Here is a 54,404-nt window from a genome sequence, read left to right on the forward strand (position 1 = left end):
CTTGCCCGTCGTGTCGAGAATGGCAAAGGGCAGCATGCTGCCCTGGGCATGCAGTGCGAGTCGTCGATCGATCTCAGCGGCCATGTCCTCAGGAGACGGGACACTCGTGTACCAGAGGCGCCAAAGCTCACCATCGCGCGTTGCTTCGCACAGATCGTCATGGTGGGCATGTGCCAGTGGTACGAGCGCGCCTTGCTCCCCTGTCAAGGTGACCCAGGGCAAGGGGGATGGCAATGGGTCCGTCGAGACCGCAGCGGTCATCTCAGCGGTTCCTTTGGTTCATGAACACCAGGCGCTCGAACAGGCTGGTGTCTTGCTCGTTCTTGAGCAAAGCACCCACCAGCGGCGGAATCGCCACCTTGTTGTCTGCCGTCTGCAAGGCTTCGAGCGGAATGTCCTCGGCCATCAACAGCTTGAGCCAGTCGATCAGCTCGCTGGTGGAAGGCTTCTTCTTCAGACCCGGCAAGTTGCGGATGTCGTAGAAGGTCTTCATGGCCACCTTCAGCAGATCCTGCTTCAGGTTGGGGTAGTGAACGTCCACGATCTGCTTCATCGTTTCCGCTTCAGGGAACTTGATGTAGTGGAAGAAGCAGCGGCGCAAGAAAGCGTCGGGCAATTCCTTTTCGTTGTTGGACGTGATGAACACCAAAGGCCGGTGTTTGGCCTTGATCATCTCGCGCGTCTCGTAGCAGTAGAACTCCATGCGGTCGAGTTCGCGCAGCAAGTCGTTCGGGAACTCGATGTCGGCCTTGTCGATCTCGTCGATCAGCAGGGCCACCGGCTCGTCAGCTGTGAAGGCCTGCCACAGCACGCCTTTGACGATGTAGTTGTTGATGTCCTTGACCTTCTCGTCGCCCAGTTGCGAGTCGCGCAAGCGGCTCACCGCGTCGTACTCATACAGGCCTTGCTGGGCTTTCGTGGTGGACTTGATGTGCCACTGCAAAAGCGGCATATTCAGCGCCTGTGCCACTTCCTCTGCCAGCATGGTTTTGCCCGTGCCAGGCTCGCCCTTGACCAGCAAAGGGCGCTTGAGCGTGATGGCAGCATTGACCGCCAGCATCAGATCCTGGGTCGCGACGTAGTTTTCAGAGCCTTGGAATTTCATGGGTTTGGAAGGTACTAGAAGCCTGGGGAATGGCACAAAAACGCAGATTGATGCAGAACATCCGACCGCTCAGGGTTATCAATAAGCGGGTGCGGATGGTCCAGTCTATATAATCGCCGATTGATTTTTATCAATCACTCACTTCATTGTGCTTGCAAAATGAACCAACTGTTGTCCAAGATCGCCCGTACCCTTGTCACCGCTGTGACCTTTTCCGCCGTGGCTGTGGCCGCACACGCAGAGGGCGTGAACGGCAATGTTGAAGCCGGCAAAGGCAAGGCTGAGATGTGCATTGGCTGCCACGGTATCGTCGGCTACCAGAACAGCTTTCCCGAAATCCACAAGGTGCCCAAGATCGGCGGACAGTCTGCGGCCTACATCGTTTCAGCTCTCACCGCTTACAAGTCGGGCGAGCGCAAGCACCCGTCGATGCGCGGTATTGCCGGCTCGCTGACTGAGCAGGACATGGCTGATCTGGCAGCGTTCTACGAGTCGCAAGCTGAAGGTCAGGCGCCAGAGACACAGCCTGCGGCCAGCGCTGCCGTTGCTCAATTGCTGGAGAAGGGCAACTGCGCTTCCTGTCACGGTGCCAACTTCAACAAGCCCCTGGACCCTAGCTATCCAAAAATTGCGGGCCAGTACCCAGATTACCTGTACTTTGCACTCAAGGCGTACACCGTCGAGGGCAACAATGTCGTTGGGCGAGCCAACCCCATCATGGCCGGTATGGCCAAGCAGTTCAAGAACGCCGAGCTCAAGGAGCTGGCCAACTACCTGGGCTCTCTCCAGGGCAACATGAAGACGGTTCCGCAGTCCAAGTTCCGTTGATCTGAGCGAAAGCCATCGTAAAAAAACCGCCCAACGGGGCGGTTTTTTTTGCGCGTTTTCTGCACCATTGCATCGGTGTCGGGCGCCTTGGCTCAGTCTTTGGTTGCACGTTGTCGCACGGCCTGGATGTACGCCTGCCCGTCAGGAGGGCGGCCGGCGCGCTGGCTCTCCATGATCATCTGGCCCAGGCACTCCATCACCTCGTGGTGAGCCTTGTGCAAATCGCCGCGCCTCGCGGTCAGCAACTCTACAGCCTGACGGATGCCAGGTGGCTGGTCGATGCTGCACTGTTCGCTGATGGACAAGTGCATGGACAAGTGCAGAAAAGGGTTCTCCCGGCTGCCGTCCCCGGGTTGCCCGACATCGGCCACGGCCTTGTCCACATCGCCAAGTGCCGGGTGATATTCCGGATGTTCGGCGATCCACTGGGCGGCGAGTGTCTCAATGGCCTCCATGGGCTGGCCAGTCTGCTGTTTGGCGAAGGCACCGCAGAAAAAGCGGCGAACGTCGGCTTGTGAGGGATTGAACATCCGGGAATTGTCCCCCAGGCGCTCATGCAGGGGCGCAATTACCGGTAAAGTGTCCGGTTTTGCGAATATCTCGACGTCGAGTGAAGGCAGGGCATCGCGAGAACCGGAGCCTGAACTCGAACCAGAATCCGGGCGATGGGCTTGCCTCAACGGTGCTTCATTCATCCCACCATCCGACAAATTGGAAGAGAGACATGAACCAAGCTTTCATCTGTGATGCGATCCGAACTCCTTTTGGCCGTTATGGCGGCGCGCTGTCGTCTGTCAGAACGGATGACCTGGGGGCCGTGCCACTCAAGGCCTTGATGGCTCGCAACCCACAGGTGGACTGGGAAGCGGTCACTGACGTGATCTATGGATGCGCCAATCAGGCTGGCGAAGACAACCGCAATGTGGCCCACATGAGCAGCTTGCTCGCGGGCTTGCCGGTTGGCGTCCCAGGCGCCACGGTCAACCGCCTTTGTGGCTCTGGCCTGGATGCGCTGGGCACCTCCGCGAGAGCCATCAAGGCGGGCGAAGCTCGTCTCATGATCGCCGGTGGCGTTGAAAGCATGAGTCGTGCGCCGTTTGTCATGCCAAAGGCTGAAAGCGCTTTCAGTCGCGCCAATGCCGTGTATGACACCACCATTGGCTGGCGTTTCGTCAACAAGCTCATGAAGGCCCAGTACGGTGTGGATTCCATGCCTGAAACAGCTGAAAACGTTGCCACGGATTACAAGATTGAGCGCGAGGCGCAAGACCGCATGGCCATGGCTAGCCAGCTCAAGGCTGTGGCTGCCCAGAAGGCCGGGCATCTGGCGCGCGAGATCACACCAGTGGCGGTGCCGCAGCGCAAGGGCGACCCGGTCATGTTTGACACCGACGAGCACCCTCGCGAGACCAGTCTGGAAAAGCTGGCCAAACTCAAGGGAGTCGTGAGGCCTGATGGCACCGTGACGGCTGGCAATGCCAGTGGCGTCAACGACGGCGCTTGTGCGCTGCTGCTGGCCGACGAAGCGACGGCAGGGCAATACGGTCTCACCCCCAAGGCCCGGGTGGTCGGCATGGCGACGGCCGGCGTGCCTCCGCGCGTGATGGGCATTGGCCCGGCGCCGGCCACCGAGAAAGTGCTGGCGTTGACAGGCTTGAGCCTGGACCAGATGGATGTCATCGAGCTCAACGAAGCCTTTGCCGCCCAAGGCCTGGCGGTTCTTCGCATGCTGGGCCTCAAGGACGATGACGAACGCGTCAATGCCTGGGGCGGCGCCATTGCGCTCGGCCACCCTCTGGGCGCCAGTGGTGCTCGCCTGGCCACGACTGCCGTCAATCGGCTGCACGCCACCGGCGGCCGCTACGCGCTGTGCACCATGTGCATTGGTGTCGGTCAGGGCATCGCCGTGGTGCTGGAAAAGGTCTGATCGGCCTCGGCAGGTTCGAACCAACGCCCGGCCTGGACCGGGCGTTTTCGTGCTGGCGTTGAGGACTTACCTGTGCAAAACCTGATCACCGACCCCTGGTTCTATGCTGTGGCCGTTCCGGCGGTGCTGTTGCTGGGCATCAGCAAGAGCGGCTTTGGCGCCGGCTTTGGTTCGTTGGCCGTTCCCATGATGGCGCTGGCCATCACCGTGCCTCAGGCGGCGGCGATCCTCATGCCGGTGTTGCTGGTGATGGACCTGCTCGGCATCACGGCCTATCGACAACATGTCAACTGGGCATTGCTGCGCTTCGCCTTGCCGTTTGGCCTGGTGGGCACCGTGGTGGGCACAGCTCTTTTTTCGGTCATGCCAGCCCCCATCGTGGCCGGCGTGGTGGGCGCAGTGACCTTGCTCTTTCTCGCGCAACGGCTGCTGTTTCCTCCCAAGGCAGATGCACAGCCCGCACCACGCTGGGTGGGCGCCCTGTTGAGTGCCACTGCGGGCTTCACCAGCTTTATCTCCCACGCCGGCGGACCGCCCATCAATGTTTACGTCATCCCGATGAAGATGACACCGATGGTCTTCAACGGCACCATGGCCTACTTCTTTTTCGTGATCAACCTGTCCAAGTGGGTGCCCTATGCATGGCTGGGTCTGCTCGACATGCGCAACCTGTTCACGTCACTGGTGTTGCTGCCTCTGGCGCCGATGGGCGTCTGGGTGGGCGTGAGGGTCGCCAAACGCATTCAGCCGACGCTGTTCTATCGCCTGATCTACCTGGGCATGTTTCTCACCGGCATCAAGCTTCTCTGGGACGCGTTTCGTTGATCATGGGGGGTGTTGCGCTGGCCCATCCGGGCAAGGGGCGATAACATAGGTCGAATTCATGACAACAGAGGTCAGGAGAACACTATGCCGGTCGTCGTTGTGGCCAACCCGAAAGGGGGAGTAGGGAAATCGACGCTGTCGACAAACGTAGCGGGCTACTACGCCAGCCGCGGGCACAAGGTCATGCTCGGGGACGCCGACAGGCAGCAGTCCTCACACCTTTGGCTGAACCTCCGTCCGCCGCAGGCACGGGAAATCCAGCATTGGGCACTGGACGACGACAAAATTGCCCGCCCTCCCAAGGGCGTCAGCCATGTGGTGCTCGATACCCCGGCAGGGCTGCACGGATCGCAGTTCAAGGGCGTTCTCAAGGCGGCCAGCAAGGTGTTGGTGCCCCTGCAGCCCAGTATTTTTGACATTTACGCGACGCGTGCGTTTCTTGACGAGCTGGCTGAGTCCAAACGGGCAGGCAAGCTCGACGTCGGTCTGGTCGGCATGCGTGTCGATGGCCGCACGATTTCCGCCGACAAACTCAAGGAGTTCGTCGAAGGTCTCGACCTTCCGGTGCTGGGCTATCTGCGCAACACGCAGAACTACATTCATCTGGCGGCCAGAGGCTTGACCCTGTTTGACGTGGCGCCTGGGCGTGTCGCCACGGACCTTGAGCAGTGGCAGGGCATTTGCCAATGGCTGGACAGCTAGCCAGCCCCTGCGCCGACTTGGCCACCAGCGCGTGAGTGTCTTTCCGGCAGGGCCATGTCCCCGGCTCGACAAGTCCTCTGGCGGCCAGCCGATAGAGTGACATCCCATGAAAACCTTCCAGACATTCTCAGAACTCGCCGCTTGCGTGGGTCAGGACGTCGCTGTCAGCGACTGGATTTCCATCACGCAAGAGCAAGTCAACCAGTTTGCCGAAGCCACTGGTGACCACCAGTGGATCCATGTGGATGTGGAGCGGGCCAGGAAGGGGCCATTCGGGGCGCCAATTGCGCATGGCTTTCTCACCCTGTCACTGATCCCACGCTTTTTTGACAACGCCATCAAAGTGGAAGAGTCAGGCATGGGCGTGAACTACGGCCTGAACAAGGTGCGCTTCACCTCACCCGTGCCGGTGGGCAGCCGTGTCAGGGCGCACCTGAAACTGCAAGCGGCAGAGCCGATCGCCAATGACGGCGTGCAAATGACCTGGCTGGTCACGGTAGAACGCGAGGGCAGTGACAAGCCAGCCTGCGTGGCGGAGTCCATCTCTCGTCGTTACCCCTGACGTTGGCTCCTGACGCAGCCACTGCGGCTGATTTCGGAGTGACGGCCGGGAGCCGTCCGGGAGGCGGGTTCAGGCGGTACCTTTGAGGCAGCCTACCCGATGCGGGTCAACTGGCGGGGGTCCACCCAGCCCTTGAATATCTCGATCAGGCCATTGATTCTCGTGGCGGCTTCTGCCTGGCTGTGCAGGTGCGAAACCAGCTGGAATGCGTCATTGCGAAGCATCCAGAGCTCTTTGGCTGTGCGTGATTTCTCGATGCGATGGCGCAGCTTCAACGCCTGCATGCCTTCACAGTCTTCGATGCACGACTTCATGGCTTCCTGCATGACGATCAGATCGCGCGGGCGCGGCTTCCTGAAGTGCCTCGTGCCGGGCAGCAATCCAGTTTGAAGAACGCGTGAGATACCTTGAATCATGGCAATTGGTCGCGAGTGTACGCTTTTTGTCCACTGCCTCCCCGCAAGCATTTCCTGATGGGTTTTTTTTCTGCAACTGAATACTATCTCTTTAAAATAGTACCGGTTGGTACCAGCCCATTGATTTCTTGGTTTTGGTGCTGAGTTTCACGACTTTGTCTGCTCGAAGCCGTTCTGACGCCAGGCCTCGTAGGTCACCACCGCCACCGCGTTGGACAGATTGAGGCTGCGTTGTCCCGCACGCATAGGCAAACGCAGCCATTGCGATGCGGGGAACCAAGCGCGAAGTTCTGGCGAGAGACCGCTGGTTTCAGCGCCGAACACCAGCCAGTCGCCGGGCAGGAAGCTCGTTTCATGTACAGCCTGCTGGCCTTTGGTCGTCATGGCGAACATGCGATCACGCTCTGGTTTCTCGTCTGTCAGGAACTGTTCCCAGTTTTTGTGCCGCCGCACGGGGGCGAACTCGTGATAGTCCAGCCCGGCACGGCGCAACTGTTTGTCATCCATTGAAAACCCCAGCGGTTCGATCAGGTGTAGCTGGCTACCCGTGTTCGCGCTCAGGCGAATGATGTTGCCGGTGTTGGGTGGAATCTCGGGGGAGACGAGAACGATGTTGAACATGACGAGGAACGTTGAGCGATCGGCAAGGTTGCCAACTGTACAGCGTCATCGCCTCCGCACCGTGCTCACGCCCGACAAACCACCAGTGCACTGACGCTTGTCGCGCCTGCCTGTCTGAGCGCCTGGGCGGCGGCTTCCAGCGTGGTGCCAGTGGTGCTGACATCGTCGATCAGGACCAGGCGAGCCTGCGGATTGGTCACCAACTGGGCTTTCATCGCCTGAGTCAGGGCGAAAGCGTTCTTGAGGTTACCAAGGCGCTGCTTGCGTCCCAGCTGATGCTGGGCCGGGGTGTCACGTTTGCTTTCAAGCCCCGCGACCAGGACCGGGCCGTCAATCCGTCGCGGACCAGACCTGGCGTACCGGCTGGCCAGCGCTTTGGCGATCAGCCAGGATTGGTTGTAGCCTCGTTGGGCCAAACGTTGCCGTGAGGTGGGAACCGGGACGATGCAAGAGGCGCGATGCAGCAGGTCTGCGGCGCCTGGTGCATGCCAGATCATGTGAGCGAAGGTCTCTGCCCAGCCCGGTTCCGACTGGAACTTGAACCGTGCCATGAGTTGTTGCCATGGGTAGGCGTAGTCGACGGCAGCGATGCAGCAGTCAATGGAAGACGTTCTCGACGCATTGGCCGACAGGCATTCGCCGCATATTTCCGCCGACCCCTTGGCGGGGCGAGCACATTGGCGGCAGCGGTCGATCGGTTGGCTCCATCGAGTCATGCAGGCCGGACAAACCGGTGCAGACGGCCAGGTGCCGCAAACCTCGCACACCACCGGAAGATGCATTAGCCATTGGCGCCACCTCGAGAGCATCGGGCCAATATACTGAGCATCCAGCCGCCTTGGGCTTGCCTTCCCTTCATTTGTGTCAACCCTTTGGGTTACCTCTACACCGTGCCGAAACCCTCAGGTCAAGAATCTCCTCCTTCTCTCGATGCTCTGGCTGCCCGCAGGTGGCTGAGCATGAATCGCGCACAAAGTCCTTGGCTGCATGAAGAGGTGGGGCGGCGCATGTCCGGGCGCTTGCAGTGGTTCAAGACACTGCCCCAGAGCTGGCTGCACTGGGAGCCGCGGCTGGGCGGGCTGGAAAGTCATGCGGATGTGCAAAAAGCGCTTGGTGCGGCTCAATGCCTGATCGAAGACGCCGGCGACCCGCGTGCGGCGCAACGCCACCTTTCGCCACAAGAAGGTGTGTGGCGAAGACTGCTGGGACCCAGGGGGCCCAAAGTGGCGGAACCCGGGCAGACAGTGGACATGGTCTGGGCCAACATGGCTTTGCATGCGTGGCCCGATCCCCGGGAGCTCATGTCCCGGTGGTACCAGTACCTCCATGACGGTGGTTTTGTCATGTTCTCGTGCTTTGGACCCGACACGCTCGGTGAATTGCGGAGCATCTACGCCAAGGCGGGCTGGGGGCAGCCAGCGCACATGTTTACCGACATGCACGACTGGGGCGACATGCTGGTTCATGAGGGATTTGCGGAACCTGTGATGGACATGGAGCACATTGAGCTGTCCTGGTCGTCGCCACAGGCCATGCTGGCCGAGCTGCGAGAACTGGGGCGAAATCTGTCGAATGCGCGTTTCCGCGGGCTGCGAGGCCGGCAATGGCGGGCCAGCCTAGAGAGTTCACTGGCCCAGAATCTGTCGAGCGGCGAGGATCATCGCCTGAAGTTGCGCTTCGAAGTCGTGTATGGGCATGCCTACCGGACCAGCAAGCCGGTGCGGGGAGACGCGTCGATCAGTTTGGCCGACATGCGTCGGATGCTGGGCCAAAAAAGTGCCTGAGGCCTGATTCCATGCGGGTTGCCACGGTGCTGTGGGCCATGGAAGCGGCCCGTATACCCCAGTCTGTCTGTTCCGCAATGCGATTTCGTCGGGTTTTCCTGTAGCAATGCGGGTTTCCGCCGCTACAATTGACATTGATCAAACTCTTCGGGGGTCGTGCCTGCAGGTAACGCCCCTGTAACGCCGGGCCTATGGTCCGGCGTTTCCTTGAGCGGTGGTTCAGGATGGGTCTCGACACGAAACGACGCAGTCTCGCGCAGGAAACTGATGGCGGTCTGCAATGGACATTGCGCCGCAATTGCTCGGTAACACCGTCCCAGCTGGGGTGGACGTTTGCCATGCTTTGCACGGTGTCTGTCTCGGTCTCAGGCTTTTTCTGGTTCTTTGGCGCGCCTCTGGTGGCGCCATTTGCCGCTCTGGAACTGACGGCGCTGGGCATCGCCTTTCTGGTGTATGCCCGACACGCGGCTGACGGAGAGCGCATCCATCTGGCCAATGGCCGCCTCCTGGTGGAGCAGGAGGTAGCGGGGCAGGTGCATCGCTCGGAATTCGACAGCTGCTGGGTGCAGGTGGTTCCGCTGGAAGGGCGGCATCCGTTGATCGAGGTGCGTTCCGGCGCGCGCTCGGTCCAGGTGGGTCGTCACCTGCATGCGGAATTGCGGCCGGCGCTGGCTTCCGAGCTGCGCCAGGCGCTTCAGCGTGCATGAGGCCTCTTGTGGGTTATCCCTGACGGTTGCTCTGATGAAAGTTTGTTGTAATCGGCATTGATATAAATCAATGCTTATATTTGAGGCGTAAAACGTGACTACGATGAAGAAAACGGGACAACCTTTGCGCGCCCGCTGGATGGCTGCACGCAACAGTGCTGCCGCCCTTGGCCTGAGCGTCGGAGCAGTGATGGGCGCCGCCGCTCAGCAAGTCAATGACTTGCCCGGTGGCCCTGCCGTCAATGGCCTGAACTTCCAGCCAGCTGCGAGCAACGTGGCTGAAGGCCTTCATGGCCTGCACTGGATCATGCTGGCGCTTTGCGCCGTGATCTTCGTGCTGGTTTTCGGCGTCATGTTCTATTCCATCATCAAGCACCGCAAGTCGGTTGGCCATCAGGCGCAAGAGTTGCCTGAGCCGCTTTGGGTGGAGCTGGGCTGGACCATTGTTCCGTTCATCATCGTCGTGATCATGGGCATGATGGCCACCAAGTACGTCGTCGCCCAGAAAGACACCACGGGCAGCGACCTGACCATCAAAGTTGTCGGCATGCAGTGGAAGTGGGGTTACGAGTACCTCAAGGGCGAAGGTGAGGGCATCAACTTCCTCTCCACCCTGGACGTGTCCCACCGTCAGTTGTCCAACAGCGGCAACCTGCCTCCAACCGATGACTACCTTCTGAAGGTCGACAACCCACTGGTGGTGCCTGTCAACAAGAAGGTCCGCATCATCACCACTGCCAACGACGTGATCCACGCCTGGATGGTTCCAGCACTGGGCGTCAAGCAGGACGCGGTGCCCGGTTTCGTGCGCGACAACTGGTTCATGGCCAATCGCACCGGCGACTTCTACGGTCAGTGTGCCGAGCTGTGCGGCAAGGAACATGCCTACATGCCTATTCATGTGCGCGTGCTTTCTGCCGAAGACTACAGTGCCTGGGTGGCCGAGCAGCAGCCAGAAGCCGCTCAGGTGGCTGAGGCCACGCCTGCCGCTGCTGCTCCTGCAGAGGACACCAGCAAAGAGTGGACTCAGGACGAGCTGATGGCGCAGGGCGAGAAGGTCTATGCCAACAACTGTGCTGCGTGCCATCAGGCCAATGGTCAGGGCGCTGGCGCCATCAAGCCGCTGGACGGCTCTGCCATCGTGACAGATGCAGATGCTGCCAAGATGCTGCAGGTCGTGCTCAATGGGGCAGGCAATGGCGGCATGCCGCCGTGGACACACCTGTCGAATGCAGACATTGCCGCTGTCGCGACATATGCGAAGAACAACTGGTCCAACAAGACCGGTCAGGTGGTTCAACCCGCCGAGGTGGTTGCCGCTCGTTAATGAGCGCTTGCCAGCAACAGGATTAGAGCTTCAAAGGAAAAACCATGAGTGCAGTTCTTGATCATCACGACGCACACGACCACCACCATGCGCCAGCCGGCTGGCGCCGCTGGGTGTATGCCACCAACCACAAGGACATCGGTACCCTGTACCTGCTGTTCTCTTTTGCCATGCTGATGTTTGGCGGCGTGCTGGCGCTGGGCATTCGTGCCGAGCTGTTCCAGCCAGGCCTGCAACTGGTCAACCCTGAGCTGTTCAACCAGTTCACGACCATGCACGGCATCATCATGGTGTTCGGCGCGATCATGCCGGCCTTCGTCGGCTACGCCAACTGGATGCTGCCGCTGCAGATCGGTGCGTCCGACATGGCTTTTGCCCGCATGAACAACTTCAGCTTCTGGCTGATGATCCCGGCGGCCATCATCATCGCCCTGGCATTCTTCATGCCCGGCGGTGCGCCTGCTGCTGGCTGGACGCTGTATGCGCCGCTGACCCTGCAGATGGGCCCTTCCATGGACGCTGCCATCTTCGCGATGCACATCCTGGGTGCTTCGTCCATCATGGGATCGATCAACATCATCGTGACCATCCTCAACATGCGCGCCCCTGGCATGACGCTGATGAAGATGCCGATGTTTGCCTGGACCTGGCTGATCACTGCCTACCTGCTGATCGCCGTCATTCCAGTGCTGGCAGGCGCCATCACCATGACCCTGACCGATCGTCACTTCGGTACCGCGTTCTTCAACCCGGCTGGCGGTGGTGACCCGGTGATGTACCAGCACATCTTCTGGTTCTTCGGTCACCCCGAGGTGTACATCCTGATTCTTCCGGCTTTCGGTATCGTCAGCCAGATCATCCCGGCTTTCTCACGCAAGAAACTGTTCGGCTATGCCTCCATGGTGTATGCCACCGGCTCCATTGCCATCCTGAGCTTCGTCGTGTGGGCGCACCACATGTACACCACCGGCATGCCTGTGACCGGTCAGCTCTTCTTCATGTACGCCACCATGTTGATCGCCGTGCCCACGGGCGTGAAGATCTTCAACTGGATTGCGACCATGTGGAAAGGCTCGATGACCTTCGAGACCCCGATGCTGTGGGCCGTGGGCTTCATTTTCGTGTTCACGATGGGCGGCTTCACCGGTCTGATCCTGTCGATGGCGCCGCTGGACCAGCAGTTGCACGACACCTACTACGTGGTGGCGCACTTCCACTACACCATGGTGGCTGGCTCCCTGTTTGCACTGTTCGGTGGTTTCTACTACTGGGCTCCCAAGTGGACCGGCGTGATGTACAACGAGACGCTGGGCAAGCTGCACTTCTGGCTGTCGCTGGTCTTCTTCAACGTCACTTTCTTCCCTCAGCACTTCCTGGGTCTGGCCGGCATGCCACGTCGCTACGCCGACTACCCCATGCAGTTCGCCGACTTCAACATGCTGTCTTCCATCGGTGCCTTCGGCTTCGGCACGATGCAGCTGCTGTTCTTCCTGTTCATCGTCATTCCCGTGATGCGTGGCAAAGGTCAGCCTGCTTCCCAGAAGCCTTGGGATGGTGCTGAAGGTCTGGAGTGGGAAGTTCCTTCCCCAGCACCTCACCACACCTACGAAACGCCACCGAAGCTGGACGAAACCGCTACCCGTGTGGTCGGCTGATCTGGCCCATTTGACTGAGTTGAAATGATGCAGGACCGCGATCGCGAACTCCGACGGAAAAACGTGAAGCTGGCGCTGACGCTGGCCTCTGTTGCACTGATCTTTGCGCTGGGCTTTGTGCTCAAACGCGCACTGATCGGCGTTTGATGTTTCGTCGGTCCTTCTGACGTCTGAAAGAGCAGTTCCGGAACATGGTCAAGCGCGATAACCTGAAGATGGTCGGCAAGCTCGGTGTGATCACGCTGGGCATGTTTGGCTTCGCCTTCGCGCTGGTCCCCATGTACAAGGCCATCTGCGAGGTCACCGGTGTCAACGTTCTGGCCTTGATCGAACTCGAAGGACCGGGCGGCGTTCGTGCCAGCGGTGTTGAAAACACCCAGGTCGACACCAGCCGCACCATCACGGTCGAGTTTGATGCCAATGCCCGCGGGCCCTGGCATTTCAAACCTGCCGTGCGGACACTGGAAGTGCATCCCGGCGAACTCAACACCGTCATGTACGAGTTCCAGAATGTGCAGGACCGGACCATGGCCGCCCAGGCGATTCCGAGCTACGCGCCGAAAGTCTCAGCCTCTCATTTCAACAAGATCGAGTGCTTCTGTTTCAATCAATACACTCTTGCGCCCGGTGAGAAGAAGCAATGGCCCGTCGCCTTTGTGATCGACTCCAAGCTGCCCAAGGATGTCAAGACCATCACCCTGTCCTACACCTTCTTTGAAGTGGGCGGCGCCGCGGTGCCACCGGCACCTCAGAGCAGTGCCGATGCGGGACAGGTCGTGCGGTCTCTGCCAGCGAGTCGCTCATGACCGAGAACACGCCAATCCATCGGCGCAAGGGCTCGTTCGTCGGCACGCTCAAGGCGGTTTTGTGGGGGTTTCTGGGGGTGCGCAAGGGTGCTGACTATCAGCGCGATATTGCCGAACTCAATCCCCTCCACCTGATCGCCATGGGTATTGTCATGGCATTTGTATTTGTGGTCGGACTGATTGTCCTGGTCAACTGGATAGCCGGTTGACAGGGTGGCAGCAGTCCGGACGGTTCATATTTTTCGCATAACAATCATCTAGCGTACTTCTGGAGATCCCATGTCAGCAGCAAGTCACGGCACGACGCCTTACTACTTTGTCCCAGGGCTGTCGAGCTACCCTGTGTTGTCGGCCACCGGCCTTTTCTTTGTGATCCTCGGCGCTGGTCAGTGGATCAACGGTGCTTCCTGGGGCATGTACTCCGTGCTCTGCGGGCTGGTGTTCTGGCTTGCCGTCCTTTTTGCCTGGTTCCGTGAAGCAGTGGGCGAGAGCGAGAGCGGTCAGTACAGCCGAAAGATCGACATTTCCTTCCGCTGGAGCATGAGCTGGTTCATCTTCTCCGAGGTGATGTTCTTTGGCGCTTTCTTCTCGGCCCTTTGGTGGGCGCGTGCCCACTCGGTGCCACAGCTGGGCAATATCGAAAATGCACTGCTCTGGCCTGACTTCTCTGCCGTGTGGCCCAGCAATCAAGTCGGTGCGACCGCTTCTCCGGCAGGGATTGTGGAGCCGTTCCAGACTGTTGGCGCTCTGTGGTTGCCCACCATCAACACCGCACTGCTGCTGACCTCCGGTGTCACGCTCACCATTGCTCACCATGCACTGCAAGCTGGCAACCGTGGCAAGACCATCATGTTCATGTGGATGACGGTTCTGCTGGGTATCGTGTTCCTGTTCGTGCAGGGCTTCGAGTATGCACACGCCTACGCTGACCTGAACCTCAAGCTCTCGTCCGGTGTCTACGGGTCGACCTTCTACATGCTCACCGGCTTCCACGGCTTCCACGTGTTTGTCGGCATGCTGATGCTGTTGTTCATCACATTCCGTCTGCATGCAGGCCACTTCACCACCGAGCGTCACTTCGGATTCGAAGGCGCTGCCTGGTACTGGCACTTTGTGGACGTGGTCTGGCTGGGCCTGTACATCCTGGTTTACTGGATGTAATGCCATCGGGTTCGGGGAGTGCCGTCAGGCACTCCCCCAAAAGAAAAGGCGCCCTTGGGCGCTTTTTCTTTTGGAGGTTGGTGGCGAGATTTATTGTCCCGGCTTGATTCCTGTGGGTTCTATCCAGCCCATCCAGTAGCTCAACAGCACGATCAGGAACAGCAGGATGGAGAAGCCGACGCGAAAGGCAAGCGCAGTCGCCATGTTGCCCTTCCTGCGAGGCGGAGCGCTGCTCTCGGTGCTGTCTTCGGCCGTTTGACCGCCGCGCATCATGAGTACCAGCGCGGTGACCAGACTGCCAATGATTGCAATGAACGCCAGAATCACGAGGTATTTCATGGGTTCCATTATCCCGGCTTTTGGGCGTGTTCAGCCCAGATCAACCCACGTTGAGTCAGACTGACATGATGGAATCCGCATCGCCAAAACGCTCGCTCCGCTTCTGGCTGGTGACACTCGCCGCCCTGGTTGCGGTCAGCGTGACCGCCAGTCTTGGTGTTTGGCAATTGGGTCGTGCCCAACAGAAAACGGATCTCCAGGCACGCATCGACGCGCAATGGAATGCTGCACCGATAGCGAATGCTGCCCTGTTCCAGTCTGCAGATATGCAAGGCTTGCATTACACCCCGGCGTCCGTCACAGGCCAATGGGTGCCAGAGCATACGATCTACCTGGACAACCGGACCATGAATGGGCGCCCAGGGTATCTGGTGGTAACGCCGCTGACCTTGGCCGGCAAGGACGCTACCCTGATGGTGCAGCGAGGCTGGATCCCGCGCGACTTTCAGGATAGGAAGCGCCTCCCGGATCTGCCCTTGCCGGAAGGAGACGTGACGGTGTCAGGCAGATTGTCTCCTCCGCCGTCGCACTATTTCGAGCTGGGCGAGTCTGAAGAAGGACCAATCCGGCAAAATATCGATCTGGGCGCTTTTTCCCGCGAAACCGGGTTGGCGCTGTTCACCCAACTGTCCCTCCAGCAAACCGGGGACGAAGCCAGTGCGCTCAAGCGCGACTGGCCGCGCTTTGAGGCCGATGTGCACAAGCACTACGGATACGCGGCGCAGTGGTTTGGCTTGTGTGCCCTGGTGGCATTTCTCTATGTCTGGTTCCAATTCATCCAACCCCGACGCCAACGTCGCCCGCACGGGCACGACTGACTCTCCACTGACCATGACGGTCCACACTCTGCCCAGACCCGGGGCCGAGATGGCAGACGACATTGCGCGTACCCGCAGTGGCCGATGGAAGATGATTGTTCTCTTCCTGATCTGCGCCGCGCCCGTCATCGCGTCGTATTTCACGTACTACGTGGTGCGTCCGGGAGCGACCAGCAGCTATGGCCAGTTGATTGACCCTCAGCGCCCGCTGCCCGCCTGGGCAGGGGCAGACCTGGAAGGTCGCACTGTGCCGCTGGCAAGCCTGAAGGACCAATGGTTGCTGATCAGTGTGGCTGACCGCGAGTGCGGCCAGCCATGTGAGCAGCACCTGTATCTGCAGCGGCAATTGCGGGAGATGCTGGGCAAGAACAAGGATCGCCTTGACTGGGTGTTGCTCTACTCGGGCGATGAGGCTATCCGGGACGAATTGCGACCCGCTCTGGAGCAAGGCGTGGCACTGAAAGTTGACTCGCAGGCGCTGGCCCAGTGGCTGGCACCTGCACCTGGTCAGCAGCTGTCCGATCACCTCTATCTGGTCGACCCCATGGGCAACTGGATGCTGCGTTTCCCCGCCGACATGGATCACAAGCAGGTGCGCAAGGACCTGGAGCGATTGATGCGCGCTTCGGCTTTCTGGGACCAGGCAGGGCGTCCCTCGGACAGCGAGTAACGCAGGCAGTTCAACCGGTATGGAAAGCCAGTCGCTCTACGACCTTTCACCCATCCTCTGGATGATGGGGTTTGGCCTCCTGCTCGCAGCGGCGCCGTTGTCCTGGCTGTGGCTGCGCCACCGAAACGCCTCAGGCGACCAGCGCTACCAGCGCCTGGCTGTGCTCACCTTGTTTCTGACCTTTGATCTGGTGCTGTTTGGTGCGTTCACCCGCCTGACCGATTCCGGTCTGGGATGCCCCGATTGGCCTGGTTGTTACGGAAGCGCGAGCCCGGTGGGGGCACATGCAGAAATTTCCCAGGCGCAGGAAGCCATGCCGACAGGTCCTGTGACCCATTCCAAGGCCTGGGTGGAAATGATCCATCGTTACCTGGCCACAGGTGTGGGTGTTCTGATCATCGCGTTGACGGTGATGGCATGGCGGCAAAGGCGCCAACTCCCTCTCTCACCTTGGTGGGCAACCTTTACCCTGGTGTGGGTCTGCCTGCAGGGTGCTTTTGGTGCGCTGACGGTGACCATGAAGCTGTTTCCAGCTATCGTGACCCTGCATTTGCTGGGCGGTCTGATATTGATTGCCTTGCTCAGGGTGCAGACCGTTCAGCCGTTGCCGGCGCCGCAGCTGATGGGTGCAGGGCGTTGGTGGTGGGCGCTGGCGGTGGTGACCGGCATGGTTTGGCTGCAAATTGCCTTGGGCGGTTGGGTCAGCACCAACTATGCCGTTCTGGCCTGCAACGAATTTCCCGCCTGCCAGGGCAGTTTTTGGCCCGCCATGAATTTTGACGACGGCTTTACCCTGTGGCGTCCATTGGGCATGGATGGCAGCGGACAACCGATCACCTTTGCTGCTCTCACAGCCATCCACTATGTGCACCGCCTGATGGCGTATGCCGTGCTGGTGGCGCTGGTCTGGCTGGGGTGGCGTCTTCGCCGTGAGCCAATCGCACGCGGGCTTTCCAACGCGCTGCTGGCTTTGGCGGCCTGGCAGTTGCTCACAGGCCTGTCCAATGTGATTCTTGACTGGCCCCTGCTGGCAGCCGTGGCTCACACAGGGGGTGCTGCCGCTCTGGTCATGGTGTTGACCGGATCGCTTGTCCGCTATCGCGGTGCAATGGGTTCGCCCAGCGTGACGCCTGTGCAGCGAGCCACCGGGGCCCTGACCTGAATCCGAACTCGCACTCGAACCCGAACTCGAATACGTATAGTTTTCCCTGACCGATGTCTTCCGCTTCTTCCGCTCCTGCTGCAGTCATGCCTTCCACGTGGCGGCAGTTCTATGCACTGACCAAACCGCGCGTGGTCCAGCTGATCGTCTTCTGCGCCCTGATTGGCATGGTGCTCGCCGTGCCGGGTGTGCCCAGTTGGCAGCAAGTCTGGGTAGGCGCATTGGCCTGTCTGGGCATCTGGCTGGTGGCTGGGGCCGCTGCCGCATTCAACTGCGTCGTCGAGCAACAGATCGATGCCAAGATGAAGCGCACCGCCTGGCGCCCGACGGCAAAGGGTGAACTCACCAACCCGCAGACGCTGACTTTCTCTGCGGTGCTGTGTGCGCTGGGTTCTGCGATCCTCTATGTGTGGGTGAACCCCCTGACCATGTGGCTGACGTTCGCGACTTTTGTGGGCTATGCGGTGATCTACACCGTGGTGCTCAAGCCGCTCACGCCGCAGAACATCGTCATCGGTGGGGCATCCGGCGCCATGCCACCCGTGCTGGGCTGGGCTGCCATGGCCGGAGAGGTCACGCCGCAGGCGTTGATGCTCTTCCTCATCATCTTCCTGTGGACGCCGCCGCATTTCTGGGCGCTGGCGCTCTACCGGGTGGAAGACTATCGAAAGTCCGGCCTGCCCATGTTGCCGGTGACCCATGGCTCTGCCTTCACGCGGCTGCAGATTCTTCTCTATACCTTGATTCTGTTTGCAGCCTGCCTCATGCCTTTTGTGATGCGCATGAGCGGCTGGCTGTACCTCGTGGTGGCAGTGGCTCTGAGCATCGGGTTCACCGGGTACGCGTTTGCACTGTGGCGCAATTATTCGGATGCGCTGGCGCGCAAGACCTTCCGCTTCTCATTGATCCATCTGTCGTTGCTGTTCGCCGCGCTGCTGCTGGATCACTACCTGATCGCCTGACACCGGAAAGCTGGAGACCCGTATGACACGATCGACTCTCGACCATTTGCTCTCTGTGCGCCTGATGCGCCGGATGGCCCTGACCATTGGGCTGTCTTTGGGAGCAGCCATGCTCACTGCGTGTGACGGCAAGGAAGGCGGCACCGGATCGGGTGCGAGTTTCAACGGTGTGGACATCACCGGTGCAGACTATGCACTGGACTTCAAACTGCCTGACCACAATGGACAGGTGCGTACCCTCGCGGATTTTCGGGGCAAGGTGGTGGTGGTGTTCTTTGGCTACACGCAATGCCCTGACGTGTGCCCCACCTCACTGAGTGAACTGGCGGCTGCCAAGGAGCTGCTGGGGCCGGACGGCGAGAACATGCAGGGCCTGTTCGTCAGCGTTGACCCTGCGCGCGACACCCCGGAAATCATGAAGGCCTACATGGGCAATTTCGATCCTGCTTTTCTGGCACTCCATGCCACTGCGGAAGAACTGCCCGAGCTGACCAAACAGTTCCGGATCTACTACAAGAAGGTGGCGGGTCCTACGCCGACCAGCTACACGATGGACCACTCGGCTGGTAGCTATGTCTACGACACCGAAGGCCGTATTCGTCTCTACCACCGCTATGCGAGTGGCCCCGACAAGCTGGCAGCAGATGTCAAGGCACTGCTGGCTGAAGCAAGCCAGTAGCGCCTGGTCCTCATTCGCCAGCCTTGTCGGCGGCGCTGGTGAATGCATCAGCGAAGAAGGCCTCGGCCGGCAGGCCAGCCTTTGCGGTGAAGTCATTCTGGGCCGACTCGACCACGATCGGAGCGCCGCAAGCATACACCTCATGACCCGAGAGGTCCGGGTGGTCTTCCAGCACAGCCAGATGGACAAACCCGGTGCGACCCGTCCACTGGTCTTCAGGCAAGGCGTCTGAGATCACTGGCACATAGCTCAGCTTGGGCATGGCTGCCAGTTTCTCATCGATCCATGCAGCCTGATACAGGTCGGCAGGCCGTCGGCCTCCCCAGTAGATGGTGGCGGGACGGTCGATGCCTTCGTGCTGCATGTGATCGATGATGGCCTTGATGGGCGCAAAACCAGTGCCTGAGGCCAGGAAAATGATCGGCTTTTCGTTGTCCTTGCGCAGGAAAAAGCCGCCGTAAGGTCCTTCGACGCGAAGAATGTCCTTTTCCTTCATCGCGCCAAAGACGTGGTCGGTGAATTTTCCGCCGGGCATGTGACGAATATGGAGCTCCAGTGATGGTTTCTGCGCTTGCGTGTGCGGCGCATTCGCCATCGAGTAGCTGCGGCGGTCACCATCGCGCAGCAGGAACTCGACATATTGGCCGGCATGGTACTGGAACGTGTCGGCGGCCGGCAGCTGCAACTGCACCAGCATGACATCGCTTGATGCCTTCTCCATGCCGCTGACTCGCACGGGCATTTTCTTGATGGGGAATGCGCCTTCCTCGGCCACCTGGCGCGACTCCAGCGTCACGTCTGATTGGGCGACGCCGCAGCAGGTGAGAACGAACCCGTTGGTCTCTTCCTGGGCGCTCAGCGCCTTCTCCTGGTGGGGACCATGCTTGACCACACCCGAGACCAGTTTGCATTTGCAAGAGCCGCATGCTCCGTCCTTGCAACCGTACGGCAAACCGATACCTTGACGAATGCCGGCGGCCAGAATGGTTTCGCCATCCTCGGTGTTGAATTGACGGCCGCTCGGGGTCACGGTGATGCTGAATGTCATACTCGGGCTTCTCTTCCTGGGTTGTCGAGGGCGGGCGACAGCGCCGGCCCGTCATGCAAACCTGTCTATTGTCGCAAATTGTCCTGAAACCATGGCTGTCACGACCCACATGCCCCTCGGTGCCTTGCCCTCGCGCTTTCGTCGGCAGCGTCTGCTGATCGTGGGTTGCGGCGACGTCGGGCTACGGGTGGCGGCCATCGCTTCACGTTTTGGCGGGCGGCGCGTGCTGACGCTGACTTCCAGCCCCGAGCGCGTCGACAGCTTGAGGGCAGCCGGGCTCGAGCCATTGCTTGGCAACCTGGATGTGCCGGCAAGCCTCAGGCGCCTGGCAGGACTGGGCACGCGGATCCTGCATCTGGCGCCACCGCCTGCTGACGACCGGTCGGCCATTCACGATCCCCGGACCCGTGCGCTCACCAGGGCGCTGGTTCGCCGCAGCCGCCCGGCTTCAGCCGTATACGGGTCGACCAGCGGGGTCTATGGGGACAGGCAAGGCCAATGGCTGGCCGAAACGGCGTCATGCCAGCCCCAGACCCCCCGCGGCCACCGTCGCGTCGATGCCGAGAACCACTGGCATGGGTTTGGCCTGCGCGCAGGCGTCTCCACGCGGGTTTTGCGCATACCCGGCATTTATGCAAACGATCGTGCAGGTGGTACGCCGCGCGAGAGGCTGCTCAAGGGGACGCCAGTGCTGGCCCAGGCGGATGATGTTTACACCAACCACATCCATGCCGATGATCTGGCCAGAGCCTGCTGGCTGGCGCTCTGGCGGGGAGGGGCTCAGCGCAACTTCCACGTCACGGACGATACCGAGATGAAGATGGGTGACTACTTTGACGCCGCTGCTGACCTGTATGGCCTGCAACGCCCGCCCAGGGTGTCACGAAAGGAAGCGGTCAACGCTGTCTCGCCCATGCAACTGAGCTTCATGAGCGAATCGCGACGGCTGCGAAACCAGCGCATGAAGAATGAGCTGGGGTTGAGGCTTGTCTATCCCACTGTCATCGACGGACTGAAGCAAGGCTGAGCCGAGCAGGGGCCGATAACATGCGTTGCTCAGGTGGGCAGAGTGTGGCCCCGCAAGCTGGAGAGCACCCAGCCTGTGTAGGCCAGGTAGGCAAGCAGCAGCGCAGCAGCTTCGTATCGGTTGATGCGGCCCTGCCGCCCTCGCCAGCCAAGGCTCATGATGAACAATGTGACGGTCAGCACAACCATCACAGGCAGGTCCCGCTCGATGGCCTCTGCCTCCAGGGAGAAGGGCGAAATCGCGCCGGCCAGGCCGACAGCGGCGAGCGTGTTCAGCATGTTGGAGCCCAGCACGTTGCCCAGCGCAATGTCATCCTGGCCTTTCTTTGCGGCAGCAATGCATGAGGCCAGCTCCGGCAATGAGGTGCCCAGTGCCAGAATCGTCAGACCGATGATCAGCTCGCTGATGCCCAATGCTCGTGCGCCTTCAACTGCGCCCCAGACCAGCATGCGTGAACTGCCAATGAGGACAAGAAGCCCCATGGCGAGCTTGTTGAGCGCCTGACCTTTGGTCAGTTTGATGTCCTGGATCCCCGCGGCAGTTTCCTTGCCCCAGGTGTCTCCGCGATTGCGCCGGCCTTCGACGATGGACCAGCCGAACATGGTGAGGAACACCAGCAGCAGAATACTGCTGTCCCAGCGGGTGAGCTGGCCGTCGATGGCCAGACCGGCGGCGAGTGCCGTCATCACGATGAGCAGGGGCATTTCCTTGCGCAATACCTTGGAATCGACCTTCATGGGCACGATCCAGGCTGTGACGCCCACGATCAAGGTGATGTTGACGATGTTGGACCCCCAGGCGTTGCCCAGCGCCAGATAAGGTGTCCCGTCCAGGGCAGCGAGTGTGGAGACGACCAGCTCGGGTGCCGATGTGCCAAACCCGACGATGACCATGCCCACCAGCAGGGGCGGGACCTTGTGATGATGCGCAGTCGCTGCAGCGCCATCCACGAATGCGTCTGCACTCCAGACCAGCAGGGCGAGGCCGGTGATGACGGCGAGAGCGGGAAGTAGCACGATCGGGTTTCTGAGATGATGATGGTGTTTGCATCCATTGTGTCAGCATCGGAAGGACCGGTCCGTCATGGGCTCCTCTCTCCAGTGCGCCATCTTCACGGAAGCCTGATCAGCTTGCGCACCACATTCAACCGTATTCTGCTGTGGAGTCTGTCCCTGACCGTGGTGGCGGCCGGCGTGCTGGCCGCTGCATGGTGGTACTGGCCGGCTGCCTTTCTGCCTGGTACGAGGGGCTTGAGCATCTCTGGAGGCGACCCTCATTTGCGCGCCCTGATGCGGACCATCTCTGCCAGTGAGGCCAATGTGCCCAATCCTTACCACGTGCTGCATGGCGGCGAGACGGTGGGTTCACTGGATCAGCACCCCAACCAGTGCATGGCCATCCATGCCGGTCCGAACAGGGGGAAATGCTCCACGGCGGCAGGCCGCTATCAGCTGCTGCACGCGACCTGGATGGAGCTGGCACAGCGGTATCACCCTGCCGCAGGGACCGCAAACGCAGGTGACGATCCCCGTGTGCTGCCGTTCGGCCCGGTCGATCAGGATACGGTGGTCATGCAGTGGCTGGCAGACGAAAAGGCCTGGGGCATGGACATTGCCGGGCGCCTGCAAAATGGCGAGGTGGAGGTGGTGTTCAAGCGGCTTTCGGGCACATGGACCAGTCTGGGCTATGGGTCCGAGTCCAACCAGATGAGCTCAGTGCTGCCGCGAATCTACGGACAGATGCTTCAGGAAGAGCTTGACCGGCAGTAAAACTGCTCTCATGAACCCTCTCGTGGGGCAAAAAAAAGCTCCTCTGCATGGCAGAAGAGCTCTTGTCGTGGTGCCGGAGGCCGGACTCGAACCGGCACACCATCTCTGGCGGGGGATTTTGAATCCCCTGCGTCTACCAATTTCGCCACTCCGGCGGCATCTCAGACAGACCGAAATTATGGCACAGTGCAAGGATGATGTATTCGACCATTGAAGACGCCATCGGCAAAACACCTTTGGTGCGCCTGCAGCGCATAGGCGCGCAGGAGAACGAGTCACGTGGAAACGTGGTACTGGGCAAGCTGGAAGGCAACAATCCTGCGGGGTCGGTCAAGGATCGGCCAGCCGTATCCATGATTCGTCGCGCGGAAGAGCGTGGTGACATTCGGGCCGGTGACACCCTGATCGAGGCGACATCCGGCAATACTGGCATTGCGCTGGCGATGGCCGCAGCCATCAAGGGCTACCGGATGGTGCTCATCATGCCGGAAGACCTTTCCATCGAGCGGGCACAGACCATGAAGGCTTTTGGCGCGGAGCTGGTGCTCACGCCCAAGAGTGGGGGCATGGAGTACGCGCGTGACCTGGCAGAGAAGATGGCCAGTGAAGGCAAGGGGCGCGTGCTTGATCAGTTTGCCAACGGTGACAACCCGCGAATCCACTATGAGACGACCGGCCCGGAGTTGTGGGAGCAGACCGGCGGCAAGATCACGCATTTTGTCAGTGCCATGGGCACAACAGGAACCATCACGGGCGTCTCCCGGTACCTGAAGGAGAAAAACCCTGCCATCCGGATTGTCGGTGCCCAGCCGGCGGAAGGCTCGCGCATTCCCGGTATTCGCAAATGGCCGCAGGAATACCTGCCCAAGATCTACGATCCCACCCATGTTGACGAACTTGTCTATGTGAGCCAGTCGGACGCAGAAGAGATGTGTCGGCGGCTGGCCAGGGAAGAAGGCATATTTGCCGGCATTTCCGCCGCCGGGGCTTGCTGGGTGGCGCAGCAGGTGGCCGCTCAATGCCAGGATGCGACGATTGCCTTTGTCGTGTGCGACAGGGGTGATCGCTATCTGTCCACCGGCGTGTTTCCTGCCTGACGCATCAGAAGGAGCCTGTGCCCGATGTCGGATGAATTTCGTTTTTGCCCCCAATGCGCAGCTGCACTGACCTGGCTTGAAGAGCAGGAAGACGGCGGCGCCAAGACGCGCTTGAGGTGTGCTGCCTGTGGCTATACGCACTGGAACAACCCCACCCCTGTGCTGGCGGCCATTGTGGAGCTCGATGGCAAGGTGCTGCTGGCACGCAACGCCAATTGGGAGCAGCGCATGTTCGGGCTGATCACCGGCTTCATGGAGGCTGGCGAGTCCCCCGAGGAAGGCATCCGGCGGGAAATCGCGGAGGAAACGGCACTGGAAGTGGACGCACTGCAGCTGGTCGGTGTCAACGAGTTTCTCCGGATGAACCAGGTCTTGATCACCTATCACGCCAAGGCTCACGGCGAAGTTCGGCTTTCACCGGAGCTCTCCGAGTACAAGCTTTTTGCATTGGAGGATGTGCGCTGTTGGCCCATGGGGACAGGCCTGGCGCTGGCCTCATGGCTTCGTTCCAGAGGCGTCGAGCCGCAATTCATGGCGCCGCCAGAGCCCCCAAAGGGTGTCGGCAATCAGTGAAATTACCCGTTGGCAAAATGGGTAGCTGATTAAAATACGCTCAGTAACAGGAAATTCTCACATGGAAGCACATCGCGAACTCGACGCTCGGGGCCTGAACTGCCCCCTGCCCATTCTCAAGGCCAAGAAGGCGCTCGCAGAAATGCAGTCGGGTCAGTTGCTGCGCGTGGTCGCGACCGACGCAGGCTCGGTGCGTGACTTCCAGGCGTTTGCCAAACAGACGGGAAACGAGCTGGTGGACCAGGAAACCGTGGGCGGTGATTTCATTTCGGTGATCAAGCGCCGCTGACACGAATCAAGCCGGCCTGTGCCGGCATGGGTGAGAGGCTCGGGCAGTGGACTGTCCCGACACTTCGGCCCCCTGGCAACTGATGGATATTTTGCTGATCGATCCCATTGTTCCTGAGGCCTTGAAGTGGCTTCAGGCGCAGTATGACGTCAGTTACCTGCCGGAGCTGGCAGACGATCCGGGCGAATTCAAACGGCAGCTCTACAAAACGCGAGCGGTCGTGCTGCCTCCCCAAGTCATCGTGAGCGAAGCGGTTCTGGATTTTGCGCCGAAGCTGAAGCTGATTGCTCGCATGCAGGTCTCCAGCGACAACACCGATATGGCCGCTTGCAGGAAGCGCGGCGTTCGCGTGGTACAGGCCAGAAGCGCTACCGTGCGCTCCAATGCCGAGTATTTGCTCTATGGCTTGCTGATGTTGTACCGACGCGGCATGGTCAGTGCGCTGCTGGGACGCAGGCTGGCCGAAGTGCGGATGGGGCGTGAGCTGGCCGGCAGTACCGTCGGCTTGCTGGGGCTGGCACCGGTGGCACACACACTCGCTCCAATGCTCAAGTCGCTGGGCGTGCGCCTGATCGGTTATGACCCGGCGGTGCATCACGCGGCACCGATCTGGCGACGTCTCGGCGTGGAGGCAGTCTCGGTCAACGAGCTTCTCGAGCGCTCTGACGCCGTCTCATTGCAAGTGGTCTATGCCCAGCGTTTCCGGGGCTGGATCAACGAGCGCATGCTCAACCATTGCAAGCCGGGGCAGCTGTGGGTGGGGGTCTCCCGCAGTTCGTTGTTTGACTCGGAGGCATTGGCTCTGGCGCTGACGGATGGACGCATCGATGCCTGCCTGCTCGATGGTGCCAACCCGGCGTTTGCTGCGGAGGGAACGCCCTTGTTCGGTATTCCCAACCTTCACCTGACGCCACGCCTGGGCTCCCACACGCGCGAGGCAAAACTCAGGGCCAGCTGGTATGTGGCGTATCGCATTCATGAGACCCTGAATCCGGAGGCGGGCAGGATGGATGGGCCGACCAGTGATTTCTCACATTCGGATCATGGCGAGTACACAGATCCGCAGGCGGCGACGCCCTCGCAGTGGGCGTCGCTTGAGGTGATCAAGAAACTCGGCCGGGATCGCGGCTGACCCCACTTCACTGCACTGGCGGTGCCGCATGCCGCCGTGCAGGGGGCCGAGCCTGCGCACGGTCCGGCCCTCGGGGCGTCAGCCCAGCCGCTTGAGTTGCTCTCGCACTTTTTCCAGCAAGGCCGAGAAGTCGGCCAGACGCGTTCGTTCCTGCTCGATCACGGCAGGCGGCGCCTTGCTGACGAAAGACTCATTGGACAGCTTGCCATTGGCCTTGGCGATTTCGCCTTCCAGGCGCTTGGCTTCTTTGCCCAGCCGGGCCTTCTCAGCTTCGACGTCGATTTCCATGAACAGGCAAAAGCGTGCCATGGCGTCGCCAGCACCCACCACGGCCACGGGAGCTGCCTGCGCTTCGGCGGCCCAGGTGGCCTCATCGGCAAACACCTTGACCTCGCTGAGCTTGGCCAGGCCCTGGATCACCGGCGCCATCTTTTCCATGAACGCGTTGTCGCCCACCACGTACATGGGCAAGCGCTGGGCCGGTGACACGCCCATCTCGCCACGCAGGCCGCGGCAGGCGTCGATGATGCTCTTGAGCTTGGCCACATGGGCTTCGGCCTGTTCATCAATGCGCTCTGGCTGGCTGATCGGGTAGGCGGCCACACTGACCGATTCTCCAGCGCGGCCTGCCACCGGCGCGACCTTTTGCCACAACTCTTCCGTGATGAATGGAATGATGGGGTGGGCCAGGCGCAGAATGGTTTCCAGCGTGCGGATGAGGGTGCGGCGCGTGGCGCGCTGCTGGGCTTCGTCGCCGGTCTGGATCTGGACCTTGGCGATCTCCAGGTACCAGTCGCAGAACTCGTCCCAGATGAACTGGTAGATGGCGTTGGCGACGTTGTCCAGGCGGTACTCGGCGAAGCCTTTGGCCACCTCGGCTTCCACGCGCTGGATGGTGGAGGTGATCCAGCGGTCCGCCTGCGAGAAGTCCATGTAACCACCCGGCGCGCAGGCCGCGGCTTCGTGGTTGTTCAGGCCGCAATCCTGGCCTTCGCAGTTCATCAGCACGAAACGGGTGGCGTTCCAGAGCTTGTTGCAGAAGTTGCGATAGCCTTCGCAGCGCTTGGAGTCGAAGTTGATGCTGCGACCGAGCGACGCGAGTGCGGCGAAAGTGAAGCGCAGCGCGTCGGCACCGTAGGCCGGAATGCCTTCAGGGAATTCTTTCTCGGTTGCCTTGCGGACCTTGGGTGCCGTCTCGGGCTTGCGCAGACCGGTGGTGCGTTTCTCCAGCAGTGGGGCGAGGTCGATGCCGTCGATCAGGTCGACCGGGTCCAGCACGTTGCCTTCGGATTTCGACATCTTCTTGCCCTGCGCGTCGCGCACCAGGCCGTGGATGTAGACGTGCTTGAACGGCACGCGACCGGTGAAGTGGGTTGTCATCATGATCATCCGGGCCACCCAGAAGAAGATGATGTCGTAGCCCGTCACCAGCACGCTGCTGGGCAGGTAGAGGTTGTAGTCACTCTCTGCGTCGAGTTCTTCGCGCACCATGGCCTGTGGCCAACCGGTTGTGGAGAACGGCACGAGGGCCGACGAATACCAGGTATCGAGCACGTCCGGATCGCGGGTCAGGGTCTTGCCAGCGCCAGCCTTGGCTTGTGCCTCGGCTTCGTCGCGTGCGACATAGACTTCACCTTGCTCGTCATACCAGGCCGGGATCTGGTGGCCCCACCACAGCTGGCGGGAGATGCACCAGTCCTGGATGTTGTTCATCCACTGGTTGTAGGTGTTGACCCAGTTCTCGGGCACGAACTTCACTTCGCCGCTTTCGACGGCGTCTATGGCTTTTTGAGCGATCGAACGGGTGTCGTTGCCGAAGTCGGCTTCAGCGCCGGGCCGCCCCAAGCTGGAGCCAGCCCCCTCGGGGGGCAGCGAACCACGCGCAGCGGGGAGCGTGGGGGCTTTATTCATCGCCACGAACCACTGGTCGGTCAGCATGGGCTCCACCACCTGGCCGGTTCGGGCGCAGCGCGGCACCATCAGCTTGTGCTTCTTCACCTCGACTAGCAGGCCTGCTGCTTCGAGGTCGGCCACGACCTGTTTGCGGGCCACGAAGCGGTCCATGCCGCGGTATTTCTCGGGCGCGTTGTCGTTGATGGTGGCGTCCAGGTGCAGCACGCCGATGATGGGCAACTGGTGGCGCTGGCCCACGGCATAGTCGTTTGCGTCGTGTGCGGGGGTGACCTTGACGACACCGGTGCCGAATTCACGGTCGACGTACTCATCGGCAATCACCGGGATTTCGCGGTCGCACAGCGGCAGGCGCACATATTGGCCAATCAGGCCGCTGTAGCGCTCGTCTTCAGGGTGCACCATCACGGCCACGTCACCCAGCAGGGTTTCGGGGCGGGTGGTGGCCACGGTCAGGTGGCCGCTGCCGTCAACCAGCGGGTAGGCGATATGCCAGAGGCTGCCGTCTTCTTCTTCGCTCTCCACTTCCAGGTCCGAGACGGCCGACATCAGCACAGGGTCCCAGTTCACCAGGCGCTTGCCACGGTAAATGAGGCCTTGCTCGTACAGCTTGACGAAGGTGTCTGTTACCACCGTGGACAGCTTGTCGTCCATGGTGAAGTATTCGCGCGTCCAGTCCACCGAATCGCCCATGCGGCGCATCTGGGTGGTGATGGTGTTGCCCGACTGCTCCTTCCACTCCCAGACCTTGGCGACAAAGTTCTTGCGCGCCTCTTCAGGCGTAGGGCCCATGTCGTGGCGGCTGATGCCCTGGCCTTGCAGTTGGCGCTCCACCACGATTTGCGTGGCAATGCCGGCGTGATCAGTGCCGGGAATCCAGGCGGTGTTGAAGCCCATCATGCGGTGGTAGCGGGTGAGGCTGTCCATGATGGTCTGGTTGAAGGCGTGGCCCATGTGCAGCGTGCCGGTCACGTTCGGCGGCGGCAGCTGGATGGCAAAGCCGGGCTCGCCGGCCTTTGGCTCGCCGGTTCCGCGGAAGCCCGCGACGCCGTAACCACGCTTCTCCCACTCAGGGCCCCACTGCGCCTCGATGGCGGCGGGCTCGAAGGATTTGGACAAGGATTCCAGGGCGGGTTGTTGCAGTGCGTCGGTCATGGGGCTGGCGCCAGAAAAAGGAGGCGGCATCGCTCGGGATGCCGCTGGGAATGCTGGGGAAAGTCCTTGATTTTATTCGACCTTTTGAGTCAAAGGCAGGGGCCTGGAGCCAGGTATGAGCGGTGTGGGGCCAAAACGTGGTCCAATTTGTCCCAGAGAACAAGACATGGGCCGCATGACGGCCCACCCACGATTGAAGAGACCCGATATGCCCGAACTCAAGGGATCCCGGACCGAGCAATGCCTCAAGGATGCGTTTGCAGTGGAGTCCGAAGCCAACCGCCGTTACCTGTATTTCGCGAACAAGGCCGATATCGAAGGTCAGGCAGACATTGCCTCGCTGTTCCGGTCGACGGCGGAAGGTGAAACCGGTCATGCCCATGGCCACATGGAGTTTCTGGAGGGGTCGGGCGACCCGACCACTGGCCTGCCGATTGGCAACACGCGTCAGGTGCTCGAAGCTGCCATTGCTGGCGAGACGCATGAATACGCCGATATGTACCCCAGCATGGCGAAGATCGCCCGGGAAGAAGGCTTTGCGGACGTGGCCGACTGGTTTGAGACCTTGGCCAAGGCCGAGCGCTCCCACGCCAACCGTTATCAGCGCGCACTGGACGCATTCGAAGAATGACCGACCGCGACGGCTTGGCCGCGCAGGCGGCCGCCATGGGCATGGAATTGCACGGCGGCATTGCGCCAGACAACCTCATGACACTGGAGGCTTACGACCGTTGGCGCCGCGAGCACAAGCCGGCCATGATGGCGCACCGCCGTTTGCGAAGCCTCGACCTTGGCGATCACCTGACGCTGCAGTTCGAGAGCGAGTTGACCATGCGTTATCAGGTGCAGGAGATGCTGCGGGTCGAGCGGATTTTCACGGCCGAAGGCATCGCTGATGAAGTGGCGGCTTATGCGCCACTGGTTCCAACCGGCACCAACTGGAAAGCCACTTTGCTGTTGGGCTTCTCCAGCCCAGAAGAGCGCCGTGCTGCGCTCTCGCGCCTGGTGGGCGTGGAGCACCGCCTCTTTGTTGAGGTGGCAGGTCAGGACAAAGTGTTCGCCGTGGCCGACGAAGACCTGGACCGCAGCACCGCCAGCAAAACGAGCGCGGTGCACTACTTGCGTTTCGAATTGCCGCAAGGTTTCAGAGACGCGGTGCTGGGCGGCGCCAGTGTGACGCTGGGGTGTGACCTCGAGGCGTGTGCCGAGACCCTGAACGTGCCCGCTGCAACGCTCGAAAGCCTGCGGCTGGATCTCGTCAGCTGATTTTTCGCACGCCGCTACGGAGCCGGCTCAGGCATCCGGTTGGAGTGCGAAAGGCATCCACAACCCCCATTCCGCGCCCGGTTCCGCTTCGAAGTTCAAGGCTTGTTGGGTGACCGGATGAGGCAGCGACAAAGTCCGGGCATGCAGCCACAGGCGGGCCTGGCCCAGAAAACCCGCCACGTCGCGGTTGAGCGGGCCTTTGCCGTGGGTGCTGTCGCCGATGATGGGGTGGGCGATGTGCTTCATGTGGCGGCGCAACTGGTGCCGCCTGCCCGTTTCCGGCCACAGTGACACGAGGGCACACCGCGTTTGCTCGAACGTTCCGTAGGGCAGAGGCAGGTTCAGTCGCTGCTCAACGCGAAATCGGCTGCTGGCTTCCTGCACCTCTTCCCGGCCCGCCCGTGCGTCATCGGGCATGCGGCTCAAGGGGTGGTTGATTTCTCCTTCCGCCGGCTGTGGCCAGCCGCGAACAATGGCCTGGTAGCGCTTTTGCATTTGGCCGCCGGCCTCGAACCATTGGCCCATGGTTCGCGCCACATCGGCGTTCAGCGCAAACACCAGCACCCCGCTGGTGCCTTTGTCGAGACGGTGCACCGGCCACACCTGACGAGCGATCTGATCGCGCAGCATCTGCAGTGCAAATCGGGTCTCGCCAGCGTCCAGGCCGGTGCGATGAACCAGCAAGCCGAAGGGCTTGTTCACGACTGCAAGATAATCGTCCTGATAAAGGATTTCGAGCATGTTGTTTCTATTGTCTCCTGCCAAGGCGCTCGATTACGAGACGCCGGCCCCGATCGATACCCACTCCCAGCCACTTTTTGTGCCCCAGGCCAAGGAACTGATTGGCGTTCTGCGCGAGAAATCACCTCAGCAAATCGCCGAGCTGATGAGCCTGTCGGACAAACTGGCGGGCCTCAACGCAGCGCGATACGAAGCCTGGAGTCCCCGCTTTACCGGGCGCAATTCCAAGCAGGCCGTGCTGGCGTTTGACGGCGATGTGTACGGAGGACTGGATGCACCGCACATGACGGCAAAACAGCTCGAATGGTTGCAGGCGCATCTTTGCATTCTCAGTGGCCTGTATGGTGTCCTGCGACCACTGGACAGGATGCAGCCGTACCGGCTGGAGATGGGGACTCGCCTGGCCACGAAGAAAGGCAAGAACCTGTACCAGTTCTGGGGCACCCGGATCGCCGACTACCTCAACGAACGTGCCAAAGAGCAGGGCACCGATGTGGTGGTCAACCTCGCCAGTGAGGAGTACTTCAAGTCCGTCGACAAGAAGGCGCTCAATCCACGGGTGGTGACCTGCGTCTTTGAAGAGCGCAAAGGCGATGGCTACCGCATTGTGAGCATCATGGCCAAACGCGCCCGCGGCCTGATGATGCGCTACGCCACGCAGAAGAGAGTGACCCGGGTGGATCAGCTCAAGAAGTTTGATCTGGAGGGCTATGTGTTCTCGCCCGCAGCGTCCGAAGGCGACCGTCTGGTCTTCCGGCGCGACCGGACGGGTTGACCCCGATCAAACGATTCGCACGATCCGCTACAGTTAAGCCCATGACTGCCTCGAACAACTCCTCCCAATCCGCGCAGCAGGCGATCACGCCCGAGCTTCGTGACTGGATCGTTGACCAGGCAGCGGCCGGCTTCCCTCCGGAGAAGATCATCGAGGCCATGATCAAGGCGGGCTGGCAGGAGTCCGTGGCCGAGCAGGCCCTGGAGGTCACGCTCAGCGACTATCTGCGCACCCTCAGCGAGGGGCGCGAAGCGGCCCCCGCCCCCAAGGTGGGCGGCAGGCGCATGTCCGGTGTTTCCGTGACCACCAAGGCCATGCCAGACGTCGACCTCGAGACCTCCCCTCGCATACTGGATCTGGGCGACAGGCAGGTTGAAGTTTTGCTGGCCATGCGGGTGCCGCGCATTGTGGTTCTGGGTGGTTTTTTGAGCGACCAGGAGTGTGATGCCCTGGTCGAAGCGGCCGTTCCCCGCATGAAACGTTCATTGACAGTGGCGACCCAAACCGGAGGAGAGGAGCTCAACCCCGACCGCACCAGCGACGGCATGTTTTTCTCTCGCGGAGAGAGCGAACTCATCTCCGCCGTGGAGTCGCGCATTGCACGCCTGTTGAACTGGCCGGAGGTCAACGGCGAGGGTCTGCAGGTGCTCAATTATCAGGAAGGCGCCGAGTACAAGGCGCATTACGACTACTTCGACCCCAATGAGCCCGGTACACCGGCGATCACCAAGCGCGGAGGGCAGCGCGTGGGCACGATGGTGATGTACCTCAACAACCCGGCGCTGGGCGGGGGCACCATATTTCCCGACGTTTCGCTTGAAGTGGCGCCGCAAAAAGGCAATGCGGTGTTCTTCAATTACAGCAAGCCTCACCCGTCGACACGCACGCTTCACGGCGGCTCGCCCGTGACGCAGGGAGAGAAGTGGGTGGCGACCAAATGGTTGCGTGAGCGGCAGTTTTCATGAAGCTGCCGTCCAACGGGCTGGAGTTCGAGGTCGAGGTGCAGGGGCGTGACTCTGCGCCAGCCGTCGTGCTGATCATGGGCTTGGGGATGCAACTGACGGCGTGGCCGCCGTTGCTGGTTCAGGGCCTCATCAACAGCGGATACCGAGTCCTGAGGTTTGACAATCGCGATATCGGCTTGTCATCTCATCTGGATCATTTGCGTTTGCCAAACCTGACATGGCAAGTGGTGCGCAAGCGCCTCGGCATGCAGGTCCACGCACCGTACAAGCTCTCGGACATGGCGCGCGACGTCAAGGGACTGATGGATGCGCTCGATATTGAGCGCGCGCACCTGCTGGGCGTCTCCATGGGGGGCATGGTGGCCCAGCATCTGGCGGCCAACTGTCCGGATCGGGTGCACAGCCTGACCAGCATCATGAGCTCCAGTGGCGCGCCCGATCTCCCCGGGCCGGACCCGCAGATCCTGCAGGCCATGCTTCGACCTCCACGCAGTCGCGACCCGGAAGATCTGGTCGATCAGCTGATGGATACGATGCGTCTGCTGGCCAGCCCGGGATACCCGCAGGACGAAGCAGAGTTGCGCGCCCGGATGCTGGCCTCGATTCGGCGCAGCTATCACCCCAAGGGTGTGCTCCGGCAGCTGTTGGCCGTCATGGGTGATACTGGAAGACACCGGTTGCTCCGGCAGGTGCAATGTCCGACGCTGGTGATACACGGCAATGCAGACAGAATGGTGCCTCTGGCCTGTGGTCAGGATACAGCGGCACGCATTTCGGGCTCCCAGCTGGAGATCATTGAAGGCATGGGGCATGACTGGCCACCTGCGCTCGCTCAGCGGATGGCCGAGCTGGTGGTGCCCCACATGCGAAAGGCCGGAGCTGCTGCATGACGGGAGGCCAACGCAAGGTGGTGGGAAAGGTGGATCTGACGCGCCATGGCAGCAAGGGCGCAGGCAAGCCTCGGGCTTTCTCCGTGCGGATGCAGTCCACAGGCGGCGTCAACTACCTGGTGCACAACGGTCCCGACCTGATCAACCAGCACCTGGGTGCCGGGCGGGTGTGGGAGCCGGCAACCCTTCAACTGGCCTCCATGCTGTTACAGCGCGTACGCATGCCCGTGGTGCTGGATATCGGCGCCAACATGGGCGCTTTTGCCGTACCTGTCGGGAAGTGGCTGGGTGCCAGAGGCGGACGCCTGCTGGCATTCGAGCCCCAGAAGATGGTTTTCTTCCAGCTGTGTGCCAACCTGTTCGCCAACGGGCTCACGCATTGCGATGCGCGGCGCCTGGCAGTGGGCGAGGCGGTCGGGCAGATCGAATTGCCCGTGCTGGACGTAGGCTCGCATGCCAACCTCGGCAGTTTGTCGCTTGACCGGGAGATTCAGGGCTTCAAAGGGCGGCTGCCATTGCAGTCAAGCCAGGTTGAAACCGTGCAGATGACATCCATCGATGCCCTTGACCTGCCCCGTGTCGACCTGATCAAGATCGATGTCGAAGGGCTGGAATTCGAGGTGCTCAAGGGAGCGCGTCAGACCATCGAGCGCAGCGATTTCCCACACCTGGTGTTTGAGGTGTGGGGCGACAGCGTTCCTCAGTACCGACCGAAGCGGGAAGCGTTGCTGGAGTTCGTCGAGAACGGTCTGGGGTATGAGGTGACTCGACTGGGTGAGTTGTGCGTGGCTCAGCACCCACGGCGCCGGGAGTTTGATGTGGTTCGCAATGCGGACAAGACGATCACCTTCAAGCCCGTGCAGCGGCCGGTCGCCGAAGACTGACACACGGGCTGCTGCTCACTGATGTACAGTCTCTGGCTCATTTGTGCGGCGTCGTGAGCGCGACGCAACATTTGCTGCGGCCAATGCAGGGCCGTTTGAACACGCGCTTGAGCGTTCCTTGACCCTGAAAGACAGACAAGCAGGCAGAGCCATGACACCAGACCAGTCTCCGCTGGGAAAAGCCAGCGCGTATGCAGACCACTACGACGCAGGCCTGCTGTATCCATTGCCCCGCTCCACCAAGCGGGAGGAAGTGGGGATCACTGGGCGTCTGCCTTTCATGGGGGCGGACCTCTGGACAGCGTACGAACTGTCCTGGCTGAATCCGCGCGGCAAACCACAGGTCGCCATTGCGCAATTCATCGTGCCTTGCGAGAGCACGCACATTGTCGAGAGCAAGTCGTTCAAGCTGTACCTCAACAGCTTCAACAACACGGTGGTGGCCTCGGCCGAAGAGGTGCAGACGCGCTTGCGTGATGACCTCAGCGAAGCGATCTGGCGAGGAGGCCCGGTTCAGGCGCGTGTAGGCGTTCATCTGGTGATGCCCGATGCGTTCGATGCACAGCCCATCCACGAACTCGATGGCTTGCTGCTCGACCGGCTCGACGCAGAGTGCAGCCAGTACGAACCCGACCCAAGCTTGCTGACATCGGCGACAGACGAGCAACCCGTGACTGAGACGCTGGTCAGCCATTTGCTCAAGAGCAACTGTCTGGTCACAGGTCAGCCCGATTGGGGGAGTGTGCAGATCAGCTACACCGGCCCCCAGATTGACCAGGAGGGCCTGCTCCAGTACATCGTGAGTTTCAGGAACCACAACGAGTTTCACGAGCAGTGCGTTGAGCGCATCTACATGGATGTGCTCAGACAGTGCCAGCCGACCAAGCTGTCCGTGTACGCGCGCTACACACGTCGAGGGGGACTGGACATCAACCCCTGGCGCAGCAGCCATCCCCGGCAACCTCCGCCAAACGTGCGGGGCGCCCGCCAGTGAACGCATCGGGCGAATCAGCCGTGCTTCGTGATGTCTGGCATGGACGGTTAGCGGTTGTTTTGCGGGTAAATTTCCCTCGCAAGCTTTGAGCCACGGTGTTCGTGACATATTGGGTAATAGCGCCTTGATGTGTTGGGCGCAAGCCACCAGGCTTTCCTAGAATTTCCGGGATCTGCCCAACGAAGGGCCGAAGGCATGGCTTCGGCGGGGGCAGGCCAGCAAGGAATATTCAATTGGATTCGACGGCACTTTGGGAGCTCGTGATTTGGGCCGGGATGGCAGGCGTTCTGCTGATCCTCGCTCTCATTGCGTCCGCTGATCTGGCCGTCCAGCGCAACAAGGCATCGCTTAGGGGACTGGCCTTCATCGTTCTGACTGGCGGAGCGGCGGTGATCATGTCCGGCCTGCCATCGATGCTGTGGCCGGGCGTGTCTGACAAGGCCTGGCTGTTGCTCAAGGTCAGCATGGGGCCGCTCAGCGGCGCTTTGGCGCTCTCCTATCTCGGTATCTGGCTCGATGAAGCGCATGAAGATGCGAACATGCGTCGAATGGTGACATCAGGCAGCATGGGCCTCGTGATGGCGGCCATTGCTCTGGCGCTGATGACCGTGTCGACCGACGCCATCACCGGCGCAGGACTGATCGCTCTGGCTGCGGTGGTGAACCTGCTCTCAGCTGCACTCGCTTTCGCAGTGGCGTTACGAGGTGCCCGACTGGGTGACCGGCTGGCGCGCTGGATGGTGTATGCATGTGTCAGCCTTGCCGTGATGGTGGCAGGCCTGTACAGCCAGGGCCTCGGTCTGGCGCCGCTGGGTCTGGCGGGCAAGGCCATAACTGCGCTCACCACCGTCGGCTACTTTCTTGTGGTGATCGTGCTGACGATCCTGCGTACCCGGGAACAACGTCGCCTGCGCCGCATGGCAAGAGGCATTGTTGGCCGTGAAGTGGATATTCCGATGGCACAAGGGGCTGCACTGATCCCTCGCGTCGAGGATGCCATCTGGCGCAGCCAGCGCATGCAGCAGCGTTGTGTGGTGGCGGCTGTCAGTGTCAGAAACCTCTACGAACATGGCGAACTGGTTCCCAATGGATCGGAGACCAAGATCCTCTCTGTTCTGGCCGCGCGCATCCGCCGCCTGGTAGGCTTCCGAAACGTGGTCGGTCTATACCATCCGCGTTGTTTTGTACTGGCCGTCTCATCGGGGCAAGATCCCAAGCGCGGCGAGCTCAAGATGAATGAGCTGCTGAGCAGCCTGCGCGAGCCGGTGCCGTTGACCATTCACGGCGAGCCCGTGCGATTCATGCCATGCGTGGGGATGGGAGTGGTGCCGGTCGATGCCCCCTCGCTGTCTGCGCTGGACGCGATCAATCAGGCTGAGAAGCAGTCGTTCAATGCACCGGGTATGGTCCTGTCGGCTGTGCCGTCCAACGATGAGCCGCAGGACGCGCAAGACACCATGCCGCCGTCCATGGCGTACTACTGATGTCTGGTGCGCGGCCTGACGGACTGAAGGACTTGTTGGTCAGGCGTCTTTGAACGACTGGAGCCTGGCCAGCGGTGCAAACTCGCCGCTGCGCTTTTGCTGCATGGCGGTGATGGATTCCTTGACGTTCTGGTTGCTCCAGATGGCGCCTTGCAGCCAGCCCATTTGCCGCAAGCTCTCGTCGACCGAGTGGTCGCGGGCGTAGTGAATGGCCTGCTTCGTTCCCCAGATGGCGACCGGTGGCTTGCTGGCGATCTCTTTCGCACAGGCCAAAGCTGCAGCGATGGTTGCCTCGGCGCTGTCAAACACCTCATTGACCAGGCCGTATGCCATGGCCTTGGCCGCAGGCAGTCGCTTGCCGGTGTAGGCCAGTTCCTTGACCACCGCCAGTGGGATGAGCTTGGGCAGGCGCTGAAGGGTGCCGACGTCGGCGACCATGCCGATGTTGATTTCCTGGATGCAGAAGAACGCGTCTGCACTGGCATAGCGGATACAGGCAGCGCTGACCATGTCCACCGCGCCGCCGATGCAGCCGCCCTGAATCGCGCAGATCACGGGCATGCGCAGGGTCTCGATCTTGGTGAAGGTGTGTTGCATGTCCGTGAGCAGATCGAACACGGCAGCGCGGCCCTCGGGCGACTGGTCATCAAGGGTAATGGCGCCAGAGAACGTCTCAAGCGCCATGCCGGCGGAAAAGTGCTTTCCAGTGCTGCTGATCACCACGGCGCGCGCGCGGCCTTCGTGATTCAGTGCAGTGAGGTGCTCGTCGAGCTCTCGCCAGAACTGGGGGTGCATGGTGTTGAACGCATCGGGGCGATTCATCACCAGATGGGCGACGTTTTCTTCAGTCCAGGTCAGGGAAAAGCAGTTCGGTGTACTCATCGGCAGGTCCTTCTTTGACAGTGCGGTTGGGCGCAGAGCCCTTGGTCTGCCCTGTACTGTAGACCGGCTGGCCGCTACCCGCTGCCTCGGACTTGACAAGCTTGCCCACCCGCACGCCCAGCAAGCGAATGCGGCGGACGAGATCTACCCGCTTGAGGCATTGGCCGGCGTGTGCGCGGATGTCTCCCGCGTCGTCGGTGAACTGGTCGATGGTGAGGTCCCGCGTAACGGACTTGAAGTTGTCGTAGCGCAGCTTGATGCCGATGGTTCGTCCTTTGTAGCCCTTGCGCTGCAGGTCTGCCGAGACTTGTTCGCACAGCCGGGTAAAGACCTGGCCGAGCTCTTCGCGGTCTGCCTTGGCGTGCAGGTCCCGCTCAAACGTGGTCTCCCGGCTCATGCTCACCGGCTCGCTTTCGGTGACCACCGGGCGGGAATCGCGCCCCCAGGCCACGTCGTGCAGCCAGGCGCCGTAGCTCTTGCCGAAGGTTTCGATGAGCCAGGGCTTCTCCCGCGCGGCGAGTTCGCCGATGGTGGTGATGTCGTAGCGCCGGAGCTTTTCGTCTGCCTTGGGGCCGATGCCATTGACCTTGCGACAGGGCAGGGGCCAGATCTGTGCCTGAAGGTCTTCCGGCATGACGATACTGATGCCGTTGGGCTTCTTGAACTCGCTGGCCATTTTCGCCAACAGCTTGTTGGGAGCGACGCCGATGGAGCAAGTCAGGCCCAGTGCTTCATGGATCTGCTTCTGGATCAGGCGCGCCAGCACGCGGCCATTCTCGCGTTGCCCGCCAGGCACGTCTGTGAAGTCAACATACACCTCGTCGATGCCACGATCCTCCATGACGGGTGCAATGTCGGTGATGGTCTGTTTGAACGTGCGCGAGCAGCGCTTGACTTCGTCCCAGTCCACCGGCAGCAGGATGGCCTGCGGGCACAGCTTCGCGGCCTTCATCAGGCCCATGGCAGAGCCGACACCGAACTTTCTGGCGGCATAGGTGGCCGTGGTGGCCACGCCGCGACCTACGTAGTCGACCAGGCGCGGAAACCACTCCAGAGGCACACGTCCCAGGGCATCAGCCGCCTCCCAGTCATGTTCCGGGTGGGCGCTCATCAGCTCGGCCCTGAAGCCGTCCAGGTGGCGACGGCCACCTCCGATGACGACGGGCTGCTCACGCAACTGGGGGAAATGCAGCAGCTGCACGGACGCGAAGAATGCGTCCATGTCCAGGTGGGCGATGCGTCTGATGGAGGGTGCTGGGTCCTTCATGGGGTGTACACGAGCGCTGGTGCGACGGTTTCGTTAGCATATCCTTGTCTGCAACCCGGCGTCTGCCGACGTCCGCCAAGGAGAATCCACGTGTACACCTTCATCGCGCGCATCGTGACCGCCGCACTCGTTGCAGCTGGCATTGTGATTGCCGGCATGGCCATTGGCCAGGGCTTCGAACGTTTCAGGATGTCGGATCGGAGCATCCAGGTCAAAGGTCTGGCCGAGAAGGAAGTCGATTCGGATTTTGCAATCTGGGCGGTAGGGTTCCGGCGCGCGGGCAAGACGTTTTCTGAAGTGCAGGAGGCGTTGGCCGCCGACCGCCAGCGTGTGGTGGCTTTCCTCAAGAGCAAGGGCTTTGCTGATGCGGAAATTGAGCCCAGGCCACTCATTGTCGAAGACTTGCTCAGTCGCGACTATGCGCAGACCAACGTTCCCTTCCGCTTCAACGGAAAAGGCAAGGTTCTGGTGAAGACCTCGCGCGTATCGGCAGCAGAAGCGTCGGCGCTGGCGCTGGATCCGCTCATTCAGGCAGGGGTCGAACTCGCTGGAGACAACAACATGCCGCTGTCAGGGCCGACATTTCAGTTGAGAAACCTCAACGCCCACAAGGCAGCGCTGCTGGCGGAGGCGACTCGAAATGCCCGAGAGCAGGCGACCAGCTTTGCCGCCGAAGCCGGTGCACGCCTGGGCCCGCTCAAACGGGCCAACCAGGGCGTGATCAGTATCTCTGGCGACGATGGACGGGGATACGACGATGGAAGCACGCGCATGAAGCGCCTGCGCGTGGTGAGCAGCTTCGAGTACGAACTGCGCTGAGCCGGACCGGGCCGCTGGAGCCTTAGATCGACTTCTGAACCAGCCAGCCTTTGAACAGCCAGGGAAGGCTTGGACCGTTCTCTGCGGCCACGCCCCCTTTGTTCTCGACGCTGATGGCCAGTGCCGCAGCGCCATCCAGGTCGTTCGCATTGACGGGCATCTGCAGGGTCTTGTATTTGCTTTCAATCACACCGAGAGAACGCGTTGACTGGCCGTCGGTAGCGACGGCCCAAACCTGCATGCTGTCCTCGCGGCCTTCTTTCACGCTATTGAGGCGCTGAATCTGCAGCATGCCTTCATTGGGGTCGAAGGTGGCCAGAATGGCCGGTAGTCCCTCATCGTCAAGAAGCACCGAAACCTTTCGCACTTGTGGCACGGTATCCAGGCGCTTCTCCAGGCTGTCAATCTGGGCCTGAAGCTGAGTGATCATGCTGGTGCTCGCGGCCCAGCCAAGCAAGCCGGCGAGCAGCAGAAAAATGGTGCCGGCACGCCACCACGCACTGACCCCGGAGCGGGCGGGGGCGGGGGATGGCGAGTCGCCGGACGAAGAGGTGTTGGGGTTATTGCTCATGGAAACTGGTGAACGGAGTGCACTGGCGACAGCACTCTGCGCGTACCCTATGACTTGCGTGTCGAGAGAGGTGTGCCGTGGCTGTCAGGTCAAACAGCCAATGGTAGCGGCTTGGCATGTCAAGACAGTTATACTTTAGTACTCCATTACTACCGCAAGAACCCCATCCAAGCCGATGCCCCCGGACGCCCAGCCTCTTCAACATGCGAACGCCTGACTATCCAGCCTTGATGCTCTCGGATGCAGAGTTGGCGACCTGGGCAGCCATGGCAGGTGTGTTGTTGACCCTCACGGTCGTGGCTGCCGTGGATGCCATCAACCAGCGATCCAGAGGGGCCATCCGCGCCCTGGTGTTCATGCTGGTACTGGGGTCGGCCACCGTGCTCATGACGGGCTTGCCTGAGCACCTGTGGCCCCACTGGCCGATCTTGCGCGACGAAGTGCTCAAGATCGGGCTTGCGCCACTGGGCTGCGGCATCGCCCTGTTTTACCTGGGCTTGTGGACGGGCTCGGCCAAAGACGATCAGATGAGCCGCTATGCGGTGCCGACTTACTCCATGGTGCTCATTGGTGCTGCACCTGCCCTGGCCTGGCTGGCCGCCACGGGGCACCCGGCTGACGAGCTGCTTCTGTTCAATGCGGCACTGGCCTTCCTGGCGGTGATCTTTGCCGCCCTGGTGGCGGTGCGCAGCGTCACCCTGGGCGATGAGCTGGCGCGCGGCATGGTGGTCGCTTGCCTTTTTCTGGCGGTTTCCGTCTCGGGCCTGTACGCCACTGGCCTCGGGGTGGTGCATGACAGCTGGCAGCAAGGCATGACAGCCGCAGCGACGGTGGGCTATTTTCTGACGGTGGTGACACTGAGCATTCAGCGCACCCGGGCTGCCCGGCGCCTCAAGCGTGAGGCCATGGGTTCCACTGCTTCGGAGGAGGGCTCCGGACACCTGCCCAGGGGCGTCGCGCTCATGCAGCGCGTCGACGATGCGCTGTGGCGCAGTGCCAGAGTTGACCGGCCGTGTATCGTGGCAGCAGTGGCTGTGCCCAACCTGTATGCCTACGCGGACACATCACCGCTGGAACTGGAGCCACAGATCATCGCGACACTGGCCGCGAGGATTCGGCGCATTGTCGGATTCAGGAATGTTCTCGGCCTCTACCATTCCCGCTGTTTTCTGCTGGCCGTCTCTGCCGTGCAGGACCCACGGCGGGGGTCCCTGGTGGCAGACCGAATGCTGCGCTATGTTGAACGGGCCGTGCCACTGGACCCGCGCACGCGTTACCAGGAATTCGTGCCGCAGATCGGCATCGGTGTGGTGCATGTCGAGCCACATCCGAACGGTGAGCAGGCTGATGCCTTGTCAGTGATGAATCGAGCCGAGCAGCTGGCCTTGCTTGCAACCAGCCTGCCCGAGCGAATTGTGCGCACCCGTCACATCGATCCGGAAGGCTCCATCTTCGGCGAACTGGGGTAGGTGCTGGGCAGGAGGATGCGGCTGTCAACCGTGGCCAGCTGCGTATGGCCGCAGAAGGCGGCAGTGAGGTCCAGTTCCTTGTGGATGATCTCCAGGCATTTGGACACCCCTTCTTCACCCATGGCACCCAGGGCATAGAGGAAAGCGCGACCGATGTAGGTGCCGCGGGCACCCAGCGCCCATGCTTTGAGAACGTCCTGTCCACTGCGTATGCCGCCATCCATGTGGACCTCGATCTGGTCGCCAACCGCTTCCACGATGTCAGGCAGCGCACCAATGCTGCTCTGCGCGCCATCGAGCTGGCGACCGCCGTGGTTGCTCACGATGATTGCGTCGGCCCCTGACTGCACAGCCAGCCGGGCGTCTTCCACATCCTGAATGCCCTTGAGGATGAGCTTTCCGCCCCAGCGCTCCTTGATCCAGGCCACATCGCCCCAGTTCAGGGCCGGGTCAAACTGCTTGGCCGTCCATTCGCTCAGGCTGCCCATGTCATCCACACCGCTGACGTGACCCACAATGTTGCCGAAGTCACGTCGCTTGGTACCCAACATGTTCATGCACCAGCGCGGCTTGGTCGCCATGTTGATCATGTTCGCGACGGTGAGCTTGGGCGGGGCGGAGAGTCCGTTCTTCAGATCCTTGTGGCGTTGACCCAGGATCTGCAGATCCAGCGTGAGCACCAGTGCCCCGCAGCGGGCAGCCTTGGCGCGGTCGATCAGGCGACCGATAAAGTCTTTGTCGCGCATGACGTACAGCTGGAACCAGAAGCCTTCACCAGCGTGTTCGGCCACATCTTCAATGGAGCAAATGCTCATGGTCGACAAGGTGAAGGGCACACCAAAGCGACGGGCTGCACGGGCCGCCAGAATCTCACCATCGGCATGCTGCATGCCGGTCAGGCCGGTCGGCGCCAGGGCCACAGGCATGGCCACCTTCTGGCCGACCATGGTGGTGGCCGTGCTCCGGTTTTCCATGTTGACGGCCACGCGCTGTCGCAGCTTGATGGACTGGAAGTCGCTCTCATTGGCGCGGTAGGTACTCTCGGTCCAGGAGCCCGAATCGGCATAGTCGTAGAACATGCGGGGCACCCGCTTCTGTGCCAGAACGCGAAGGTCTTCGATGTTGGTGATCACGGGCATGAAAGATGTCTCCAGAGGGCTTTGTGGCTTGTGTGGGCAGTGGTGGCGGGGTCAGCGGCATGATGTGCTGACTCCGGGCATGTTATCCCCGCAGCCCAAAAGCTGGTTGTGAAACCGGGCCTTTCGGCATTGAAAAATATTGACGCTTCAGGTGCCTGGCCAGTCCTGGGGGGTCATCACGTCCTGGCGCTCATCCGCATCGAGCCCCTCCATCCAGCCCAGTTGCTGATCCAGTACCGCAACCGTCGCCTCGGAAGCATCGCCGCCCGCACTCGCGCGTTGTTCAATGCGGCGCCTGAGCTCCTCAACCGGCGCCTGTGGTGCCAGAACGCCGAAAGGAACAGACATTTCGTCGGCGAGAGCATGGAAGCTCGCCCGTTCGGCCTGTTTGAGGAACGCAGCGTCGACCACCACGGCCCATCCGCTCAGGAGCAAAGCGCGGCTTCGGATCAGAAGCGAGTTGTACGTCGCTTGGTGGGCAGAGGGTGCATACAGCCCCGATTGCAGACCCGAGCCGCTAGGGGCCAGTGGACCAAGACCGTGCAGGCGCTTGCGTTCCACGTCTGAGCGAAGTCGAATGCAGCGTGGAGTGTTTTCTCCCGCCGACTGCATCCACGCGAGGGCTTCAGTGGATTTGCCGCTGCCTGAGAGCCCATGGGTGATGACCAGCGCCTGTCGAACTGTAGAAGCCAACTGCTCTGCCAGCTCCAGGTACTGCATGGCGTGTGCAAGGGCCTGGTTGGCAGCTGCAACGGACGCCGCGTTGGCCCTGTGTTGTCGATATTCGATGGCGGCCACTTTCGCTCGCACCATCGCTCGGTACACCGCAAAAAACGGCAGCAAGGTTGGGGCTTGTACATCGCCACTGGCATCGACCCATGCGCTCAGCCACACATGGGCCAGACCCACCTGATCGCGAGCCATCAGGTCCATCCACAGAAAGGCAACTTCGCTGGCCACATCGATCCACCGCAACTCGTCGTTGAATTCGATGGCATCAAAAGGAAGCACGCGGTCGCCCATCAACACAAGATTGCCAAGGTGGAGATCGCCATGACCTTCCCTGACTCGTCCGGAGGCCAGTCTGTCCAACAGAAGGTCGTCGATCTGAGCGATCTGTTCTTCGGTCCATCTGCGCAGGTGGTTCAGCGACTGATGGGCAGCCACCTGGGCCGTTGGCAGGTCTTGCTCGAGCGAGGTGAAGTTGTCCATGGCCCAGCGCATGATGGACTCGGGCCTGCCCCATCGATCGTCGGGCGGCGTACTGCCTGCGGTGGACTGAATGCGGACCAGGTCACGCGCCAGTTGGGTGAGATGGGTCGCCGACAATGCTCCGCGCTGACAGACAGCGTCCAGCTGCTGCTCGCCATCAAAGCGGCGCATCTTGACGGCGTACTCTGTCGCATCAGATGGGCAGGTGTCGACGGCTCCCCAGCGAGGCGCTTCGGGCGTCCCCACAATTGGCAAGACACCAAGGTACATGTCTTGACCCGAGTCTTTTTCCACGGCCAAGCGTCGGTTGATCTCCACCTCGCGAAAGCAGTCAGCCCGGCGCTTCTCCAGCGTGGAGAAATCCATGAAGGGCAAATGCACCGGCTTCTTGATCTTGTAGGCGAATTCACCCGCTAGCAAAACCCAGGCGCCGTGGGTTTCCCTGAGGTGTATGCCGTCTGGCGTGGCATGACGGAAAGCGGCACTGCGTAGCAGTGAGCGAATCAGTGCAGGCTGTTGATCATTGGATGGGTGGCTGCTCATGATCTGGCTTCATGGCGCTTGTGCAGCGGTATTGAAGGGAGTGGAGAAGCGATGATGTCCATGGCTGACGGATAGTGTCAGTGAGCTTGGCTTCCCTGGCAGCGCAGCGCGGGATGGGACTGACCAGTTTGCCATTGTTATGCCCAGTGTTCAGGGGCAAAAAAAATGGAGCGCCCGGTGGACGCTCCATTTTTTGAATCTGCCATCGTGGACAGCGCTGGTTCACCAGCTGACTTCGCGGTCTGGCGTTGCGCTGATCCTGTGAATGGTGAGGTCGGCGCCTTCGTATTCCTCTTCCTGGCTCAGGCGAATACCCATGACGGCTTTGAGTACGCCGTAGACAACAGCGCCGCCGATGACTGCCCAGGTAACGCCCGCGACCGTGCCGATGAGCTGGGCGGCGAATGAAACGCCACCCATGCCGCCGAGCGACTGTTGTCCAAAGATGCCTGCGGCAATGCCGCCCCATGCGCCACATATCCCGTGCAGCGGCCAGACGCCCAGAACATCATCGATCTTCCAGCGGTTTTGCGTCAGGGTGAACATCACGACGAACAGGCCACCTGCCATCGCGCCCACGGCCAGCGCGCCAACCGGGTGCATCAGGTCTGAGCCGGCACACACGGCCACCAGCCCGGCCAGAGGACCGTTGTGGACGAAGCCCGGGTCATTTTTGCCGAGCACGAGGGCTGCCAGCGTGCCGCCGACCATGGCCATGAGTGAATTGACTGCCACCAGGCCTGAGATGTTCTCCAGTGTCTGCGCACTCATGACGTTGAACCCGAACCAGCCCACGCACAGTATCCAGGCGCCCAGCGCCAGGAACGGGATGTTGGATGGAGGGTGTGCCGAGACAGCGCCATCCTTGCGATACCGGTTGGAGCGGGCGCCAAGGAGAACGACGGCCGGCAGGGCGATCCATCCACCGACAGCGTGGACCACGACAGAACCGGCGAAATCGTGGAAGGCAGCTCCCGTGGTGGCTTCTATCCAGTCCTGGAAGCCGAAATGGGCGTTCCAGACGATACCTTCGAAAAACGGATAGACGAAACCGACGATGAGTGCAGTGGCAATCAGTTGCGGCCAGAACTTGGCTCGCTCGGCAATGCCACCCGAAATGATGGCCGGGATGGCTGCAGCGAAGGTCAGCAGAAAGAAGAACTTGACCAGCTCGTAGCCGTTTTTCTGTGCCAGCGTTTCCGCGCCAACGAAGAAAGAGGTGCCGTAGGCCACGCCGTAGCCGACCAGGAAATAGACAACGGTCGAGACAGAGAAGTCGACCAGGATCTTGATGAGTGCGTTGACCTGGTTTTTCTTGCGAACAGTGCCCACTTCCAGAAAAGCGAACCCGGCGTGCATGGCCAGAACCATGATGCCACCGAGCAAGATGAACAAGGTGTCTGCGCCCTGTTTTAGTGCGTCCATGAGAGTTTCCGTGCGTGAATATCCGAATTGGTGCGAAAAAACCGCCTTTGGGGCGGATTGCACCAATTGAAAGCAATATTCAGGCCAGATGTTTCATGATGGTGCGATTCTGACGGTCGGTTGAGAGTTGCGAAGTCTGTTTTGGGGCATGGGATGCAGCCAAGGGATTGCTTGTCAGCCGCTGCAGCGTGTGGCACGCCAAGGGCGGCGTGCCGGGTTTCACCTGGTTACGGTTTTGCGGGATATCCCTCGAGTCGGGCGCAAGCTGGTACAAGCCGCGGCCAAAAGGCCTCCGTAGCATCGATTCACTTCGTTGCCCTGTGGCGGATCGCCCTCGCAGCGCAATGCAAGTGGCCGTCAAGTTCACGCATCGATTCAATGCAAGGAGACCCAGTCATGAAACACATTCCATCACCATTTCGTCGGTGGCACGCCTGCCTCGCCAAAGCCGCATTGGCCAGCTCGCTGGCACTGCTGGGTGTGGGTGCAGCCGCCGTCGAGAACGGCCCCGACCCCAGCTCGTCCTTCCTCAACGCCAGCTCAGGCCCGTACAGGGTGTCCACGGACAACGTTTCTTCTTTCAGTGCCCGCGGTTTTGGCGGGGGAACCATCTACTACCCGACGACCAGCGGGCAATACGGCGTGATCGCTGTGAGTCCTGGCTATACCGCTTCGCAGTCGAGCATTGCCTGGCTGGGTCGCCGCATGGCAACCCATGGTTTCGTTGTCATCACCATTGACACCATCACCACACTCGACCAGCCGGCCAGTCGTGCGACCCAGTTGCTTGCCGCGCTCGACCATGTTGTCAATCGCTCCAGCTCGACGGTTCGCAGCCGGGTCGACAGCAGTCGCCAGGCAGTGGCAGGTCATTCGATGGGCGGTGGCGGCTCCCTGATCGCCGCCGAGGATAACCCCTGGCTCAAGGCGGCCTATCCCATGACGCCCTGGAGCATCTCGAAGAACTTCTCCCGCAACCGGGTGCCGACCATGATCATCGGCGCAGATGGTGACACCATTGCCAACGTGTACACCCATGCTCGACCCTTCTACGACAGCCTGCCATCGAGCACGGCGAAGGCGTACGGTGAGCTCAATGGCGGATCGCACTTTTCACCCAACTTCACCAATACGCCCATCGGCCGCTACGCCGTCTCCTGGATGAAGCGCTTTGTGGATGGCGATACGCGCTACTCGCCGTACCTGTGCGGGGCGCCACACGACGCTTACGCCACCCGTTTCGTGTTTGATCGCTATCAGGAAAACTGCGATTACTGACATCGGCCCGGATCCGGGGCACGGCCTCGGATCATCGCCGGTGGCAGGTCTGAAACGCACGTTGCAGCAGGGTGAGCAGGGGAGTGGTCAACCATGGAATGGAGCCAATGATGGGCAGTCGAATGCAAGTGATTCTTGGGCAAGCACCCACCGCGCGGCCAACGGGCGCGTCCATCGCCCGGGCTCGCCTGCGCCTCGGACATGGCGCGCCAACGCTCGCGCTGGCCGCCATGGTGTGCCTGGCGATTGGTGCGATCTACTGGTCGCACGGTGATACCCGGCCCGTGGCGGCGGTGCCTGCAGCTGAGCCGGCTCAGAAGGCGCCCCACCCCTGGTGGAACGATGCTGATCTGGGTGTCGGCCATGATGCAGGGCAGACCGTGGAAGAAGGTCCGCGCGCTGCACCCGCGGAGCAAGCGGGTCAGGCCGCGGCTCGTGTACCAGCGCTTCCTGACGGGGGAGGCGAACGCCTGTTCCGGCTGGACGAGGATGGTCGCATCAAGACCGATGTGCGCATGCGCAATGGCATTGAGAGGATGGTGGCGTTGACCGAACCGGCCGAGCTGCCGCAAAAGCTGGAGGAGGCGGTGCAGGGCTTGCCGGCGGAGCAAGCCGCCGCCGCACGTGAGCTAGTGGGGCGCTTTCAGGCCTATCAGGATGCACAGCGCAGAACCTATGCGCCGGGTACCGAGCATTTGGTGCCGGAAGAGGCGCTGGCCGAGCTTGACGGGCTCAGGGCGATGCGTTCGTCCTATTTCGGAGAAGCCACAGCGGCGCAAATGTTCGGCGAAGAGGAAAAGGTGTCGCGTCGCTTGCTCGAACTGATGCGGGATGATCCCGTCCCCGATGCGCCCCTGTGGGAAAAGGCTGTGCGTGCTCAGGCGCGATTTGACCAGGAGCAGGCGGGAGGACCAGAGGCCGCAACCGAGAGCGACGACGAAGCCAGCACAGCTCAAGCAACGCGCTCGCCCATGGGGCGTTGATACGCCCGAGGTGTTTCAGGGGCTCACGTTCTCCCTGACCCAGTTGGCGTAGTCTTCTGTGGCCTCCCGCGCCGTGACGGCATAGATGGCCGGCATTTCGTAGGGGTGTGCCCTGGCCAGCCAGCGGGCCAGGGCCTGATAGCGGCCAGCCGTGGTCTTGAACATGATGCGAACCTCGTGTTCGCGCTCAACCTGTCCCTTCCATCGGTAGACACTGCGGATGGGCTCGATCTGAATGCAAGCTGCCAGGCCTTGTTCGATGGCCTCACCGGCCAGGGATTCGGCCTGGGATTCGTCGGAGACAGTGGTGTAGACGGCAAGCAGTTGCATGGCACTTTCCCTCTGTGGCAGGTCGCAGACGGCCACAGGATGCCACAGCTGGCCGATTCAGCCAACGGCAGTTCGTTTCACCATGCAACCAGCGCTGGTCGGCGGGGCTGTCAGTGCTGTTTTCGGAACAGGTGCAGCGCTTGTGTCAGCCAGTCCGCGCTCTTGAGGACATTTCCATCGCATTTGACGGTGTAGGCGGTGCCCGAATAGCTGCTCTGGGTGGCCGCCAGCCGAATGAAATCCTCTGCCGTGGCGACCATGCCTTTGCCGAGCACGTACTCGTACTTGCGTTCAATATGGGCGGCCGCCTCCGTTGACGGGTGCCAGCTTCCGTTGCGGTTGAACTGGCACGCTGAAGTCTTCACGAAGGTCAGCAGGTAGGCGATTTCAGTCCTGGCAGACGCATCTGGCTGCGCAGCCCACGCTGCCAGATGGCTCACGCCAAGAACAACGGTAGCGATCGCCAGGGGAAGGCGCCGATCACCAGAATGCAAAGCGCTCTTTCGCCGCTCAGCTGCAGGACACGCTGCCACAGCCGCTCATGGTGGCAGGCTTGATCCTGGAAGGGTCAGCCAGTGTCTCGGTGCGGCTGTCAAAACCCACTTCCTTCATGTACAGAGCCAGGCCGGCATCCATGGTGGCCGCATGCTGGGGGAACCATTCAGCCAGTGCCTGTGCCAGGCGGGTGATGATCTCGGTGTCGCCTTGCTCGTAGTGTTCGATCACGGCGCGCATCGTCTCCAGAATGGTGGCGTGGTGTGAAGCGTGGCAGTTCTCGGCTTCGAAGCCCACGGCCAGCATCCAGCGCTCCTCTTGTGCGAAGTGCTCCACAGTGTGATCCAGAAAACGCATGTACAGCGGCATCTGCTGGTCTTCCGGAGTCGCGAGGATCTCGTTGAGCATGTCCACGAACTCCTCGTGGGTCTCGTCCATGCGTTGATCGCCAGTGGCCAGCTGTGCGTTCCAGGTCAGGTCGGTGCTTGTGCTTGTGTCAGTCATGTCGCGATAGGTCTTTCATGCCGCGCCGGTATCAGATCGACGCGGACCCGGGGTTACTGGCCAGTCGTTCAGCTGCCGAATGGATGTCTTCCGAAGCGAGCAACTCTGACAGCCCCTGTAGTTGAGGGTGGTGCAGGTAGTCGCGCAAGTGGTGCATTTCGGGCGAGTCGTCCTGCCCGATATCGTACTCCCGCAATGAACTCAGGTGGCCCAAGGCCAATCGTCGCGCCAGCACCTGGCTCAGATAGGCCACCGCCATGCGGGGGGCCATCGCGGGGCTGGCCTTGTCTGCAGGCGTGACCACGATGCGCCCGGTGTGTACCACCTTGGCCGAGAGTTCGGCAGGAACTTCCCACTCCTTGAGCAGAAGGCCACCGAACTCGGCCGTGGTGAACCCCATGACATCCTGTTCCATCTTGAGGCGGGGCAGGGATTTTGTGCGAAGCCAGCGCTCACGTTGTTCGGCAGGCAGCAAGGAGGCGAATGCCAGTTCACCCACGAAGGAGAAGATGACCTGGGTGGACAGTTCGCCCAGGTCGGGCACCTTCAGGGCCTTGCCCAGGCGGCTGGCCAGATCGCTGGCCACGGCGGTGGCACGCCAAATGGCGTCAAAAGTGGCTTGCGACTCAGCCAGCCCTGCCTTGAACGCTTCGTTCAGCATGGACTGCAGGCAGATGCTGCGCACGGTATTCATGCCCAGAAACGTGATGGCCTGTCCCAGTCCGGCAATGGGTTGCCTGAGACCGTAGGCGGGGGAGTTCACCGTTGCCAGAACCTTGGCGGCAATGACGGGTTCTTTCATGAGCAGCTCCGCCAGATCCGATGAACTGGCGGTTTGCAGAAAGCCGGGTGAGATCAGCTTCTGCATGGCACGGGGTGGGCGCGGGATGCCCTTGACCGCGCTCAGCAGCTTCTCTACATGTGGCCGTGGCAAGTCGCCTTCCTTGTGCCACTTGAAACTGGCTAGGGCGTCGGGTAACGCCCGCGGCGGCGGGGGCGTCCATTTCTCGGGTGCAGCAGACCCTTTGCCGGTTTGCGTCTTGGCCGCCTGAGCCATGGAAGCGAGCAGCTCGGGCGGAAGCTCCCTCTCTTGCATCTGTGGTCGGCGATATCGCCACCACAGCCAGGCGATGCCGAACATCAGCAGCACCCAGCCAAAAAGCAACAGAAAACCGACCATTCATCACCTCCTTGGGCGTACCCGCCAGCGACCGGTCTCAGCCCGGCAGGCGATCGCGGTGGCGTGCGATCTGGATCTTGATCTGCGCCGGAGCGGTGCCGCCCAGGGTGTTGCGGGCGTTGAGGCTTCCGCGCAGGCTCAGGCAATCAAACACATCTTTTTCGATGCTGGGGTGGAATTCCTGCAGGACCGACAGCGGCAGTTCCGACAGGTCGCAGTTGTGGCTGGTGGCGGCCTTCACCGCCTTGGCCACGGTTTCGTGGGCATCTCGGAAAGGCAGGCCCTTTTTCACCAGGTAGTCGGCCAGATCGGTGGCGGTGGCAAAGCCTTTTTGCGCGGCGGCTTCCATGGCCTGCGCGTTGACGGTGATGCCGCCTTCCCTTTTCCCGGACGCGGGGTTGAGCTCGCCGCCAATCATTTCCACGAAGATGCGCAAGGTGTCCTTGAGCGTGTCCACCACGTCGAACAGAGGCTCCTTGTCCTCCTGGTTGTCCTTGTTGTAGGCCAGGGGCTGGCCTTTCATCAGGGTGATCAGGCTCATCAGATGGCCGACCACGCGGCCTGTCTTGCCGCGGGCGAGTTCCGGCACGTCCGGGTTTTTCTTTTGCGGCATGATGGAGCTGCCGGTGGTGAAGCGGTCGGCAATGCGCACAAAGCCGAAGTTCTGGCTCATCCACAGGATCAGTTCTTCACTCAGTCGGCTGACGTGGACCATGGTCAAGGAAGCCGCCGAGCAGAATTCGATGGCGAAATCGCGGTCGCTCACGCCGTCCAGGCTGTTCTGGCAGAGCTGGGCAACGCCCTGGTCATCCACCATGCCCAGTGTGCGGGCCACGCGCTCACGATCGAGCGGGTAAGTGGTGCCAGCCAGGGCGGCACTGCCCAGTGGCAGGCGGTTGGTGCGGCGGCGCACATCACCCATGCGTTCTGCGTCACGGGCGAACATTTCCACATAAGCGAGCAAATGGTGGGCAAAGCTCACCGGTTGGGCCACTTGCAGGTGAGTGAATCCGGGCAGGATGACGTCGATGTTTTGCTCGGCCACGTCCACCAGTGCGCCCTGCAGCTCGGCCAGAAGGCCGCTGATGACGTCGATCTCGTCGCGCAGCCACAGGCGAACGTCGGTGGCCACCTGATCGTTGCGGCTGCGACCGGTGTGCAGGCGCTTGCCCGCGTCTCCGGCCAGCTGGGTCAGGCGTGCCTCGATATTGAGGTGCACGTCTTCCAGGTCGAGCTTCCAGTCAAACTGGCCAGCTTCGATTTCCTTCTGAATCTGGCCCAGCCCTTTCTGGATCGATTGATGGTCCGCATCACTGATGATGCCCTGGGCGGCCAGCATGTCGGCGTGGGCCAGGCTGCCAGTGACGTCTGCTTGCCACAGTCGCTGGTCAAAAAAGACGCTGGCGGTGTATCGTTTGACCAACTCGCTCATCGGCTCGGAGAATAGGGCGGACCAGGCTTCGGATTTCTTGTCGAGTTGGTTGGATGACATGGTTATTTGACCAGCAGATGACGAGTCGGTGCTCGGTTTGAGGGGCGCCCCGATGGGCTGCCAGCCCGACATGGGACAACAAGGCCAGATGGAAGGGGCATGCCCGGCTGGAGGATGGCGCACAATGCGCTCCAGCATCGGTTCGTGGCGACCCCGAATCGGCCAGCCGGGCCAAAGCCCTGACAGACGAGACGCATGGAAGACTCCAAGATTTTATCGGGCTTCGTGGATTTGCCCGCACAACGTAAGAAGCCGGCGCCTGGTCGCCTGCTGGAGCCCGTCGTGGCCGATGAAGAACTGGTGTTCGAGGCATGCCAGCCAGGGGTCATGCTCCGCTCGGTGCTGTTTGTCGAGACGGTTGTTTGCGTGGCTGCGCTGTTTTTTGACCCACTTGGCTGGGATTGGGTGGTTCGCGCTTCGACATTGACGGCTGCCGCAGTGCCAGCTTTGCTGGCTTGGCTCTTGGCTGTGTGCTCGCTTAAGCGGGTTCTTGCCCGTGTCTCACTGAATGCACAGTGGTTTCTGGGATCGCTTCTGGGCGGCTTTTGCGGCCTGTTCGGCTTTGGCCTGCTATTTCTGCTAGATCTCGCCGTTTTGGCGAACTGGTTGCCGAGTGCAGCCAGTGGGGCTTTGATCGCATATGTGATTGTGGCTGCCCTGGTTTGGCGAACCAAAGCCAGAACGCCCGCTACGACGACAGCAAGGCTTGCAGAACTGCAGGCCAGAATTCGACCCCATTTTCTCTTCAATACGCTCAACAGTGCTATCGCTCTGGTCAGGCAAGAGCCAGCGAAAGCTGAGCATTTGCTGGAGGACTTGAGCGAGTTGTTCCGCTATGCGCTGACCGCAACGCAGGAGGCGGTGCCCTTGCGCGATGAGCTGGACCTGGCTGAGCGCTACCTGGCGATCGAGAAAGTGCGGTTTGGAGACAGGCTTCGCGTCGAGTGGAGCATCGATGAATCAACGCTTGCTGCCAAGTTGCCGCCCCTGATTCTTCAACCTTTGGTGGAGAATGCGGTCAAGCATGGAGTGGAGCCTAGCGAGGCAGGAGCTACTGTTCGTGTCAGCACCAAGCGACGCCGGGATGTGGTTATCCTCAAAGTCACCAATACAGTTCCCAGTGGAGCTGGTGCGCGTGGGAATGGCCTGGCTTTGAACAATGTCCGGGATCGACTACGCTTGTTGCATGATCTCCAGGGTAACTTTCGGTATGCCCTGGTGGATGGCGTGTTTCAGACACGTCTTGAAATTCCCTTATAGGCCCGCTACCGGCAAGGATCCCCACAGAGGAGGAAACGATGGCGTTGAAAGTACTGATCGTTGATGACGAAAACCTGGCACGTTCCAGAATGAGGACGTTGCTGGGAGATTGCGTCGAGCCCAGGGCCGAGGTCGTGGGCGAGGCAGCCAATGCGGTCAGCGCCATGGAGTCGATTCAGCGCCTCTCTTGTGACGTGGTGCTGCTCGACATACACATGCCCGGCGTCGATGGCGTGGCGCTCGCAGAGCAGCTGCGCGGCATGCCCAACCCTCCGCTGGTGGTCTTTGTCACGGCTCACGCCGAACATGCCGTGCAAGCGTTCGAGCTTGAGGCCGTCGACTACCTCACCAAACCGGTCAAGCTCGAGCGATTGAGTCAGGCTCTCCAAAAGGTGGAGAGAGCGCTGGAGGCCGCTGGCAACGGTATTTCTTCGTCCGGCGATGAGTGGCTGGTGATTCAGGAGCGGGGGCGCAGTGAGCGGGTGGCGCTGGCAGACGT

The 54,404-nt window shown here is 61.2% G+C and carries 60 protein-coding genes and 1 tRNA gene (2 of these 61 cut by a window edge); 38 read left to right on the forward strand and 23 right to left on the reverse strand.

The genetic code is table 11. The features are described from left to right. Window positions 1–261 carry the 5' end (the start) of a GNAT family N-acetyltransferase gene (locus ABWV89_RS06975; RefSeq protein WP_353395482.1) on the reverse strand. Its footprint begins 378 nt before the window's first position, so only the first 261 of its 639 coding nucleotides appear in the window; its start codon is at window positions 259–261; the stop codon falls past the left edge of the window. Window position 262: 1 nt separating this feature from the next. Beyond that, window positions 263–1,105 carry an AAA family ATPase gene (locus ABWV89_RS06980; RefSeq protein WP_353395483.1) on the reverse strand — a complete coding sequence of 281 codons (843 nt, stop codon included), beginning with the start codon at window positions 1,103–1,105 and terminating at the stop codon, window positions 263–265. Window positions 1,106–1,264: 159 nt separating this feature from the next. On the opposite strand from ABWV89_RS06980, the gene ABWV89_RS06985 reads away from it, so the two are divergent. Then, the gene (locus ABWV89_RS06985) at window positions 1,265–1,933 is read left to right on the forward strand and encodes a c-type cytochrome (protein WP_353395484.1); all 669 of its coding nucleotides are present in this window, start codon (window positions 1,265–1,267) and stop codon (window positions 1,931–1,933) included. Window positions 1,934–2,025: 92 nt separating this feature from the next. On the opposite strand, the gene ABWV89_RS06990 is transcribed toward ABWV89_RS06985, so the two are convergent. Continuing rightward, a complete protein-coding gene (locus tag ABWV89_RS06990; protein ID WP_353395485.1) occupies window positions 2,026–2,463 on the reverse strand; it encodes a DUF1841 family protein in 438 nt (145 codons plus the stop codon). 194 nt (window positions 2,464–2,657) lie between these two features. Here ABWV89_RS06990 and pcaF point away from each other — a divergent pair, with 194 nt between their 5' ends. From pcaF to ABWV89_RS07010, 4 genes are all read left to right on the forward strand, one after another. Next, the gene (gene pcaF, locus ABWV89_RS06995) at window positions 2,658–3,860 is read left to right on the forward strand and encodes a 3-oxoadipyl-CoA thiolase (RefSeq protein WP_353395486.1); all 1,203 of its coding nucleotides are present in this window, start codon (window positions 2,658–2,660) and stop codon (window positions 3,858–3,860) included. A 72-nt stretch (window positions 3,861–3,932) separates the two neighbouring features. Next, window positions 3,933–4,685 (forward strand): sulfite exporter TauE/SafE family protein, encoded by a 753-nt coding sequence (locus ABWV89_RS07000; protein ID WP_353395487.1) that lies wholly within the window; start codon window positions 3,933–3,935, stop codon window positions 4,683–4,685. Between the two features lie 84 nt (window positions 4,686–4,769). Beyond that, on the forward strand, window positions 4,770–5,387 hold the full coding sequence (locus ABWV89_RS07005) for a nucleotide-binding protein (RefSeq protein ID WP_353395488.1): 618 nt from the start codon (window positions 4,770–4,772) through the stop codon (window positions 5,385–5,387). Window positions 5,388–5,493: 106 nt separating this feature from the next. Then, window positions 5,494–5,949, forward strand: a complete 456-nt coding sequence (locus ABWV89_RS07010) for a MaoC family dehydratase (RefSeq protein ID WP_353395489.1) — start codon at window positions 5,494–5,496, stop codon at window positions 5,947–5,949. 92 nt (window positions 5,950–6,041) lie between these two features. Here the strand turns inward: ABWV89_RS07010 and ABWV89_RS07015 are convergent, their stop codons facing one another. The 3 genes from ABWV89_RS07015 to ABWV89_RS07025 form a co-directional block, all read right to left on the reverse strand. Then, window positions 6,042–6,365, reverse strand: a complete 324-nt coding sequence (locus ABWV89_RS07015; RefSeq protein WP_353395490.1) for a hypothetical protein — start codon at window positions 6,363–6,365, stop codon at window positions 6,042–6,044. A 147-nt stretch (window positions 6,366–6,512) separates the two neighbouring features. After that, window positions 6,513–6,986 carry a tRNA (uridine(34)/cytosine(34)/5-carboxymethylaminomethyluridine(34)-2'-O)-methyltransferase TrmL gene (trmL, locus tag ABWV89_RS07020; RefSeq protein WP_353395491.1) on the reverse strand — a complete coding sequence of 158 codons (474 nt, stop codon included), beginning with the start codon at window positions 6,984–6,986 and terminating at the stop codon, window positions 6,513–6,515. Window positions 6,987–7,051: 65 nt separating this feature from the next. Next, the gene (locus ABWV89_RS07025) at window positions 7,052–7,702 is read right to left on the reverse strand and encodes a ComF family protein (RefSeq protein ID WP_353395493.1); all 651 of its coding nucleotides are present in this window, start codon (window positions 7,700–7,702) and stop codon (window positions 7,052–7,054) included. 243 nt (window positions 7,703–7,945) lie between these two features. Between ABWV89_RS07025 and ABWV89_RS07030 the strand changes: the two genes are divergently transcribed. From ABWV89_RS07030 to ABWV89_RS07065, 8 genes are all read left to right on the forward strand, one after another. Continuing rightward, window positions 7,946–8,770 carry a methyltransferase domain-containing protein gene (locus tag ABWV89_RS07030; RefSeq protein WP_353395495.1) on the forward strand — a complete coding sequence of 275 codons (825 nt, stop codon included), beginning with the start codon at window positions 7,946–7,948 and terminating at the stop codon, window positions 8,768–8,770. A gap of 224 nt (window positions 8,771–8,994) precedes the next feature. After that, window positions 8,995–9,477 carry a DUF2244 domain-containing protein gene (locus ABWV89_RS07035; RefSeq protein WP_353395496.1) on the forward strand — a complete coding sequence of 161 codons (483 nt, stop codon included), beginning with the start codon at window positions 8,995–8,997 and terminating at the stop codon, window positions 9,475–9,477. Window positions 9,478–9,580: 103 nt separating this feature from the next. Then, window positions 9,581–10,804, forward strand: coding sequence for a cytochrome c oxidase subunit II (coxB, locus tag ABWV89_RS07040; RefSeq protein WP_502903182.1), 1,224 nt, complete (start codon window positions 9,581–9,583; stop codon window positions 10,802–10,804). A 44-nt stretch (window positions 10,805–10,848) separates the two neighbouring features. After that, window positions 10,849–12,459 (forward strand): cytochrome c oxidase subunit I, encoded by a 1,611-nt coding sequence (gene ctaD, locus ABWV89_RS07045; protein WP_353395497.1) that lies wholly within the window; start codon window positions 10,849–10,851, stop codon window positions 12,457–12,459. Window positions 12,460–12,483: 24 nt separating this feature from the next. Continuing rightward, a complete protein-coding gene (locus tag ABWV89_RS07050) occupies window positions 12,484–12,606 on the forward strand; it encodes a cytochrome oxidase small assembly protein (protein WP_353395498.1) in 123 nt (40 codons plus the stop codon). Window positions 12,607–12,650: 44 nt separating this feature from the next. Beyond that, complete coding sequence (locus ABWV89_RS07055) at window positions 12,651–13,265, forward strand: cytochrome c oxidase assembly protein (RefSeq protein ID WP_353395500.1); 615 nt, start codon at window positions 12,651–12,653, stop codon at window positions 13,263–13,265. Next, window positions 13,262–13,474, forward strand: a complete 213-nt coding sequence (locus ABWV89_RS07060) for a DUF2970 domain-containing protein (protein ID WP_353395501.1) — start codon at window positions 13,262–13,264, stop codon at window positions 13,472–13,474. Before ABWV89_RS07055 ends, ABWV89_RS07060 begins: the two co-directional genes overlap by 4 nt. Window positions 13,475–13,544: 70 nt before the next feature. Then, window positions 13,545–14,426 carry a cytochrome c oxidase subunit 3 gene (locus tag ABWV89_RS07065; protein ID WP_353395502.1) on the forward strand — a complete coding sequence of 294 codons (882 nt, stop codon included), beginning with the start codon at window positions 13,545–13,547 and terminating at the stop codon, window positions 14,424–14,426. Between the two features lie 90 nt (window positions 14,427–14,516). On the opposite strand, the gene ABWV89_RS07070 is transcribed toward ABWV89_RS07065, so the two are convergent. Next, window positions 14,517–14,765 (reverse strand): twin transmembrane helix small protein, encoded by a 249-nt coding sequence (locus ABWV89_RS07070; protein WP_353395503.1) that lies wholly within the window; start codon window positions 14,763–14,765, stop codon window positions 14,517–14,519. Between the two features lie 65 nt (window positions 14,766–14,830). Between ABWV89_RS07070 and ABWV89_RS07075 the strand changes: the two genes are divergently transcribed. From ABWV89_RS07075 to ABWV89_RS07095, 5 genes are all read left to right on the forward strand, one after another. Next, window positions 14,831–15,583, forward strand: a complete 753-nt coding sequence (locus tag ABWV89_RS07075) for an SURF1 family protein (protein WP_353395504.1) — start codon at window positions 14,831–14,833, stop codon at window positions 15,581–15,583. Between the two features lie 13 nt (window positions 15,584–15,596). Beyond that, window positions 15,597–16,253 (forward strand): SCO family protein, encoded by a 657-nt coding sequence (locus ABWV89_RS07080; RefSeq protein ID WP_353395505.1) that lies wholly within the window; start codon window positions 15,597–15,599, stop codon window positions 16,251–16,253. A gap of 19 nt (window positions 16,254–16,272) precedes the next feature. Beyond that, complete coding sequence (locus ABWV89_RS07085; RefSeq protein WP_353395506.1) at window positions 16,273–17,415, forward strand: COX15/CtaA family protein; 1,143 nt, start codon at window positions 16,273–16,275, stop codon at window positions 17,413–17,415. An 86-nt stretch (window positions 17,416–17,501) separates the two neighbouring features. Continuing rightward, the gene (gene cyoE, locus ABWV89_RS07090) at window positions 17,502–18,377 is read left to right on the forward strand and encodes a heme o synthase (protein ID WP_502903167.1); all 876 of its coding nucleotides are present in this window, start codon (window positions 17,502–17,504) and stop codon (window positions 18,375–18,377) included. Between the two features lie 109 nt (window positions 18,378–18,486). After that, a complete protein-coding gene (locus tag ABWV89_RS07095; protein ID WP_353396057.1) occupies window positions 18,487–19,056 on the forward strand; it encodes an SCO family protein in 570 nt (189 codons plus the stop codon). A 10-nt stretch (window positions 19,057–19,066) separates the two neighbouring features. Here ABWV89_RS07095 and ABWV89_RS07100 read toward each other — a convergent pair whose 3' ends face one another. Further along, entirely contained in the window at window positions 19,067–20,104 is a 1,038-nt protein-coding gene (locus ABWV89_RS07100; protein WP_353395508.1) for a CDP-6-deoxy-delta-3,4-glucoseen reductase, read from the reverse strand. Window positions 20,105–20,195: 91 nt separating this feature from the next. Here ABWV89_RS07100 and ABWV89_RS07105 point away from each other — a divergent pair, with 91 nt between their 5' ends. Beyond that, the gene (locus ABWV89_RS07105; RefSeq protein WP_353395509.1) at window positions 20,196–21,131 is read left to right on the forward strand and encodes an SDR family oxidoreductase; all 936 of its coding nucleotides are present in this window, start codon (window positions 20,196–20,198) and stop codon (window positions 21,129–21,131) included. 29 nt (window positions 21,132–21,160) lie between these two features. On the opposite strand, the gene ABWV89_RS07110 is transcribed toward ABWV89_RS07105, so the two are convergent. Then, window positions 21,161–22,147, reverse strand: a complete 987-nt coding sequence (locus tag ABWV89_RS07110; RefSeq protein ID WP_353395510.1) for a calcium/sodium antiporter — start codon at window positions 22,145–22,147, stop codon at window positions 21,161–21,163. 114 nt (window positions 22,148–22,261) lie between these two features. Between ABWV89_RS07110 and ABWV89_RS07115 the strand changes: the two genes are divergently transcribed. Then, window positions 22,262–22,900 (forward strand): glycoside hydrolase family 24 protein, encoded by a 639-nt coding sequence (locus ABWV89_RS07115; protein ID WP_353395511.1) that lies wholly within the window; start codon window positions 22,262–22,264, stop codon window positions 22,898–22,900. A gap of 68 nt (window positions 22,901–22,968) precedes the next feature. Here ABWV89_RS07115 and ABWV89_RS07120 read toward each other — a convergent pair. Beyond that, window positions 22,969–23,055 (reverse strand) — tRNA-Leu (locus ABWV89_RS07120). Window positions 23,056–23,094: 39 nt separating this feature from the next. Here ABWV89_RS07120 and cysM point away from each other — a divergent pair. From cysM to ABWV89_RS07140, 4 genes are all read left to right on the forward strand, one after another. Next, on the forward strand, window positions 23,095–23,997 hold the full coding sequence (gene cysM / locus ABWV89_RS07125) for a cysteine synthase CysM (protein ID WP_353395512.1): 903 nt from the start codon (window positions 23,095–23,097) through the stop codon (window positions 23,995–23,997). 24 nt (window positions 23,998–24,021) lie between these two features. Further along, window positions 24,022–24,570 carry an NUDIX domain-containing protein gene (locus ABWV89_RS07130; RefSeq protein WP_353395513.1) on the forward strand — a complete coding sequence of 183 codons (549 nt, stop codon included), beginning with the start codon at window positions 24,022–24,024 and terminating at the stop codon, window positions 24,568–24,570. Between the two features lie 61 nt (window positions 24,571–24,631). Further along, window positions 24,632–24,859, forward strand: a complete 228-nt coding sequence (locus tag ABWV89_RS07135; protein WP_353395514.1) for a sulfurtransferase TusA family protein — start codon at window positions 24,632–24,634, stop codon at window positions 24,857–24,859. Between the two features lie 82 nt (window positions 24,860–24,941). Beyond that, entirely contained in the window at window positions 24,942–25,991 is a 1,050-nt protein-coding gene (locus tag ABWV89_RS07140; RefSeq protein ID WP_353395515.1) for an NAD(P)-dependent oxidoreductase, read from the forward strand. A 78-nt stretch (window positions 25,992–26,069) separates the two neighbouring features. Here ABWV89_RS07140 and ABWV89_RS07145 read toward each other — a convergent pair whose 3' ends face one another. Next, entirely contained in the window at window positions 26,070–29,057 is a 2,988-nt protein-coding gene (locus ABWV89_RS07145; protein ID WP_353395516.1) for a valine--tRNA ligase, read from the reverse strand. Window positions 29,058–29,265: 208 nt separating this feature from the next. Between ABWV89_RS07145 and ABWV89_RS07150 the strand changes: the two genes are divergently transcribed. Further along, a complete protein-coding gene (locus ABWV89_RS07150) occupies window positions 29,266–29,688 on the forward strand; it encodes a rubrerythrin family protein (RefSeq protein WP_353395517.1) in 423 nt (140 codons plus the stop codon). Beyond that, a complete protein-coding gene (locus ABWV89_RS07155) occupies window positions 29,685–30,323 on the forward strand; it encodes a DUF3501 family protein (RefSeq protein WP_353395519.1) in 639 nt (212 codons plus the stop codon). Before ABWV89_RS07150 ends, ABWV89_RS07155 begins: the two co-directional genes overlap by 4 nt. 27 nt (window positions 30,324–30,350) lie before the next feature. Here ABWV89_RS07155 and ABWV89_RS07160 read toward each other — a convergent pair whose 3' ends face one another. Continuing rightward, window positions 30,351–31,064 (reverse strand): pseudouridine synthase, encoded by a 714-nt coding sequence (locus ABWV89_RS07160; protein ID WP_353395520.1) that lies wholly within the window; start codon window positions 31,062–31,064, stop codon window positions 30,351–30,353. Between ABWV89_RS07160 and yaaA the strand changes: the two genes are divergently transcribed. The 6 genes from yaaA to ABWV89_RS07190 all read left to right on the forward strand — a co-directional run bounded on the left by yaaA (window position 31,063) and on the right by ABWV89_RS07190 (window position 37,056). Continuing rightward, window positions 31,063–31,839 carry a peroxide stress protein YaaA gene (gene yaaA / locus ABWV89_RS07165; RefSeq protein ID WP_353395522.1) on the forward strand — a complete coding sequence of 259 codons (777 nt, stop codon included), beginning with the start codon at window positions 31,063–31,065 and terminating at the stop codon, window positions 31,837–31,839. The two genes, ABWV89_RS07160 and yaaA, sit on opposite strands and share 2 nt — an antisense overlap. Window positions 31,840–31,880: 41 nt before the next feature. Continuing rightward, window positions 31,881–32,804: a 2OG-Fe(II) oxygenase gene (locus ABWV89_RS07170; RefSeq protein WP_353395523.1), complete on the forward strand. Its 924-nt coding sequence runs from the start codon at window positions 31,881–31,883 to the stop codon at window positions 32,802–32,804. After that, on the forward strand, window positions 32,801–33,694 hold the full coding sequence (locus ABWV89_RS07175; protein ID WP_353395525.1) for an alpha/beta fold hydrolase: 894 nt from the start codon (window positions 32,801–32,803) through the stop codon (window positions 33,692–33,694). Before ABWV89_RS07170 ends, ABWV89_RS07175 begins: the two co-directional genes overlap by 4 nt. Beyond that, a complete protein-coding gene (locus ABWV89_RS07180; protein ID WP_353395527.1) occupies window positions 33,691–34,578 on the forward strand; it encodes an FkbM family methyltransferase in 888 nt (295 codons plus the stop codon). The genes ABWV89_RS07175 and ABWV89_RS07180 overlap by 4 nt, the downstream gene beginning before the upstream one ends. Window positions 34,579–34,729: 151 nt before the next feature. Continuing rightward, on the forward strand, window positions 34,730–35,572 hold the full coding sequence (queF, locus tag ABWV89_RS07185; protein ID WP_353395529.1) for an NADPH-dependent 7-cyano-7-deazaguanine reductase QueF: 843 nt from the start codon (window positions 34,730–34,732) through the stop codon (window positions 35,570–35,572). Between the two features lie 275 nt (window positions 35,573–35,847). Then, window positions 35,848–37,056: a hypothetical protein gene (locus ABWV89_RS07190; protein WP_353395531.1), complete on the forward strand. Its 1,209-nt coding sequence runs from the start codon at window positions 35,848–35,850 to the stop codon at window positions 37,054–37,056. Between the two features lie 39 nt (window positions 37,057–37,095). Here the strand turns inward: ABWV89_RS07190 and ABWV89_RS07195 are convergent, their stop codons facing one another. Continuing rightward, window positions 37,096–37,938, reverse strand: a complete 843-nt coding sequence (locus ABWV89_RS07195; protein ID WP_353395532.1) for an enoyl-CoA hydratase-related protein — start codon at window positions 37,936–37,938, stop codon at window positions 37,096–37,098. Further along, window positions 37,901–39,205: a Y-family DNA polymerase gene (locus tag ABWV89_RS07200; RefSeq protein WP_353395533.1), complete on the reverse strand. Its 1,305-nt coding sequence runs from the start codon at window positions 39,203–39,205 to the stop codon at window positions 37,901–37,903. The genes ABWV89_RS07195 and ABWV89_RS07200 overlap by 38 nt, the downstream gene beginning before the upstream one ends. A gap of 90 nt (window positions 39,206–39,295) precedes the next feature. On the opposite strand from ABWV89_RS07200, the gene ABWV89_RS07205 reads away from it, so the two are divergent. Beyond that, the gene (locus ABWV89_RS07205; protein WP_353395534.1) at window positions 39,296–40,024 is read left to right on the forward strand and encodes an SIMPL domain-containing protein; all 729 of its coding nucleotides are present in this window, start codon (window positions 39,296–39,298) and stop codon (window positions 40,022–40,024) included. Between the two features lie 22 nt (window positions 40,025–40,046). On the opposite strand, the gene ABWV89_RS07210 is transcribed toward ABWV89_RS07205, so the two are convergent. Beyond that, window positions 40,047–40,595, reverse strand: a complete 549-nt coding sequence (locus tag ABWV89_RS07210) for an anti-sigma factor domain-containing protein (protein ID WP_353395535.1) — start codon at window positions 40,593–40,595, stop codon at window positions 40,047–40,049. Between the two features lie 203 nt (window positions 40,596–40,798). On the opposite strand from ABWV89_RS07210, the gene ABWV89_RS07215 reads away from it, so the two are divergent. Next, window positions 40,799–42,064, forward strand: coding sequence for a hypothetical protein (locus tag ABWV89_RS07215; RefSeq protein ID WP_353395536.1), 1,266 nt, complete (start codon window positions 40,799–40,801; stop codon window positions 42,062–42,064). On the opposite strand, the gene ABWV89_RS07220 is transcribed toward ABWV89_RS07215, so the two are convergent. The 3 genes from ABWV89_RS07220 to ABWV89_RS07230 form a co-directional block, all read right to left on the reverse strand. Continuing rightward, window positions 42,022–43,203, reverse strand: coding sequence for an alpha-hydroxy acid oxidase (locus ABWV89_RS07220; protein ID WP_353395538.1), 1,182 nt, complete (start codon window positions 43,201–43,203; stop codon window positions 42,022–42,024). The two genes, ABWV89_RS07215 and ABWV89_RS07220, sit on opposite strands and share 43 nt — an antisense overlap. Before the next feature lie 147 nt (window positions 43,204–43,350). Next, on the reverse strand, window positions 43,351–44,958 hold the full coding sequence (locus tag ABWV89_RS07225) for a bifunctional aminoglycoside phosphotransferase/ATP-binding protein (protein WP_353395539.1): 1,608 nt from the start codon (window positions 44,956–44,958) through the stop codon (window positions 43,351–43,353). Window positions 44,959–45,180: 222 nt separating this feature from the next. Beyond that, the gene (locus ABWV89_RS07230; RefSeq protein WP_353395540.1) at window positions 45,181–46,383 is read right to left on the reverse strand and encodes an ammonium transporter; all 1,203 of its coding nucleotides are present in this window, start codon (window positions 46,381–46,383) and stop codon (window positions 45,181–45,183) included. Between the two features lie 396 nt (window positions 46,384–46,779). Between ABWV89_RS07230 and ABWV89_RS07235 the strand changes: the two genes are divergently transcribed. Both ABWV89_RS07235 and ABWV89_RS07240 read left to right on the forward strand, forming a co-directional pair. Continuing rightward, window positions 46,780–47,661: an alpha/beta hydrolase family protein gene (locus ABWV89_RS07235; protein ID WP_353395541.1), complete on the forward strand. Its 882-nt coding sequence runs from the start codon at window positions 46,780–46,782 to the stop codon at window positions 47,659–47,661. Window positions 47,662–47,783: 122 nt separating this feature from the next. After that, the gene (locus ABWV89_RS07240; RefSeq protein ID WP_353395542.1) at window positions 47,784–48,644 is read left to right on the forward strand and encodes a hypothetical protein; all 861 of its coding nucleotides are present in this window, start codon (window positions 47,784–47,786) and stop codon (window positions 48,642–48,644) included. 15 nt (window positions 48,645–48,659) lie between these two features. Here ABWV89_RS07240 and cutA read toward each other — a convergent pair whose 3' ends face one another. The 5 genes from cutA to argH form a co-directional block, all read right to left on the reverse strand. Next, the gene (gene cutA, locus ABWV89_RS07245) at window positions 48,660–48,974 is read right to left on the reverse strand and encodes a divalent-cation tolerance protein CutA (protein WP_353395543.1); all 315 of its coding nucleotides are present in this window, start codon (window positions 48,972–48,974) and stop codon (window positions 48,660–48,662) included. Between the two features lie 110 nt (window positions 48,975–49,084). After that, window positions 49,085–49,414 carry a DUF5329 family protein gene (locus ABWV89_RS07250; protein WP_353395544.1) on the reverse strand — a complete coding sequence of 110 codons (330 nt, stop codon included), beginning with the start codon at window positions 49,412–49,414 and terminating at the stop codon, window positions 49,085–49,087. A 70-nt stretch (window positions 49,415–49,484) separates the two neighbouring features. Next, window positions 49,485–49,973, reverse strand: coding sequence for a bacteriohemerythrin (locus ABWV89_RS07255; RefSeq protein ID WP_353395546.1), 489 nt, complete (start codon window positions 49,971–49,973; stop codon window positions 49,485–49,487). Window positions 49,974–50,004: 31 nt separating this feature from the next. Next, entirely contained in the window at window positions 50,005–51,153 is a 1,149-nt protein-coding gene (locus ABWV89_RS07260) for an HDOD domain-containing protein (protein ID WP_353395547.1), read from the reverse strand. A gap of 37 nt (window positions 51,154–51,190) precedes the next feature. After that, a complete protein-coding gene (gene argH, locus ABWV89_RS07265; protein WP_353395548.1) occupies window positions 51,191–52,645 on the reverse strand; it encodes an argininosuccinate lyase in 1,455 nt (484 codons plus the stop codon). Window positions 52,646–52,840: 195 nt separating this feature from the next. Here argH and ABWV89_RS07270 point away from each other — a divergent pair, with 195 nt between their 5' ends. Together ABWV89_RS07270 and ABWV89_RS07275 are read left to right on the forward strand one after the other, a co-directional pair. Further along, entirely contained in the window at window positions 52,841–53,905 is a 1,065-nt protein-coding gene (locus ABWV89_RS07270) for a sensor histidine kinase (protein WP_353395549.1), read from the forward strand. A gap of 38 nt (window positions 53,906–53,943) precedes the next feature. After that, a protein-coding gene (locus ABWV89_RS07275) for a LytR/AlgR family response regulator transcription factor (RefSeq protein WP_353395550.1) crosses the window boundary here: on the forward strand, window positions 53,944–54,404 show its 5' portion. Its footprint extends 280 nt past the window's final position; 461 of the gene's 741 nt are visible here — the first part of the coding sequence; the start codon lies at window positions 53,944–53,946; its stop codon lies off the right edge, out of view.

The organism is Hydrogenophaga sp. 5NK40-0174, from assembly GCF_040372165.1.
GTDB lineage: Bacteria > Pseudomonadota > Gammaproteobacteria > Burkholderiales > Burkholderiaceae_C > Hydrogenophaga.

Bases quoted from the DNA above. Each gene is read 5' to 3' on its own strand.
- ABWV89_RS07065 (WP_353395502.1), top strand. From the start codon at position 13,545: ATGTCAGCAGCAAGTCACGGCACGACGCCTTACTACTTTGTCCCAGGG.
- ABWV89_RS07080 (WP_353395505.1), top strand. From the start codon at position 15,597: ATGACGGTCCACACTCTGCCCAGACCCGGGGCCGAGATGGCAGACGAC.
- ABWV89_RS07035 (WP_353395496.1), top strand. From the start codon at position 8,995: ATGGGTCTCGACACGAAACGACGCAGTCTCGCGCAGGAAACTGATGGC.
- ABWV89_RS07260 (WP_353395547.1), bottom strand. From the start codon at position 51,153: ATGGTCGGTTTTCTGTTGCTTTTTGGCTGGGTGCTGCTGATGTTCGGC.
- ABWV89_RS07220 (WP_353395538.1), bottom strand. From the start codon at position 43,203: ATGCCCGTGATCACCAACATCGAAGACCTTCGCGTTCTGGCACAGAAG.
- yaaA (WP_353395522.1), top strand. From the start codon at position 31,063: ATGTTGTTTCTATTGTCTCCTGCCAAGGCGCTCGATTACGAGACGCCG.
- ABWV89_RS07210 (WP_353395535.1), bottom strand. From the start codon at position 40,595: ATGAGCAATAACCCCAACACCTCTTCGTCCGGCGACTCGCCATCCCCC.
- queF (WP_353395529.1), top strand. From the start codon at position 34,730: ATGACACCAGACCAGTCTCCGCTGGGAAAAGCCAGCGCGTATGCAGAC.
- ABWV89_RS07215 (WP_353395536.1), top strand. From the start codon at position 40,799: ATGCGAACGCCTGACTATCCAGCCTTGATGCTCTCGGATGCAGAGTTG.
- ABWV89_RS07235 (WP_353395541.1), top strand. From the start codon at position 46,780: ATGAAACACATTCCATCACCATTTCGTCGGTGGCACGCCTGCCTCGCC.
- ABWV89_RS06985 (WP_353395484.1), top strand. From the start codon at position 1,265: ATGAACCAACTGTTGTCCAAGATCGCCCGTACCCTTGTCACCGCTGTG.
- ABWV89_RS07175 (WP_353395525.1), top strand. From the start codon at position 32,801: ATGAAGCTGCCGTCCAACGGGCTGGAGTTCGAGGTCGAGGTGCAGGGG.
- cutA (WP_353395543.1), bottom strand. From the start codon at position 48,974: ATGCAACTGCTTGCCGTCTACACCACTGTCTCCGACGAATCCCAGGCC.
- ABWV89_RS07100 (WP_353395508.1), bottom strand. From the start codon at position 20,104: ATGACATTCAGCATCACCGTGACCCCGAGCGGCCGTCAATTCAACACC.
- ABWV89_RS07025 (WP_353395493.1), bottom strand. From the start codon at position 7,702: ATGACTCGATGGAGCCAACCGATCGACCGCTGCCGCCAATGTGCTCGC.
- ABWV89_RS07150 (WP_353395517.1), top strand. From the start codon at position 29,266: ATGCCCGAACTCAAGGGATCCCGGACCGAGCAATGCCTCAAGGATGCG.
- ABWV89_RS07030 (WP_353395495.1), top strand. From the start codon at position 7,946: ATGAATCGCGCACAAAGTCCTTGGCTGCATGAAGAGGTGGGGCGGCGC.
- ABWV89_RS07005 (WP_353395488.1), top strand. From the start codon at position 4,770: ATGCCGGTCGTCGTTGTGGCCAACCCGAAAGGGGGAGTAGGGAAATCG.
- ABWV89_RS07015 (WP_353395490.1), bottom strand. From the start codon at position 6,365: ATGATTCAAGGTATCTCACGCGTTCTTCAAACTGGATTGCTGCCCGGC.
- argH (WP_353395548.1), bottom strand. From the start codon at position 52,645: ATGTCATCCAACCAACTCGACAAGAAATCCGAAGCCTGGTCCGCCCTA.
- ABWV89_RS07255 (WP_353395546.1), bottom strand. From the start codon at position 49,973: ATGACTGACACAAGCACAAGCACCGACCTGACCTGGAACGCACAGCTG.
- ABWV89_RS07050 (WP_353395498.1), top strand. From the start codon at position 12,484: ATGATGCAGGACCGCGATCGCGAACTCCGACGGAAAAACGTGAAGCTG.
- ABWV89_RS07070 (WP_353395503.1), bottom strand. From the start codon at position 14,765: ATGAAATACCTCGTGATTCTGGCGTTCATTGCAATCATTGGCAGTCTG.
- ABWV89_RS07155 (WP_353395519.1), top strand. From the start codon at position 29,685: ATGACCGACCGCGACGGCTTGGCCGCGCAGGCGGCCGCCATGGGCATG.
- ABWV89_RS06990 (WP_353395485.1), bottom strand. From the start codon at position 2,463: ATGTTCAATCCCTCACAAGCCGACGTTCGCCGCTTTTTCTGCGGTGCC.
- ABWV89_RS07055 (WP_353395500.1), top strand. From the start codon at position 12,651: ATGGTCAAGCGCGATAACCTGAAGATGGTCGGCAAGCTCGGTGTGATC.
- cyoE (WP_502903167.1), top strand. From the start codon at position 17,502: ATGCCTTCCACGTGGCGGCAGTTCTATGCACTGACCAAACCGCGCGTG.
- pcaF (WP_353395486.1), top strand. From the start codon at position 2,658: ATGAACCAAGCTTTCATCTGTGATGCGATCCGAACTCCTTTTGGCCGT.
- ABWV89_RS07145 (WP_353395516.1), bottom strand. From the start codon at position 29,057: ATGACCGACGCACTGCAACAACCCGCCCTGGAATCCTTGTCCAAATCC.
- ABWV89_RS07130 (WP_353395513.1), top strand. From the start codon at position 24,022: ATGTCGGATGAATTTCGTTTTTGCCCCCAATGCGCAGCTGCACTGACC.
- ABWV89_RS07085 (WP_353395506.1), top strand. From the start codon at position 16,273: ATGGAAAGCCAGTCGCTCTACGACCTTTCACCCATCCTCTGGATGATG.
- ctaD (WP_353395497.1), top strand. From the start codon at position 10,849: ATGAGTGCAGTTCTTGATCATCACGACGCACACGACCACCACCATGCG.
- ABWV89_RS07270 (WP_353395549.1), top strand. From the start codon at position 52,841: ATGGAAGACTCCAAGATTTTATCGGGCTTCGTGGATTTGCCCGCACAA.
- ABWV89_RS07010 (WP_353395489.1), top strand. From the start codon at position 5,494: ATGAAAACCTTCCAGACATTCTCAGAACTCGCCGCTTGCGTGGGTCAG.
- ABWV89_RS07060 (WP_353395501.1), top strand. From the start codon at position 13,262: ATGACCGAGAACACGCCAATCCATCGGCGCAAGGGCTCGTTCGTCGGC.
- ABWV89_RS07095 (WP_353396057.1), top strand. From the start codon at position 18,487: ATGCTCACTGCGTGTGACGGCAAGGAAGGCGGCACCGGATCGGGTGCG.
- coxB (WP_502903182.1), top strand. From the start codon at position 9,581: ATGAAGAAAACGGGACAACCTTTGCGCGCCCGCTGGATGGCTGCACGC.
- ABWV89_RS07190 (WP_353395531.1), top strand. From the start codon at position 35,848: ATGGCAGGCGTTCTGCTGATCCTCGCTCTCATTGCGTCCGCTGATCTG.
- ABWV89_RS07075 (WP_353395504.1), top strand. From the start codon at position 14,831: ATGATGGAATCCGCATCGCCAAAACGCTCGCTCCGCTTCTGGCTGGTG.
- ABWV89_RS07160 (WP_353395520.1), bottom strand. From the start codon at position 31,064: ATGCTCGAAATCCTTTATCAGGACGATTATCTTGCAGTCGTGAACAAG.
- ABWV89_RS07105 (WP_353395509.1), top strand. From the start codon at position 20,196: ATGGCTGTCACGACCCACATGCCCCTCGGTGCCTTGCCCTCGCGCTTT.
- ABWV89_RS07180 (WP_353395527.1), top strand. From the start codon at position 33,691: ATGACGGGAGGCCAACGCAAGGTGGTGGGAAAGGTGGATCTGACGCGC.
- ABWV89_RS07140 (WP_353395515.1), top strand. From the start codon at position 24,942: ATGGATATTTTGCTGATCGATCCCATTGTTCCTGAGGCCTTGAAGTGG.
- ABWV89_RS07200 (WP_353395533.1), bottom strand. From the start codon at position 39,205: ATGAAGGACCCAGCACCCTCCATCAGACGCATCGCCCACCTGGACATG.
- cysM (WP_353395512.1), top strand. From the start codon at position 23,095: ATGATGTATTCGACCATTGAAGACGCCATCGGCAAAACACCTTTGGTG.
- ABWV89_RS07240 (WP_353395542.1), top strand. From the start codon at position 47,784: ATGCAAGTGATTCTTGGGCAAGCACCCACCGCGCGGCCAACGGGCGCG.
- ABWV89_RS06980 (WP_353395483.1), bottom strand. From the start codon at position 1,105: ATGAAATTCCAAGGCTCTGAAAACTACGTCGCGACCCAGGATCTGATG.
- ABWV89_RS07225 (WP_353395539.1), bottom strand. From the start codon at position 44,958: ATGAGCAGCCACCCATCCAATGATCAACAGCCTGCACTGATTCGCTCA.
- trmL (WP_353395491.1), bottom strand. From the start codon at position 6,986: ATGTTCAACATCGTTCTCGTCTCCCCCGAGATTCCACCCAACACCGGC.
- ABWV89_RS07135 (WP_353395514.1), top strand. From the start codon at position 24,632: ATGGAAGCACATCGCGAACTCGACGCTCGGGGCCTGAACTGCCCCCTG.
- ABWV89_RS07230 (WP_353395540.1), bottom strand. From the start codon at position 46,383: ATGGACGCACTAAAACAGGGCGCAGACACCTTGTTCATCTTGCTCGGT.
- ABWV89_RS07195 (WP_353395532.1), bottom strand. From the start codon at position 37,938: ATGAGTACACCGAACTGCTTTTCCCTGACCTGGACTGAAGAAAACGTC.
- ABWV89_RS07170 (WP_353395523.1), top strand. From the start codon at position 31,881: ATGACTGCCTCGAACAACTCCTCCCAATCCGCGCAGCAGGCGATCACG.